Annotated in this window: 43 protein-coding genes and 1 tRNA gene (1 of these 44 only partly in view); 24 read left to right on the top strand and 20 right to left on the bottom strand. The window is 66.9% G+C overall.

Going from position 1 to position 46,163, the window contains the following annotated elements:
• Positions 1-257: the final stretch of a type IV secretory system conjugative DNA transfer family protein gene (locus tag AUL38_RS13545; RefSeq protein WP_059062907.1), read on the top strand. The gene continues 1,516 nt to the left of window position 1, outside the view; 257 of the gene's 1,773 nt are visible here — the last part of the coding sequence; its start codon lies beyond the left edge, outside the window; it ends in the stop codon at positions 255-257.
• Here the strand turns inward: AUL38_RS13545 and AUL38_RS13550 are convergent.
• Entirely contained in the window at positions 254-478 is a 225-nt protein-coding gene (locus AUL38_RS13550) for a DUF2188 domain-containing protein (protein WP_059062908.1), read from the bottom strand. The two genes, AUL38_RS13545 and AUL38_RS13550, sit on opposite strands and share 4 nt — an antisense overlap.
• A 140-nt stretch (positions 479-618) precedes the next feature.
• Between AUL38_RS13550 and AUL38_RS13555 the strand changes: the two genes are divergently transcribed.
• The 4 genes from AUL38_RS13555 to AUL38_RS13570 all read left to right on the top strand — a co-directional run bounded on the left by AUL38_RS13555 (position 619) and on the right by AUL38_RS13570 (position 3,296).
• Positions 619-1,110: a single-stranded DNA-binding protein gene (locus AUL38_RS13555; RefSeq protein ID WP_083506893.1), complete on the top strand. Its 492-nt coding sequence runs from the start codon at positions 619-621 to the stop codon at positions 1,108-1,110.
• Positions 1,111-1,232: 122 nt separating this feature from the next.
• On the top strand, positions 1,233-1,880 hold the full coding sequence (locus tag AUL38_RS13560; protein WP_059062909.1) for a hypothetical protein: 648 nt from the start codon (positions 1,233-1,235) through the stop codon (positions 1,878-1,880).
• Positions 1,877-2,086 carry an AlpA family transcriptional regulator gene (locus AUL38_RS13565; RefSeq protein WP_059062910.1) on the top strand — a complete coding sequence of 70 codons (210 nt, stop codon included), beginning with the start codon at positions 1,877-1,879 and terminating at the stop codon, positions 2,084-2,086. Before AUL38_RS13560 ends, AUL38_RS13565 begins: the two co-directional genes overlap by 4 nt.
• Positions 2,073-3,296 (top strand): site-specific integrase, encoded by a 1,224-nt coding sequence (locus AUL38_RS13570; RefSeq protein WP_059062911.1) that lies wholly within the window; start codon positions 2,073-2,075, stop codon positions 3,294-3,296. Before AUL38_RS13565 ends, AUL38_RS13570 begins: the two co-directional genes overlap by 14 nt.
• Before the next feature lie 191 nt (positions 3,297-3,487).
• Here AUL38_RS13570 and AUL38_RS13575 read toward each other — a convergent pair.
• The 4 genes from AUL38_RS13575 to AUL38_RS13590 form a co-directional block, all read right to left on the bottom strand.
• A tRNA-Pro gene (locus AUL38_RS13575) sits at positions 3,488-3,561 on the bottom strand.
• A 225-nt stretch (positions 3,562-3,786) separates the two neighbouring features.
• On the bottom strand, positions 3,787-4,992 hold the full coding sequence (locus AUL38_RS13580; protein WP_059062912.1) for an acyl-CoA dehydrogenase family protein: 1,206 nt from the start codon (positions 4,990-4,992) through the stop codon (positions 3,787-3,789).
• A gap of 44 nt (positions 4,993-5,036) precedes the next feature.
• On the bottom strand, positions 5,037-6,407 hold the full coding sequence (locus tag AUL38_RS13585; protein ID WP_059062913.1) for a beta-ketoacyl synthase: 1,371 nt from the start codon (positions 6,405-6,407) through the stop codon (positions 5,037-5,039).
• A complete protein-coding gene (locus AUL38_RS13590) occupies positions 6,404-7,957 on the bottom strand; it encodes a class I adenylate-forming enzyme family protein (RefSeq protein WP_059062914.1) in 1,554 nt (517 codons plus the stop codon). Before AUL38_RS13590 ends, AUL38_RS13585 begins: the two co-directional genes overlap by 4 nt.
• A gap of 92 nt (positions 7,958-8,049) precedes the next feature.
• On the opposite strand from AUL38_RS13590, the gene AUL38_RS13595 reads away from it, so the two are divergent.
• Entirely contained in the window at positions 8,050-8,421 is a 372-nt protein-coding gene (locus tag AUL38_RS13595; protein ID WP_059062915.1) for a DUF2200 domain-containing protein, read from the top strand.
• 69 nt (positions 8,422-8,490) lie between these two features.
• On the opposite strand, the gene AUL38_RS17590 is transcribed toward AUL38_RS13595, so the two are convergent.
• The 3 genes from AUL38_RS17590 to arfB all read right to left on the bottom strand — a co-directional run bounded on the left by AUL38_RS17590 (position 8,491) and on the right by arfB (position 9,847).
• A complete protein-coding gene (locus tag AUL38_RS17590) occupies positions 8,491-8,910 on the bottom strand; it encodes a hypothetical protein (protein WP_059062916.1) in 420 nt (139 codons plus the stop codon).
• A 102-nt stretch (positions 8,911-9,012) separates the two neighbouring features.
• On the bottom strand, positions 9,013-9,405 hold the full coding sequence (locus AUL38_RS13605) for a hypothetical protein (protein ID WP_059062917.1): 393 nt from the start codon (positions 9,403-9,405) through the stop codon (positions 9,013-9,015).
• Between the two features lie 19 nt (positions 9,406-9,424).
• Positions 9,425-9,847, bottom strand: coding sequence for an alternative ribosome rescue aminoacyl-tRNA hydrolase ArfB (gene arfB, locus AUL38_RS13610; RefSeq protein WP_059062918.1), 423 nt, complete (start codon positions 9,845-9,847; stop codon positions 9,425-9,427).
• A 140-nt stretch (positions 9,848-9,987) separates the two neighbouring features.
• Here arfB and AUL38_RS13615 point away from each other — a divergent pair, with 140 nt between their 5' ends.
• From AUL38_RS13615 to AUL38_RS18005, 5 genes are all read left to right on the top strand, one after another.
• Positions 9,988-10,452 carry an SRPBCC family protein gene (locus tag AUL38_RS13615; protein ID WP_059062919.1) on the top strand — a complete coding sequence of 155 codons (465 nt, stop codon included), beginning with the start codon at positions 9,988-9,990 and terminating at the stop codon, positions 10,450-10,452.
• A 54-nt stretch (positions 10,453-10,506) separates the two neighbouring features.
• Positions 10,507-13,014 (top strand): glycoside hydrolase family 3 C-terminal domain-containing protein, encoded by a 2,508-nt coding sequence (locus AUL38_RS13620; protein WP_059062920.1) that lies wholly within the window; start codon positions 10,507-10,509, stop codon positions 13,012-13,014.
• Between the two features lie 205 nt (positions 13,015-13,219).
• A complete protein-coding gene (locus tag AUL38_RS17170; protein WP_153006604.1) occupies positions 13,220-16,093 on the top strand; it encodes an NUDIX domain-containing protein in 2,874 nt (957 codons plus the stop codon).
• A 434-nt stretch (positions 16,094-16,527) separates the two neighbouring features.
• The gene (locus tag AUL38_RS17430) at positions 16,528-18,378 is read left to right on the top strand and encodes a hypothetical protein (RefSeq protein WP_161937443.1); all 1,851 of its coding nucleotides are present in this window, start codon (positions 16,528-16,530) and stop codon (positions 18,376-18,378) included.
• A complete protein-coding gene (locus tag AUL38_RS18005) occupies positions 18,345-18,545 on the top strand; it encodes a LuxR C-terminal-related transcriptional regulator (protein WP_161937444.1) in 201 nt (66 codons plus the stop codon). Before AUL38_RS17430 ends, AUL38_RS18005 begins: the two co-directional genes overlap by 34 nt.
• Before the next feature lie 25 nt (positions 18,546-18,570).
• Here AUL38_RS18005 and rraA read toward each other — a convergent pair whose 3' ends face one another.
• Positions 18,571-19,038 carry a ribonuclease E activity regulator RraA gene (rraA, locus tag AUL38_RS13645; RefSeq protein WP_059062924.1) on the bottom strand — a complete coding sequence of 156 codons (468 nt, stop codon included), beginning with the start codon at positions 19,036-19,038 and terminating at the stop codon, positions 18,571-18,573.
• A 143-nt stretch (positions 19,039-19,181) separates the two neighbouring features.
• On the opposite strand from rraA, the gene AUL38_RS13650 reads away from it, so the two are divergent.
• The 3 genes from AUL38_RS13650 to AUL38_RS17595 all read left to right on the top strand — a co-directional run bounded on the left by AUL38_RS13650 (position 19,182) and on the right by AUL38_RS17595 (position 21,938).
• On the top strand, positions 19,182-19,805 hold the full coding sequence (locus tag AUL38_RS13650) for a TetR/AcrR family transcriptional regulator (RefSeq protein WP_235590730.1): 624 nt from the start codon (positions 19,182-19,184) through the stop codon (positions 19,803-19,805).
• Positions 19,802-21,379, top strand: coding sequence for an MFS transporter (locus AUL38_RS13655; RefSeq protein WP_083506896.1), 1,578 nt, complete (start codon positions 19,802-19,804; stop codon positions 21,377-21,379). Before AUL38_RS13650 ends, AUL38_RS13655 begins: the two co-directional genes overlap by 4 nt.
• 115 nt (positions 21,380-21,494) lie before the next feature.
• Positions 21,495-21,938 carry a DUF4190 domain-containing protein gene (locus tag AUL38_RS17595; protein WP_153006607.1) on the top strand — a complete coding sequence of 148 codons (444 nt, stop codon included), beginning with the start codon at positions 21,495-21,497 and terminating at the stop codon, positions 21,936-21,938.
• A 71-nt stretch (positions 21,939-22,009) separates the two neighbouring features.
• On the opposite strand, the gene AUL38_RS13665 is transcribed toward AUL38_RS17595, so the two are convergent.
• The 5 genes from AUL38_RS13665 to AUL38_RS13685 form a co-directional block, all read right to left on the bottom strand.
• Positions 22,010-23,014, bottom strand: coding sequence for a bile acid:sodium symporter family protein (locus tag AUL38_RS13665; protein ID WP_059062925.1), 1,005 nt, complete (start codon positions 23,012-23,014; stop codon positions 22,010-22,012).
• A 54-nt stretch (positions 23,015-23,068) separates the two neighbouring features.
• Positions 23,069-23,944: a DUF817 domain-containing protein gene (locus AUL38_RS13670; protein ID WP_059062950.1), complete on the bottom strand. Its 876-nt coding sequence runs from the start codon at positions 23,942-23,944 to the stop codon at positions 23,069-23,071.
• Positions 23,945-24,216: 272 nt separating this feature from the next.
• On the bottom strand, positions 24,217-25,632 hold the full coding sequence (gene der, locus AUL38_RS13675; protein ID WP_235590734.1) for a ribosome biogenesis GTPase Der: 1,416 nt from the start codon (positions 25,630-25,632) through the stop codon (positions 24,217-24,219).
• A 146-nt stretch (positions 25,633-25,778) separates the two neighbouring features.
• The gene (gene cmk / locus AUL38_RS13680) at positions 25,779-26,510 is read right to left on the bottom strand and encodes a (d)CMP kinase (protein ID WP_059062926.1); all 732 of its coding nucleotides are present in this window, start codon (positions 26,508-26,510) and stop codon (positions 25,779-25,781) included.
• Positions 26,510-27,598, bottom strand: coding sequence for a prephenate dehydrogenase (locus tag AUL38_RS13685; protein ID WP_059062927.1), 1,089 nt, complete (start codon positions 27,596-27,598; stop codon positions 26,510-26,512). Before AUL38_RS13685 ends, cmk begins: the two co-directional genes overlap by 1 nt.
• Positions 27,599-27,823: 225 nt before the next feature.
• On the opposite strand from AUL38_RS13685, the gene AUL38_RS13690 reads away from it, so the two are divergent.
• Positions 27,824-28,339 carry a hypothetical protein gene (locus tag AUL38_RS13690; protein ID WP_059062928.1) on the top strand — a complete coding sequence of 172 codons (516 nt, stop codon included), beginning with the start codon at positions 27,824-27,826 and terminating at the stop codon, positions 28,337-28,339.
• A 46-nt stretch (positions 28,340-28,385) separates the two neighbouring features.
• Here AUL38_RS13690 and AUL38_RS13695 read toward each other — a convergent pair whose 3' ends face one another.
• Complete coding sequence (locus AUL38_RS13695) at positions 28,386-28,844, bottom strand: Lrp/AsnC family transcriptional regulator (RefSeq protein ID WP_153006610.1); 459 nt, start codon at positions 28,842-28,844, stop codon at positions 28,386-28,388.
• 455 nt (positions 28,845-29,299) lie between these two features.
• Between AUL38_RS13695 and AUL38_RS13700 the strand changes: the two genes are divergently transcribed.
• The gene (locus AUL38_RS13700; RefSeq protein ID WP_059062930.1) at positions 29,300-30,547 is read left to right on the top strand and encodes an MFS transporter; all 1,248 of its coding nucleotides are present in this window, start codon (positions 29,300-29,302) and stop codon (positions 30,545-30,547) included.
• 193 nt (positions 30,548-30,740) lie between these two features.
• Here the strand turns inward: AUL38_RS13700 and AUL38_RS13705 are convergent, their stop codons facing one another.
• Positions 30,741-31,496: a FadR/GntR family transcriptional regulator gene (locus AUL38_RS13705; protein ID WP_059062931.1), complete on the bottom strand. Its 756-nt coding sequence runs from the start codon at positions 31,494-31,496 to the stop codon at positions 30,741-30,743.
• Between the two features lie 275 nt (positions 31,497-31,771).
• Between AUL38_RS13705 and AUL38_RS13710 the strand changes: the two genes are divergently transcribed.
• The 6 genes from AUL38_RS13710 to AUL38_RS13735 all read left to right on the top strand — a co-directional run bounded on the left by AUL38_RS13710 (position 31,772) and on the right by AUL38_RS13735 (position 39,210).
• A complete protein-coding gene (locus tag AUL38_RS13710) occupies positions 31,772-33,295 on the top strand; it encodes an ABC transporter substrate-binding protein (protein WP_059062932.1) in 1,524 nt (507 codons plus the stop codon).
• Positions 33,296-33,378: 83 nt separating this feature from the next.
• Positions 33,379-34,326, top strand: coding sequence for an ABC transporter permease (locus AUL38_RS13715; RefSeq protein ID WP_059062933.1), 948 nt, complete (start codon positions 33,379-33,381; stop codon positions 34,324-34,326).
• Between the two features lie 2 nt (positions 34,327-34,328).
• Positions 34,329-35,225, top strand: a complete 897-nt coding sequence (locus tag AUL38_RS13720) for an ABC transporter permease (RefSeq protein ID WP_083506899.1) — start codon at positions 34,329-34,331, stop codon at positions 35,223-35,225.
• On the top strand, positions 35,225-37,003 hold the full coding sequence (locus tag AUL38_RS13725) for an ABC transporter ATP-binding protein (RefSeq protein ID WP_059062934.1): 1,779 nt from the start codon (positions 35,225-35,227) through the stop codon (positions 37,001-37,003). Before AUL38_RS13720 ends, AUL38_RS13725 begins: the two co-directional genes overlap by 1 nt.
• Before the next feature lie 97 nt (positions 37,004-37,100).
• Positions 37,101-38,510 (top strand): amidase, encoded by a 1,410-nt coding sequence (locus tag AUL38_RS13730; RefSeq protein ID WP_059062935.1) that lies wholly within the window; start codon positions 37,101-37,103, stop codon positions 38,508-38,510.
• A 160-nt stretch (positions 38,511-38,670) separates the two neighbouring features.
• On the top strand, positions 38,671-39,210 hold the full coding sequence (locus tag AUL38_RS13735) for a PACE efflux transporter (protein ID WP_201023751.1): 540 nt from the start codon (positions 38,671-38,673) through the stop codon (positions 39,208-39,210).
• 78 nt (positions 39,211-39,288) lie between these two features.
• Here the strand turns inward: AUL38_RS13735 and AUL38_RS13740 are convergent, their stop codons facing one another.
• Positions 39,289-40,200: a LysR family transcriptional regulator gene (locus AUL38_RS13740; RefSeq protein WP_059062936.1), complete on the bottom strand. Its 912-nt coding sequence runs from the start codon at positions 40,198-40,200 to the stop codon at positions 39,289-39,291.
• A 209-nt stretch (positions 40,201-40,409) separates the two neighbouring features.
• Between AUL38_RS13740 and AUL38_RS13745 the strand changes: the two genes are divergently transcribed.
• Positions 40,410-41,315: an MBL fold metallo-hydrolase gene (locus tag AUL38_RS13745; protein WP_235590731.1), complete on the top strand. Its 906-nt coding sequence runs from the start codon at positions 40,410-40,412 to the stop codon at positions 41,313-41,315.
• A 36-nt stretch (positions 41,316-41,351) separates the two neighbouring features.
• Positions 41,352-42,734 (top strand): MFS transporter, encoded by a 1,383-nt coding sequence (locus tag AUL38_RS13750; RefSeq protein ID WP_235590732.1) that lies wholly within the window; start codon positions 41,352-41,354, stop codon positions 42,732-42,734.
• Positions 42,735-42,820: 86 nt separating this feature from the next.
• Here the strand turns inward: AUL38_RS13750 and AUL38_RS13755 are convergent, their stop codons facing one another.
• From AUL38_RS13755 to AUL38_RS13765, 3 genes are all read right to left on the bottom strand, one after another.
• A complete protein-coding gene (locus AUL38_RS13755) occupies positions 42,821-43,375 on the bottom strand; it encodes a GNAT family N-acetyltransferase (RefSeq protein WP_059062937.1) in 555 nt (184 codons plus the stop codon).
• 172 nt (positions 43,376-43,547) lie between these two features.
• Positions 43,548-44,339, bottom strand: a complete 792-nt coding sequence (locus AUL38_RS13760; RefSeq protein ID WP_059062938.1) for an SDR family NAD(P)-dependent oxidoreductase — start codon at positions 44,337-44,339, stop codon at positions 43,548-43,550.
• A 103-nt stretch (positions 44,340-44,442) separates the two neighbouring features.
• Entirely contained in the window at positions 44,443-45,933 is a 1,491-nt protein-coding gene (locus tag AUL38_RS13765) for an aldehyde dehydrogenase family protein (RefSeq protein ID WP_059062939.1), read from the bottom strand.
• Between the last annotated feature and the right edge of the window lie 230 nt (positions 45,934-46,163).

Genomic DNA, 46,163 nt, shown 5'->3' on the forward strand with positions numbered 1-46,163 from the left:
GCGACGAAACCACCGACTCCGTCACCACCGACGCGTACGGGGCACACTCCAGCCAGCGCTCGATCCGCCGGATCCCGATCCTCCCGCCCGACGTGCTGCGGACGCTGCCGTTCGGGACCGCTGTCGTGATGCTCCGCACCGCACGCCCCATCATCACCAAGCTGCGACCGTGGCCTGCACGACCTGACGCGACACGGCTCCGCACGGACCGCAGTGCGGTGGAACGGGCGCTTCGGAAGCTGGGTGACGCTGATTAGCCCCTGGGCGGATGCGGGTCGTTGCCGTAGGAATTCTTCTCCCCGATGGTGCCGTCCATCTTGCGGATTGTGTGTTCGACCCCGCGGTCCTGTGCCATCTGTCGCCCGACAGCCTGCTGCTCTGCTTTCGTACCGCCCGCGTGGGCTGCACGACTGCTGCCCTCCACCTTCGACTTCCATACGCCGTCTTCGTTATAGGTCGAGATGTCGCCTTTAGCCATGACTGCTCCTTTGCTCGTCATTTCGGGACCATTGCCCGTCTCCTGATTATCCCGGATGCAACTGACACTCGGGAGAACGTGCTCCGCACCTATCCAATGCCTCGACATACCGAAGCCAGAACCGATAGGAGTACCCGCTGATGACCATCCGCACCAAAGAGTCCCTCGCAGGGTTCGTCGCTACCGATCCGGAGCTGACGTTCACCAGCAACGGTGACGCCCGCGTCTACATGCGTGTCGGGCAGCCCCAGGCCCGCTTCGAACAGGACGGTACGTTCACGCAGCTCGACCCGGAATTCACCGACCTGGTGATGTTCCGGCGATCAGGAGAACTCGCGCACGAGCAGTTCCGCAAGGGCGACAACTTCATCGCAGAAGGTGAAACCCGCACCCACACCGGCGACGACGGGGCCGAGCGGGAACAGTTCATCGCGTCCCGGATCGGGCACGACAACAACATCACCCGCTACACCGTTGACCGCGGCGCACCCGAACGCGAGACACCGCGACAGGAGGCCCCTGGCCGAGAGCAGGTGCAGCAGGTGCTCGCGCAGCGTGAAGCAGACCTGGATCCTGAACCTCCCGCCGCAAGCAGTGCGAGCTCGGTGAAGCGCGAGGCCGTCGCCCGCTAACAGGTGCAGCGATGCAAGCCGGGTGCGGCGGCCACCCTCACACCTCCGCCAGGTCGCCGCACCCACCCCTCTTCGTTCTCGCGTGCCGCAGCAGCGGCGCGTCTTTCACTCAGGAGTATGTGATGAACAGTGAGCAGCCACCCCAAGGTGTGCCAGAGCCGGACGTCGATGGCACGGATTTCAGTGATCTCCCGCCCGGTGTGGAGGAGAAGACGCGCGAGTTCGCGAAACAGGCCTACGCTAGTGATCTTGCGGCAGCACTGGGGCAGGTACCGCGCCCGATCAACTGGCGCACCCTCCCGCCCAGTGATCTCGAACACGAACTCCTCGAACTCAACGGATGGGTCGACTGGCTCCGCCACGCCTACGGCCTCCCCGCCCACGTGATCCCTCCGATGTGGCACCGCCACTCCGAACTCTTGTGGGAGTTGTCAGCACTGAAGCAGCACTGGTTGTTCTGCTTCGATCCGCAGGCCAAAGGCAACCAGGCTCTCGCCTGGCACCACGACTTCGCGGTCGCCCGTGAACGCCTCCGCGACTGGGTCACGATCTCCGGCACGCGCCTGGACCGTGACCGTCCCACCCGCATCACAGCCTGGCCGGGCGGCGAAGCCGACGGCTGGACCGATCCCTCCACCGCAGAGGTGCCGGTAGTGAAGCGGACAAAGGACTTCCTGGCGTTCGTCGAAGAGCAAGTCAAGGCAAGGCTCGCGGAACAGGACGCGACGATCCGGGAGATCGTGAACATCGGTTGGAGTGAACAGTCATGACCGAGCAGACCAGCGATGTGCTCGTTTCACCACTCCGGGACAGCCGAGAGATCGCGGCGTTCCTGCGGGTATCGGAATCGACGCTGTCGAGGTGGCGGGCCGAGAAGAAGGGGCCGCCGTTCATCCGGATCGGCGGGGTGACGAGGTACCGCATCGAACAGGTCGAACAGTGGCTCACGTCCCTCGATACCGATGAGCACGCCTGATCCCACCGCGCCACTCCCGGTGCCACCAATCGGGGTGAAAGTCACCACCGACCTTGAACACCGCCCCTCCGGGATCCGTGCTCGTGCCCGGTGGATCGACCCACACACCCGCAAACGCGTCACCCGCGCGCTCGTCGTCCCCGACGAGGAAGCAGCGGACGAGTTCTTCCAGTACCTGCAAGCCTCCGCCGAGCTCGGGATAGACAAACGCATCCTGCTCTCCGACTACGTCGAAATGATCGACGACCGGTGGCAGCGGGGCCTTGACCCCACCTCCACCGTCGACGGCTACAAGATCGGTCTGCGCCTCCGCGTGCTCCCCGCGCTGGGGCATTTGCCGTTGTCGCAGATCACGGCCGGGATGATCGACCGCACCATCGATCAATGGGAGACCCAGCACTCCGCGTCAACGATCAAGAACACCATCGCGCCCCTCGTCCGTGTTCTCGATGACGCCGTCCGCGATGACCTCCTGCCCAGCAACCCCGCCCGCAACCGATCCCGGCGCTCTCTGGGAAAATCAGCCCTCAACCTCAAAGAGAACGACCTCTCGCCACGCGTGCACGCGCTCAAAGACCTCGCGACCCTCACAACATTGGCGGGCCGGTGTGGGGAGGCGCATCAGAGCTATTCCGACTTCGTCATGCTCGGCGCTCTCCTCGCCGCGCGAGGCTCCGAGATCTCAGGCCTCCAAGTCGGCGACATCGACTGGGATCAACGCATCGTCACGATCCGCCGCCAAACCTACCCCGGCGCAGGCGGCCTCGTCACCAAACAAACCAAGGGCCGCGACATCCGCCACGTCCCCATCCTGCAAGCCCTCACCCCCGTCCTGGAACGACTCACGCACGACCGTGAACCCGACGAGCGACTCCTGACTGGTCCTCGCGGTGGGGTGCTCACCACAGCGTCCGTGCGGGATGCGACGAAGTGGGATCAGCTCGTCACAGAGCTCGAGCTACCCAGCCTCACCCGGCACGGACTCCGCCACACCGGAGCGACCTGGCTCGCCGACGCAGGCATCCCACTCCACGTCCTCCAAGGCATCCTTGGCCACAAATCGATCGAGACGACCCGCGGCTACCTCCACCCCGACACCAGGCACCTCACCGACGCCGCCGCACGAGCCAACGCGTTCCTCAACGGACACGAGAACCCCAAGCTTGAGAGCCCCGCTAGGACCAGTCGAGCGACGGCGCCTCGGCGATGAAAAGGCTGCCGATCGCGACCCAGAACGGGCTCCAGGTCCCGGCCAGGTCCCGGCTCGTCACAACGGCCGCAACCGACGCGTCCCGGAAGGCATCAGCATCCGCGGCCGGATGATTCCATAAACCCCTCCGAAAAGGACAACAGAAACGACGAAACCCAGGTGAGAAACCTGTTCTCACCTGGGCTTTTCTGTCGGGATGACAGGATTTGAACCTGCGACCCCTTGACCCCCAGTCAAGTGCGCTACCAAGCTGCGCCACATCCCGTTGTTCTATTTTCGAGCCGTACCGAGTCGTTACCGCACTTGACCCCCAGTCAAGTGCGCTACCAAGCTGCGCCACAGCCCGTTGTTATTCAGCCTGACCGATCGAAACCGGATCCTGCCGAAGCAACCTCTCCATCCTACCCATACTTTTGGAGCCCGAATGACAGATCAGGGCGGGCGGCGCAGAATCTACAGCAAATGCTGTGCGTGCCGCCCGCTTGGCGTCTCAGTTCTCGTCGAGCAGCGCTGCCGCGTACATCGGGCGTGCCGCGTCGGCGGTCGGCGGGTGGAAGAGGCCCGCGGTCGCGTCGCGGTAGAGGCGACTGAGCTCGCTGCCGTTGTCGAAGCCGGAGCCTCCCGCGCAGATGAGCGCGGTCTCGGCGCTGCGGCGGGCAGCCGTCGAGGCGTTGAGTCTGGCCGAGACAAGCCGCAGCGGCCAGTCGGCCCCGTGGTCGACGATCTCGTCGAAGTCGCGCGAGTAGGCGTCGAGCTGCGCGGGAACGGCCATGTACTCCATGTGGGCGTCGGCGAGGCGCACGCGCGCCTCGGGAACCTCGGCGTGCGAGGTTCCGGCCTTCGCGGAGCGGCGTTTCTGCATGCCGGCGGCAGCAAGGTCGAGCGCCCGGCGCGCGACGCCCGCGTAGACGGAGCCGATGAGCAGCTGGAAGTTCGCGGTGATCGCAAACGTCAGCAGGTCGGGGTGCCGCCCGGCCGGGATCCTGCGGCCAACCTTCTCGGGCCGCATGCGCGCGCCGTCGAGGATCGTCGCCCGGCTCTGCGATGCCCGCATGCCGAGCACGTCCCACTGGTCCGACACGGTGATCCCCGCGCCGCCACCAGCTGCGGCTTCCTCATGCGTGCGCTCGAGGAAGCCGTAGACGAGCGTCTCGGCGTCGCTACCGGCGGTCGTCGTGTCAAGGCCGTGCACGATAAGCCTGGTCCACACGGGCGACAGCGACGTGAAGATCTTCACGCCGGAGAGCAGGTAGCCGCCGTCACCCTGCGGCTCGGCCTTCGTCTTCGAGCCCTGCAGCCCCCAGTCGTTCGCGGGCTCGCTGATACCGAACGCGAAGATCTCGCCGGCGACGGCCTCCTCGAACACGTAGTCAAGGGAGTGGTCGCCGCGCTCATACATCGCGCGGATCACGCCCGTGCACATGAGGTGCATGTTGATCGCCAGCGCGGTGCCGGGGGCGGCGGTCGCGAGGCGCTGCTGCAGCCGCGACACCTGATTGAGAGTCAGGCCCGGCCCGCCAAATTCCTCGGGCACGAACAGCGTGAGGTAGCCCTGCTCGCGCAACTCGGCAAGATCCTCGTGGAAGAAGCTGTTCTCACGGTCGTACACGGCAGCCCGCTCGCGGAACCGCTCCAGCAGCTCCTCCGGCAGGTACTGCTCCGCAAGCTCCTGATGCCGCGTCTCTCGGTCACTCATTCTCTCTCCGATCATCGATTCTCAGTCAAGTAAGTGTGTAGGGGCTACGGCCGCTCGATGAGCACGGCACCGTTGTGCCCGCCGAAGCCAAAGGACGTCGACAGCACGCGGTTGACCACCACGGGCCGCGCCTCCCCCGCCACGAAGTCCCAGCCGTCGAACTCGGGGTCGTCGAGGTTCACTGTCGGCGGCAGCAGCTGCTCGCGCAGCGCCATCACAGAGAGGATCGCTTCCACCACCCCACCCGCGCCGAGCAGATGCCCGGTGCTCGACTTCGTCGCCGAGATCGGCGTTCGCCGCGCGTGCGCCCCGAGTGCAGCCTCGAGGGCGAGTAGCTCGGCCGCGTCGCCGGCGGGGGTGCCGGTGCCGTGCGCATTGATGTGGTCGACGCCCTCCGGCTCGATGCCCGCGTCGGCGAGGCATTCCCGCACCGCCTGCGCGGCCCCGCGCCCCTCGGGGTGCGGGGCGGTCGGATGGTGCGCGTCGCTCGCCGAGCCGAAGCCAGCGAGCGCCGCGAGAATCTCGGCACCGCGGGCGAGCGCGCTCTCCTCGGATTCGATGAGGATCGCCGCCGCCCCCTGCGCCATCACGAACCCAGCGCGTGCGCGATCGAACGGCCGCGACGCCGTTTCGGGGGCGTCTTCGTAGCCTGCGGCGAGCGCCCGCATGTTCGCGTTCGAGGAGAGGTTCACGCCGTTCAGGCAGTCCTCGTAGCCGACAACGAGCACGGCGTCGGCGTAGCCGTGCCGGATGCGCCTGAGCCCATCGCCAAGCCCGACCGCGCCGCTCGCGCAGGTCGCCGAGACGCCCTGCGCTGGCCCGCGGATCCCGTACCGCTGACTGAGCAGCGCCGCGGCCGAGTCTGGGGCGCCGTGGATCGAGAGCGTGAGCGGCACCGCACGCGGTCCCCGTGCGTCGAGTACCCGGGTCGCCGCCTGCATCGCGTCGATGGGCCCGGATCCGGTCGCCGCGATCACGGCGACGCGCGTCGCGTCCCACGGCAGGGCGGGCCCGGCCTCGCCGGCATCAGCGTCTTCAGTATCAGCACCAGTATCAGCACCAGCACCACCAGCAGGCGCACGATCAGCACCCACAACCGCCGGATCAACCCCGGCCTGCGCGAGCGCCTGGTCCGCTGCGGCGATCGCCCAGTGATGCACGGGGCTCAGCCGCCTGGCGAGGCTCCGCTCGATTCCGGGCGCGGGGAGCGCGGCGACGTCGAAGCCGCGCACTTGGCTGCCGATCCTCACCGCGAGCTCGTCGAATTCGGGGCCGTCGAGCCGCGAGATCGCGCTGCGGCCGCTGGCCACCGCGTCCCAGAGCGATGCGACATCGAGGCCGCTCGGCGTGATCGCCCCGAGCCCGGTGATGACGACGCGTCGCCCGGTCGCTCCTCGTGCTGTCGTGTCGTTCACAGTCGCTCCACCCCTCCGTCTTCGCGTTCGCTATCGCCGACGCCTCCGCCGATACCTTCGACGAGTGCAACGGTTTCGGCACGGCGGATCTTCCCGCCGACCGTGCGCGGCAGCCTGTCGATGCGGTACCACTGCCGGGGAACGAACTGCGGGGCGAGGCGCTCCTTGGCGAGCGCACGCAGCGCGTCCTTCGTGGGCACGACGTCTCGCGGGCCCTCGACGACGAGCGCGACGACGCTGCCGAGCCTGCGATGCGGCAGCGCGACCGCGCACACCGCCCCGACGCGGGGCAGGCCCTCGAACGCCCGCTCGACCTCGGTGAGGGCGACCTTGTGCCCGCCGGTCACCGCGATGTCGCCGGCGCGGCCGACGAGCTCAAGCTTGCCGTCGACGATGCGCCCCTGGTCGTGCACGCTCGCCCAGCCGTCCGGCCCACGCAGCACCTCGTCGGTGGTGCCCGCGAGGTAGCCGTCGGAGCAGGCTGCGGCGTCGATCCAGAGCGTGCCGAGCTCCCCGTCGGGCACCGCGGCTCCCTCCGTAGAGCGGATTTCGTACCCGATGCCGTCGTACACCGAGATGCGGGTGCCGTCGCCGCCCCGGCTGTCGCCGATGAAGCCGATCTCCGCGGCCCCGTAGTAGCTGATGAGTCGCACGCCGGGCAGCACCTGAAGCAGGCCCGCGCGGAGCGAGGCGGAGAGGTTCGCTCCCCCGGTGACGACGAGTTCGAGCGAGGCGAAGCGTGCCGGGTCGCGGCGTGCGGCGTCGCTGAGGGCCTGCACGAGCGCGGGCACGGCGACGACGCGGGTGATCCGCTCCTCGTCGACGCGCCTCGCCATCAGTGCGGCATCGAAGGCGTCACTCATGTGCGCCGCTCCCCCGGTCGCGAGGCATTCAATGAGCGCGTACAGCGTGAGACTGTACGACACGGGACCGGGCGCGAGCGTCGCGACGCCCGGCAGCGGTTCAAGGTACGCGCTCGACACGGCAACGTTCGCCCGGTACTGCGCCCGGGCCTTGAGGAACCCCTTCGGGTCGCTCGTCGTGCCCGAGGAGAACAGCAGCAGGAATGCCTCGTCGCCGTCGCGCACGGTGGGCGCGGGCGCTGGATCGAGCCGCGCCTCGTGCTCCCGGAACTCCGCGAGCGAGACAACCGTGCCGCCCCAGCCGCGCGCTTCGAGCGCGGGCGCGAGGTCGTCGGAGTCGCTCACGACGAGTCCGATGCCGGTCGCGAGGATCACGGCGACGCGGTGTGCGAGGGGCCAGCGGGGGTCGAGCGTCGCCGACACCGCCCGGAAGCCCGCGAGCCCCGCGATGATGCGCGAGGTGTGGAACGCGGAGTCGACGCTCACCGCGGTGATCGGGATGCCGCCGGTCTCGGGGGCCGGAGCGGGCGGATCCGCCTGTGCGCCGTGCAGCGCCTGGACTGCCGCGAACACCCGGCGGGAATCCTCGACGAGCTCGGCGTAGGTGAGCCGGCCGTCGGATCCCGCGATCGCGAGCTGCTCGGGATCGCGGCGCGCGACCTCCAGTATCGTCTGCGTGATCGGCACCCGGCAGCTCCTCGCGTTCGGCTTAGTTGGACTCCGTCCAGTCTACGCCCGCACCCTCGCGTTCCCCAGGGAACCCGACGTATCCTGGTCGCATGGCTGGACACCGCATCTACAAGCTCGCGTTCTCGGATCTCTACCCGAACTACACGCACAAAGCCGAGCGCAAGGGCCGCACGAGGGCCGAGGTCGACGAGGTCATCCTGTGGCTCACCGGCTACTCGCAGGCGCAGCTCGACGAGCTCATCACTCCCGGCAATGCCGTAAACCTCGAGGAGTTCTTCCGCGACGCCCCGAAGCTCAACCCGGCGCGCGAGGCGATCACCGGTTCGGTCTGCGGGGTGAAGCTCGCGGAGATTGAGGATCCCCTCATGCTGAACATCCGCTATCTCGACAAGCTCGTCGATGAGCTCGCCAAGGGTAAGGCGATGGAGAAGATCCTCCGCACGCTGCCGACGCCGGCGTAGTGCCCCGTGCTGACGCGTGGCCCACCGAGTCGGCGGGCCACGCGTCAGCACCGGTATTCGGTGACGTGATTACTCGTCGTCGTCGATCTCTTCGTCGTCGTCGAGATCCTCGTCGTCTTCGTCCTCGTCGTCGTCATCTTCTTCACCGTCGAGGCGTGCCTCGAGCTCCGCGATTTCGGAACGAACGGCCAGCACGACCTCCGAGTCGTCCTCCCAGAGCTCACGGAAGTCAGACCCCGGCTCGACCATGTCGTTGAGCAGCTCGATGCCGCGCTCAAGATGATCGTCGAGCCGCTCGAGTTCACCCGGCCAGACTGCGCTGTGTCCGAGCACGGCGAGCAGGTAGCAGGCTGCGCGCACTCGGTCATAGTCATCGTCGTATTGGAAGGCGTCAGCAATGTGCGCATCGATGTCGATGCCCGCGAAGACGTCCCCGAACCAGTCAGCTGCCGCGTCGTTGTGCCACGGCGCACTTCCCCATGCTCCCATTGTGATGTCCCCTTCATTTCGCCCGGCGAATCCAGGACACGTGCTCATCCTACGGTTTAGAACGCTGGGGGTTGGCTGCCGGTGTGACGGCAGGGGTTCCGGTCAGCTCGAGTCGCGGTTACGGCGTGCGGCAATGTGCTTGGCAAGGCCCGGCGCTCCCCAGCAGCGGATCCCGATCTGTGAGCCGTCGGAGAGGACGAGTTCAATCGTCGAGGGGCCGAAGGTGTTGTGCACGCGAATCTCGAAGTCGGCGTCGAGGCTGAGCCCGAAGTCCATCGTCATCGGGTCCTGCGGCCCGAGCACCGCCGGGTTGATCCAGCGGTTCACCTTATTGGCGTGGAACATGAGCCGCTCGGCCCCGAGCTCGATCCGACCGCCGACCCAGACCATGCCGTCCCGCACACGCGAGAAGTCGGCGCCCCCATCGGGCCATATCGTCGCGTTCGCGATCTTGCTGATTGTGGGCATCGGTTCGTTGGACTCGGATGAACTCATGTGACTCCTCGCCGTGGCGTCAGTCGAACGCGGGCCGCTGCCGGTTCTTCTTGACCTGCGAGCGCTGCCCCTTGGCCTCGAGCCTGCGCTTCTGGGACCCGCGGGTCGGCTTCGTGGGGCGGCGCTTCGGCCCGTCGGGCGCGAGCGCCGCGGCGAGGATCTGCCCGAGCTTTTCGAGGGCGGTCTCGCGGTTGCGCAGCTGCGAGCGCTGCTCCGACGCGGACACAGTGAGTGTGCCGTCGATCAGCCGGCCGGAGAGTTTGTCGAGCAGGCGCTCGCGCTGCTCATCGGTGAGCGCCTTCGACGCCGTCACGTCCCACGTGAGTTCAGCGCGACTGTCTGAGGTGTTCACGTGCTGACCGCCTGGCCCGGAGGATCGCGAGAACCGCCATCCGAGCTCGGCGGCCGGGATGGTCAGCTTCCGCGTGACCTGGAGATCCATGTATCAAGGTTCCCACACCTGCCACGCCGCGGCACCGCAGCCCGCCCTCCGCGGTCTCGCATCGCGTATGGCCTAGGATGAAAAATACCCCCGGGGGTTTATTTTTGTCGTCACCCCGGCGCACCGAAGGAGACCGCGCAATGCCGCATCAGACCGAGATCGTCGACCTGGGAGCACGCCGCGTCGCGCGCCGCCGCATCGTCGCCGTCGAGGCCGACACCCTGTACGCGGCGCTCGCGAACCCGCGCCGCCACCACGAGCTCGACGGCTCTGGCACGGTCTCCGCCGTGGTCGACGGCCCCGCGACGCTGTCGCAGGGCGACTCGTTCGCGGTCGGCATGCGCATCGGCCCGGTGAAGTACCGCATGCGCAATCTCGTGACCGAGGCGATCCCGGGCCGCATCATCGAGTGGAGCCTGCCGGCCGGGCACCGCTGGCGCTGGGAGCTCACCCCCGTCGGCGACGGCGCAACGCAGGTCACCGAGGTCTTCGATTACCGCGGCGCGAGGATCCCCTGGCTCATGGCGCTACTCGGTTTCCCGCGCCGCAACGGGGTCGGGATCGAGCGCACCCTCGCAGGCCTCGAGGCTCGCTTCGGCGTGTAGCTTCCCAGCAGAACCCCTTTACCGGGCGACACCCGTCTGCCTACACTGGCGACTGTGGGCGATGTCGCAAAGCACCGGGAGCTCCTCAGCAAGCTGACGCGCGAGGAGAAGGCGTCGCTCATGTCCGGCGGCAGCTACTGGCAGACGAAGCCGATCGCCAGGCTCGGGATCCCGTCGATCCTCCTCGCGGACGGCCCGCACGGCCTCCGCAAGCAGACGGGCGGCGGCGATCATCTCGGCGTGAACCGGAGCCTGCCCGCGACCTGCTTCCCGACGGCGGCGACGCTCGCGAACAGCTGGGATGCCGACCTGCTCGAGCGCGTCGGTTCGGCGCTCGGCGCCGAGGCAGCGGCGGAGGGCGTGCGCGTCTTGCTCGGCCCGGGCCTGAACATCAAGCGGAACCCGCTCGCGGGCCGCAACTTCGAGTACTTCTCGGAGGATCCGCTGCTCGCCGGCACGCTCGCCGCGAGCTTCATCCGCGGCGTCCAGTCGCACGGCGTCGCCGCCTCCGCGAAGCACTTCGCGGTGAACAGCCAGGAGACCAGGCGGATGACGATCGACGAGATCGTCGACGAGCGCGCGCTGCACGAGATCTATCTTGAGGGGTTCCGGATCGCGGTCACCGCGGGGAAACCCTGGACGGTGATGAGCTCGTACAACCGCGTCAACGGCACCTACGCGAACGAGCACCGCGGGCTGCTCCACGAGATCCTGCGCCGGCGCTGGGGGTTCGACGGGCTCGTCGTCACCGACTGGGGCGGCAACAACGACCGCGTCGCGGGCCTCATCGCCGGCAACGCGCTCGAGATGCCGGCGGCTGGCGGCGAGACCGACAGGGAGATCGTGCGCGCCGTCGCGGGCGCAGCGCTCGACGAGGCCGTCCTCGACGAGCGCGTCGCCGAACTCCTCGAGCTCATCGAACGGACGGAACCCGCGCAGCACGCCGGCACGCTCCCCGAGGGATCGATTACGGCCGAGGCCGCACCGGCGAGCGCAGGCTTGCACGACGCGCACCACGAGCTCGCGGTCGCGGCAGCCGGGCGGTCGATCGTGCTGCTCGAAAACCGGCTCCGCACGCTGCCACTCGCGCCCGGCGGCCCGGCGCGGGTCGCGGTCGTCGGGGACTTCGCCGGCACGCCCCGATACCAGGGCGCCGGCAGCTCGCTCGTGAACCCGACGAGGATCGTGAGGCCGCTCGATGCGCTCCGCGACTCGGGGCTGCACATCTCGGGCTACGAGCCGGGATTCTCGCGCCGCGGATCCCAGTCGCGCGGGCGGGCGAGGCGCGCGCTCAGGCTCGCGAGCGAGGCCGACGTGATCCTGCTCTTCCTCGGCCTCGACGAGGCCGCCGAGGCCGAGGGCATCGACCGGGAGCACATGCGCCTCGCGGACAACCAGCTCGCGCTCGCGGACGAGCTGTTCGCGCTCGGGATCCCAGTCGTCGTCGTGCTCGCGGGCGGAGCGCCCGTCGAGCTCCCCTTCGCGGATCAGGCTGCGGCGATCGTGCACGGGTATCTCCCGGGCCAGGGCGGCGGCCAGGCGATCGCCGACGTGCTCACCGGGCGCGTCAACCCCGGAGGCAAGCTCGCCGAGAGCTACCCGGTGCGCTACGCGGACGTGCCGTCGGCCGCGAGCTATGCGCAGGCCGAGGCGACAGCCGAACATCGCGAGAGCATCTATGTCGGTTATCGGTACTTCGACAAGGTCGGGCTACCCGTCCGCTATCCGTTCGGGCACGGGCTCAGCTACACGAGCTTCGAATACTCAGACCTGGTGGCGACCCCCGAGCACGCGCGACTCACGATCACGAACACGGGCGACGTCGCCGGCAGCGAGGTCGTGCAGCTCTATGTTGAGGCGCCAGGCCTTGCCGAGCACGCGTTTCGCGCGGTCCGGGAACTGCGCGGGTTCTGCCGCGTCGACCTCGCACCCGGCGAGAGCCGCGAGGTGCGGATCCCGCTCGCCGAGCACGCCTTCGACGTGTTCCACGGGACCGATCGCGACTGGCGCAGGGTTGCCGGGAGCTACACGATCCAGGCCGCGGCGTCATCGCGCGACATCCGCGCCGCGGCGACCGTCGAGATCGTTGCCGGAGACCGCCCCGCCCGCGACGCTGCGGCGAGCGCCCCGACAACACTGTCCCCGCACTACGTGAGTGGCCGCGTCGAACTCGCGAGCAGCGATGACTTCGCTGGGCTCATCGGCAGGCCACTGCCCTCCCCCGATTGGCCGGTCGGCGGGCGGTTGACGCGTGAGCATTCAATCGCGCAGACGCGCGGCCGCGGCGGCTTCGCCGGCCTGTTGTACTTCGCGATCGACCGGAGCCGCGCCGTGCTGCTCGCACTCGGGCGGCCGCTGCAGGCGAACACGACGCGCTACGCGCTTGAGATCCCGTTCCGCTCGGTTGCGCGGATGAGCAACGGGCTCATGACCGAGCCCATGCTTGACGGCCTACTGCTCATGGTGAACGGCGAGTTCTTCCGTGGCGTGCGCAAGTTGTGGTCAGCCTGGCGGGCGGAACGCGCCGCCCGGCGCGCACACCGAAACCCCACTGACGGTTGAAATTTCCCGGCGGCGTTTTAGCCGAGCGGGGTCTCGACCCTTTGGTGGCGATGTTACATTCCGCACTCATAAATACCCATCACGTGTAAGCAAGTCACGAAACTGTCTCTGCCTTCACCCGGGCCATTCTGCACTGATTAGGCTCGGGCCAGCGTTACCTGTTGATCACTGGCGATCGACACGGGAGAAACGGAGACTCTGAGCAATGAGCATCAAAGAGCAACACACCACCCGCCCCCGCCGCATTCCCGCGCAGCCCATCCTGTCTGCTGCACTCGGGCTCGCACTCGTTGGCGTTTCAGCGTTCGCGCTCACCGCGAGCTCAACAGTGAACAGCGGGGCGGTCCAGCTGCAGGACGGCGCAGAACTCGCCGCGGCCGGCGCCGACGAACTGGAGTCCGGGCTCACCGAACTCGCCGCTGGAACGGACGAGCTGCGCGGCAGCTCGGCACTCCTCAGCGACGGTGGCACCCAGCTTCGCAAGGGAGCAGACGAGCTCTCGCTTGGCACCGTGCGCGCCGTCGACGGCACGACCCAGCTCCACGACGGCAGCGTCGACCTCGAGGTCGGCGCGGGCGAAGCCATCGCGGGCGCGCACACCCTCGCGGAGGGCACCGGCACCGCGGTTGCGGGCGCCGGGCAACTCGACGACGGCGCGCAGCGCCTGCTTGCCGGCACCACGGAAATGAATGACCGCGTACAGACCAAGAAATCCGACGTGAAAGAGCTCAACGATGGCAGCAAACTCCTTTCAGCGGGAATCACGGAGTATGCGCCCGGCACGAAGCAACTCTCTGAGGGGGTGCTCGAGCTCGCCGCCGGAGTCGGAGAAATCACCGTAGGCGTCGGGGACCTCCAGGCCGGCTTCGTCGACATCATGGCGGGCGGTGACGAGCTTCGGGAGGGCGCCGACGAATTTAAATCTGCGCCACCCCTGCTGAAACTTTTCGCCACAAACGGTATCGGCGCACTCACCGGCGCGGCAGAGACCGTCGGAACCATCACGGCCTTCGGGAATACCTCCGCAGCCGCGAGTGCTGCCGCAACCGCCGCATTGACTCCCGCGGCACAGAGCGCAGCTGCCCTCAGCGAGATGCTCACGGCGCTGAACCCAGCGGAACCGATCGGCGCCGACCAGCTTGCACAGCTGCAACAGCTCGCGGCGGCGAGCATCGATGCCACCGCAAACGCCGTCGCAGCGCAGGCCTCGACCGAGAGTGAGATCGCTCAGCTCAACGCAACCCTGCAGCAGAGTGGCGCTGCGGGCCTGACCGGAAGAGTGAACACGGCGCTGACCGCCCTCACCTCCATTGACCAAGTGTTCTATCCCATCCTTGACGACGGCGTCATCAGGCTGGACGAGGGCGTCGACGAACTCCAGGCTGGCTTCGCTGAGTTTAACGACGGTCTCTCTCGGCTCGCCGAAGGTATCGAGCCGCTTCCGGAGGGTGCTGCAGAACTCAGCGCGGGTGCGCGGAAGCTCATCGCGGGCACCCCGGCGCTACTAGCTGGCGGACCGGCGGTAGCCGCGGGCATGAATGATCTCTACATCGAGTTCCTCGACCTCGCTGACGGCACACAGGAGGCGTACGACGGGTCGATCCTGCTGAAGAATGGCACTGGCGAGCTCCGCGCGGGCGCAGGCCAGCTCAACGACGGCGCATGGCAGCTCGCGGCCGGCACCGTCGCCATCGGGGACGGAGCGGTCCAGCTTCACGAGGGGCTCGACACGCTCGCCGAGGGCTCGGAGGAGATCCGGGACGGGGCGCGCGACCTCTACCAGGGCGCGAGGACACTCGACGCAGGCTTGCTCGAGCTGCGCGCCGGTTCGGGCGACCTGGACGACGGCGCCCAACTAGCCTCGGACGGGTCGATCGAGCTTGCCGCCGGCGCCCAACAGCTCGCCGAGGGCACCGTGGAGCTCGTCGACGGAGTCGCCCCACTTGCGCCCGGCCGCGTGCTGACCAGTCCGTGGATCCTGCTCGGCATCGCCCTGTTCGTCGCCCTCGCGGTGGCCGCGGTCATGTTCTCCGGCCGTTCGCGCCGCGGCCCCGACGAGCCGCCTGAGGACCTGCCGGGCACGGACACCGATGCGTTCTTCGCCAGGCTGAACGCGCCCGCCCCCTCCGCCCCGGCATCCGCTGCAATAACCCTGGCCGCGCGGCCCGGTAGTCTGGGAGGCATGAGCGACCTTCGAGACCCCGGCGACGCGTGGGTCACGGCCGCCGACGGAAACCGCTACTGGGGCAAGTTCGGAGCGGCCGGTCTGCTCGCATACGACCGTGCCCTCGACGCGATCCTCATGCAGCATCGCGTGAGCTGGAGCGACCACGGCAACACCTGGGGGATCCCCGGCGGCGCTCTGAACCAGGGCGAGGCGGCCATCGCTGGCGCGATCCGCGAATCGCAGGAGGAGGCCGGGGTCCCCGACGACGCCGTGATTCCCCGCTACACGCACGTACTCGAGCGTGGCGGCTGGGCGTACACGACCGTCGTCGCTGAGGTCGCACACCCGTTCACGCCCGAGATCACCGACCCCGAGAGCCACGCACTCGAGTGGGTGCCGGTCGACGAGGTCGAGCAGAAGGAGCTCCACCCGGCATTCGCCGCGACGTGGCAGCTGCTTCGCCCGATCGTCCGCCGCACGCCGGTGATCATCGTCGACGCGGCAAACGTGGTCGGCACCGTTCCCGACGGGTGGTGGAAGGACCGCAAGGGCTCCACCGAGAAGCTCCGCGACCGGATCGAGGCGCACGCCGCCTCACCCGCGGGCGTCAGGCCCGCGTTCTTCGACATGCCGGCCGACCTGCACGGCGGCCTCGTTTTCCCGCAGTGGGTGTTCATTACCGAGAGCACCGCGCGCGGCATCACCACGACGGACAACGTACGCGTCATCGACGCAACCACCTCGGGTGACGACGCGATCGTCGACGAGGCGCAGGCGTTGACCGACCGCGGCGGCCTCGGCGTCGTCGTCACCAGCGACGCCGAGTTGCGGGTGCGGTGCGCGGCGGCAGGCGTCGAGACCGCTCGCGGATCGAAGCAGCTCCTCGACCTCCTCGACCGCTCGGAGCGGTAACCGCAACCACCCGTCGCGTGGTGTCAGGTGCCACACGTAGCGGGGCGCAGGGCGCACGCCTCCGAACACACAAGTGAGGGCCGATCGCGAATTTGGGGGGCGACCGACCCTCACCGGGCCGCGCGTAGCGCGTCCCTAGGGGTAAGGGCACACTGCAAGGGTGCTCTTGATTCGATACAACCACCGTTTCCCCTATCTCAGGCTCCGTTCTGCGTGAAATTGGTACCGTTCTCGGGCCCTTGCGCCACGCCCCACGTCCCTGAGATGCTTGCGAGAGGAGGATTGTCTCCATAGCTGGTCCAGTGTTCGGGAACAGGTCTGCACAAGTTCATGGAAAAGTCATCTAAAGTTCGCCCGCACACTCGGGGCCCGCGCTGCACAGCTCATCAGCCGGCTACTAAACTTGTGGGTGCAATTCGAAGGAGCTGGGGGGAATGCTCGAGGACGAACCGCGATTACGCAGGCTTGAGATTGACAGGCTGGTAGCAAAACTCGCGCTCCTCCATAGAGTCCATGAGGGCTCCCTCGTCGTCGTCTGGGATGTCTTCCCCGACACGCTGCCATCCGCCGAGCGAGATCGCGACCCGCAACGGTGCCTCCAAGAACTTGCAGATCTCGGCCACCTCGCACCGGTCAGCCCGGCGTCGCCACGAGACGAACTGCTGGGCTGCACCACAGCCGCAGTGCCGCCCGCCGAGGCCGCAACCGCCGCACTCCCGTCGGATCGCAGGGATCAGCATCGTGCACTTGCGCGCGGCATGCTGGCCGCGGACCCCGGGGCGCCCTTTGCGAAGGATTTGCTCGCCGAAGCGCTCGTGCAGCAACGTGGCGCTCAGGAGTGGGATGCGCTCGAGAGTGGGCTGTTCAGGCACTTCATGGATTTGCTGGGCACCCACGACAGCTCCCTGACGAAAGCGTTTGGCGAGCTCCCGGCTGAGGTACTCCGGGGCCGCCCGGGGCTCCAGTTCGGCGCCAGCGCCGCTTCGGCCCCAATCGACAAGGGGTTGATTCACGCCACAACAGGGACTGACCTCGCCGCGCGTTTCGGCATGCTCGTGACCGAGGTCGGGCAGGCCTGGAGCCGCCAAGACTCGGCCGATGGTGTCTTGTTTCTCGGGGCGCTGTGGATCGTCTGGCTCCGCAAGCACGGCGACCTCCAGGCCACTGAGGAGGCAGCCGCCGGCCTGCTGCTGCGCCTCCGAGAGCTCGCGAGCGAGGGCGACGTCCCCTCGCGGACCAACCTGCAGTGGTTCGAGGTGGAGCGGGGGCTCACCGCACTGTTCGCCCTGGATTGGGGGCGGGCGCGCACCCGCTTCAGCAGTGTCCACGACATGGCGGCCGATTTCACTGAATACGACGCATACGTTCCGCTCCTCGCGTCTGCACTCCTCGAGCTCCAACACTCGCTCAGCGGCCAGCCCGCGGCCACGACGTTGCACGTCACGTCACCGATCGGCACGCTAGCCGGGCCGCGCCAACACAGCGAGTACATCGAATACGTGTGCCAGCTGTCGGCCGCACGTGTCGCACTCGACCGCCTTGATATCGAGTCCGCTACACAGCACATCGCATACCTCAACACCCACCAACTCAGCAGCGAGTTTTGGGAGATTGCTGCCGAGACCAGTCAGCTTCTCGACGTGCTCACTGACAGCACCCAGGCTATCCAGGCCAGGCAGGCGGCGATCGTCGGTGCGGTGGCGAAGCACCACCGTTCCGCTCCCCTTGCCCACGCCGTTCGCGTGCGCAGCCGGGTCGATGCGCTCATCGCGGTGGGACAACTCGAGCGCGCCCGTGCGCTATGCGAGCGCACCCCCGAACTGTCCACATGGCTGCGCGTCTCCTACGCACGACTACACCCATCGGCGGGCGCTTCGCCCGGACTGCGGTGTTGTCTCAAGCGATTGCCGCAGACGACCGGGCAACCTCACCCGAACGCGCGACTGCCCATGGTCTCGCGGCCGCAGCCTACGATGCCGAGGGTGATCACGACGCCGCACTCGAACAGGTCAAGCTGTGTCTCAGCTGGTGTATCGCATCGGCGACGCTGCTCCCCGTTGCGCTTCTCCCCCGCTCGGCCCGAGAACGACTGTTGCATCACGCAACGGAGACCAAAATGCTCCAGCCCCTCGCGAGTGCGCTGCATCTCTCCGTTGCCGAGCTCCTCGCTCGGTGCGCGGCTCTCGGGCAGTGTTTCCCCGACACGGGCGTGCTGGTTGATCTTACGAAGCGTGAGGGATTCGTGCTGCACATGCTCGATTCAGGGTTGCCTCAGACCGAGATAGCCGCACAGCTCAACGTCTCAGTGAGCACGCTCAAGAAGCAGACAGGATCGATCTACCGCAAGCTCGGAGTCGGTAGTCGGCGCGAAGCGCTCCACATCGCCCATGTGCACGGCCTCATCGATGGAATTCAGGCAGCCCAAGCTACCCAATCCGGTCAGAGACGGTGAGACGGAGTCGGTGAGAGGGGCCCGGCTACTCGACGAGGATGCCGTCGGAGTCGCACCACACCATCGCGCCAGGGGTGAAGGTGACGCCGCCGAAGGTGACTGGCACGTCGGTCTCGCCGCTGCCGGTCTTCGTCGACTTCGCTGGGTTCGATCCGAGGGCTTTCACGCCGAGCGGCAGCGTGCCGATCGCGACGCGGTCTCGGATGGCGCCGTGCACGATGAGCCCGGCCCAGCCGTTGTCGGCCCCGAGGCCGGCGATGATGTCACCGACGAGGGCGGTCTCGAGCGATCCCTCGCCGTCGATGACGAGCACCGCACCGTCGCCCGGTGTTGAGAGCACGCTCTTGAGCCGCGCATTGTCTTGGAAGCACTTCACGGTGCGCACCGGGCCGGAGAAGCTGGTGTCGCCGCCGCAGTCCTGAAACTGGAGCGAAACGGACTGGAGCTCTTCGCCCCGCTCGTCGTACAGGTCGGCGGTGCTGATGGTGTCCATGTGGCTGGGCCTCATTCCTCGTTCTCGGGCTCAACGGGCAGCAGCGCTGCCGTCGCCTCCACGCTACCGCGCGACAGAGTTGCGACGCTAGAGCTAGTGATGTACAAATGTACATGTACATAAGTACAGGAACCGGAGGGGCCGTGAGCACCATCACACTCGCGCCAGGCAAACGCGACCCTGAGGGGCGCCGCAGGGCGATCCTGCGCGCCGCAACCGAAATCATCGTGACCCGCGGCCCGGCGGCGCTCACCCACCGCGCCGTCGCCGCACTCGCCAGTGTCTCCCTCGGATCGACGACGCAGTACTTCTCATCGATTGACGACCTGCGCGAGACCGCGCTCCACGCCCTCGCGCAGGAGATCGACGAGTCCCTCGAGAGCATCGCCCCGCACCTCGAGCACATCGCGACAGACCCGGCGCCAGCCGTCACCGAGTTCCTGAAATACATCGAGGACACCCGCACGGTGCACGCCGACATTGCGCTCATGTGGAGCGCAACCACCGATCCGCACCTGCGCGAGCTCGCGCCCCGTTGGAACGACAAGCTCGCCGACCTCCTCGCCGAACATATTGGGCGAGCGCGCGCCGAGGCCATCGTCGTTTATCTCGACGGCGCAACGATCCACGCGGGCCTGCACGAGCGCCCGCTCAACCGTGAGGAACTCACCGACGCGCTCCTCGCGCTCGCAGGGCAACCAGCCACACACGCCACCACCCCACCCCAGCAACCAACCGCGGACACCGCAGGAACACACAGCGAATGACTGAGAACACGCGCGCACAGAACGCGCCACTGACCCCACAGCCCCCGACCGAGCTCCCCGCACCCGTGAGCCGAGCGCGCCGCTGGGGCGCACTCGCGGTGCTCACCGCGAGCCTGCTCGTGATCACGATGGACATGACCATCCTGAACATCGCGCTGCCGCAGATGGCCGCCGAACTCCATCCGACGAGCGCGCAGCAGCTGTGGATCATCGACGTCTACTCGCCCGTACTCGCAGGCCTGCTCGTCTCGTTCGCAGCACTCGCGGACCGGTGGGGCCGCAAGCGCATGCTCATGCTCGGCTACACCCTCTTCGGTCTCGCCTCGCTGCTCGTGCTCATCGCGAACAGCGCTGAGGCGGTCATCACGATCCGCGCACTGCTCGGCATCGGCGGCGCCATGATCATGCCGACGACCCTGTCGCTCATTCGCGTCACCTTCATCGACCCGCGCGAGCGTGCCACCGCGCTGAGTATCTGGGCGGCCGTGTCCGGGCTCGGCGCCGCGGTCGGTCCGCTCATCGGCGGCGTGCTCCTCGAACACTTCTCCTGGCACGCAGCGTTCCTCGTGAACGTGCCGCTCATGCTTGCTGGCGTCATCGCCGGCGTGCTCGTGCTCCCCGAGTCGAAGGTGAAGAACCCCGGCCGCTGGGACTTCGTCGCTGCGATCCTGTCGTTCGCCGGAATGACGCTCGTCATCTGGGCCGTGAAGACCTTCGCCGCTGAGTCGTCGTTCCTCGTGCCGAGTGCGCTCACCGCGTTCGCCTTCGGCGGCGCCCTGCTCGCCTGGTTCGTGCTGCGCTGCCTCCGTAGCGACTCGCCGCTGCTCGAGCTCGCACTGTTCAAGAACCGGCCGTTCTCGGCGGGCATCATCGCCGCGCTCGGCTCCTCGTTCGCGATGGGTGCGGCACTCCTGCTGCTCGCGCAGTGGATGCAGATCATCGACGGCGCGACCCCCATCGAGGCCGGCGTGCGGCTCATCCCGGTGGCGATCGCCGGCGCGATTGCCTCGCTCTCGGCCCCGCCCATCGCGAGGCTTATCGGCGCGCGCGCCGTGCTCGCTGGCGGCATCGGGCTCGCCGGTATCGGCATGCTCGCGATCGGATTGCAGCCCGGCACGCTGTCGTACACGACCGTGCTCATCGCGCTGACCCTCGTCGGCTTCGGCACAGGATCGCTCGCGATCGGCTCCGCCATGATCATGTATGGCACCCCGGAAGACAAGGCGGGCAGCGCTGGCGCGATCGAGGAGACCTCGTACGAGCTCGGCGCGGTGCTCGGCGTCGCGATCCTCGGATCGATCGCAGCGATCCTCTACCGGTCAGGGCTCGCAGACAACCCGCTCATCGCGGGCCTGGGCGCCGAGGGCGCGAAGCAGGCCAACGATTCGCTCGGCGCCGCAGCGGCGATCGCCGAGGAGCTTCGTCTCCCCGAGCTGCTCGCCACGGCAAGCGATGCGTTCACCGATTCGATGCAGACCACCGGCATCATCGGCGGGCTGAGCATGCTCGCGATCGGCACGCTCGTGTTCTTCCTGACCCCGAAGGGCACGGACGTTTCCGAGGCCAACCACTAGGGGTCGAGAGGTACCTGGGTACTAACCACACCGGTACCGGGGCAGGACGCGCAGGTCACAGCCAACACGTACCTTAGAGATATCAAGGCAGCGTACGGCAGAAAGGAACGTCATTATGACCACCGACGCCCACACCGAACAGCTCACCGACGGAGTCGCGCAGGTCGCTCCTCCTGCACCACCGCAGAACGGCGCCCCCCAGAACGGCGCCCCGCAGTATGGCGCGCCGCAGTATGGCGCCCCGCAGTATGCGACCCAGGCACCCACCCAGGCACCGACCCAGCCGCTCCCCGGCGAGCACAGCTACGGCTTCGCAATCGCGAGCTTCGTGATCGGCATCGCCTCGATCATCGGCGGCTGGACGCTCATCGCACCCGCCGTTGGCCTCGTGCTCGGCATCCTCGCACTCCGCCGCAACACCACCGAGCGCACACTTGCGCTCTGGGGCGTTTGGCTCAACGGCGTCATTCTCGCATTCGCCGCGATCGGGGTCGCGCTCCTCATCGGGCTCGCATCCTTCGGCATGCTCGCAGGCACGTTCTCCAGTTTCGGCTGGTAACGGCTGGAGCGCTGCTCAGGGCGGGCCCATCCTTCGGGATGGGCCCGCCCTGTGCGTGCGCAGGGATTGCGCTAGGTCTTCGAGCCAGACTCGCGGCGCGGTGCCTCTGCGCGTGACCGCGGTGGCCTCCGCGACCAGAAGCTCGCGAGCGCGGCGCCGGTGACGTTGTGCCAGACCGAGAAGAGCGCAGCGGGCAACGCAGCCTCGGGCGAGAAGTGCGTGCGCGCGAGGCCCGCCGCGAGCCCCGAATTCTGCATCCCAACCTCGAAGGTGACCGCGCGCCTGGCAGCCTCGTCGAGGCCCGCCACACGAGCCGCGAAGTACCCGAGGAGTAGGCCAAGCCCGTTGAGTGCGACCACCAGGCCAGCGACCACGAGGCCGGAGGTGAGGATCGTCTCTGCACTTCCCGCGACCACCGCGAGAATGACAAGCGTGATGACGAGCACGGACACGAGCGGCATCCAATCGATGACCCGCCCCACCAGCCCGGGAAGCAGGCGGCGCAGCAGCACACCAGCGACGATCGGAATGATCACGATCTGCACGATCGACACGAACATGCCGAGGGTGTCGACTTCGAGGTACGATCCTGCGATCCACAACACGATGAGCGGGGTGAGAATCGGTGCGACAAGCGTCGACACCGACGTCATCGCGACCGACAGGGCAACGTCGCCCTTCGCGAGATACACAATCACGTTGGACGCGGTTCCACCCGGCGCCGCGGCCACGAGGATCACGCCGACGGCGATCGCCGATTCAAGGTTGAACACGGTGACGAGCAGCAGCGCCGCCAGCGGCATGATGATGAACTGGGCGAGCACGCCGATAAGCAGCGGGATCGGACGGCGGGCAACGACCGCGAAATCGGCTCCCCGCAGCGTCATCCCCATCCCGAGCATGATGACCATGAGCAGCGGATTGATGAACGGCGCCACCGTGAGAAACGGTGCGGGCGCCGCTACTGCGACGACTCCAGCAGCGAGCACGATGACGGGGAACCAGGTTCCCGCGATCCGGCTGACACGCGCGCCGCGCGACGGCGCCGCGGCCTGAGCAACCTCATTATTGTCCATGCAGCCAGCCTCACACACTCGGAGAGCTCCCGCATCATCGGGGTCACCTAGCCGTTACTGAGGAACACGCTCGACGGCTGCCGGCTCGCGCGGAGGGTACACCCAGGTCACGAGCACAACGGAGATGATCATGAGCAAGAACCAGGCGATGAACTTCTGCGGCGACACAAGCTCCCACCCATCCGCCTGATGCGGGTAGAGCCACGCGCCAGCCCACGTCGCAATGTTCTCAGCGATCCAAATGAACGCGGCAACGCCCGCGAACACGGCAAGCAGCGGCGCGCGCCGCGTCACCCGATACACCCGGAAGTGCATCTGCGTGCGGAGCCAGACGAGGATCACGAGCACGAGCAGCACCCACCGCAGGTCGACGATGAAGTGGTGCGAGAAGAAGTTCACGTAGATGAGCGCGGCGATCACCGTCGTCAGCCAGCGCGCCGGGTACCGCGAGAACCGCAGGTCGTGCAGCCGGTACACACGCACCATGTACGACCCGACCGCCGCGTACATGAACCCGCTGAAGAGCGGCACCGCGCCGATTCGGAGGACCCCCTCACCCTCGTACGCCCACGAACCCACATCGGTTTTGAAGAGCTCCATCACCGTGCCGGTGATGTGGAACAGCAGGATCACCCAGAGCTCGCGGCCCGTCTCCAGTTTGAACACGAGCAGCAAGATCTGGATGACCACCGCAGCAATCGTCAGCGCGTCGTTGCGGGCCAGCATCGCGTCCTCGGGATACCAGAGCCTCGCCGCGACAAGCACGACAAGCAGCAGGAATCCGAAGATGCAGGCCCACGCCTGCTTGAGCACGAACACCGCGCACTCGACGAGAACGGCGCGAACGCCGTGGGCCGGTGCGCCATCGAGCACCCGGTTCGCGGCGCGATCGATCGCCCGCTCAAGCGATGTGAGTTTGTGCTCAGGCATTGGCTTTGCGTTCACCCGTTCAACCCTATGCCAGCTCTGCTGGGCGAAGCCGGGGTCCGCCTGACCCCGAAACGAAACCGACCCTATTAATCTAAACCGACCCCAACTCCGGGTAGATACGGGTCAGGCTCGATTACAAGGGTCGGTGAGGATGGCCGAGGCCGCCACAGGCCGACAGAAGCCGAGGCAGCTAGCAGCCAAGGCAGCCAAGGCAGCCAGCCAAGGCAGGCCAAAGCGCGGGCCGCCAAGGCTGGCCCGCGCTCCGATGCTACTTAGCGGCGCTCGCGCTTCTCGCGGACGCGCATGTTGATCTGGATCGGTGTGCCCTCGAAACCGTAGGTCTCGCGCAGGCGGCGCTGGATGAAGCGGCGGTACCCGGGGTCGAGGAAGCCCGAGACGAACAGCACGAACGTCGGCGGGCGGTTCTGCACCTGCGTACCGAAGAGCACGCGCGGCTGCTTGCCACCGCGGAGCGGGTGCGGGTGCTCCTGCACGAGCTCGGCGAGGAACGCGTTGAACTTCGCCGTCGGGATACGCGTATCCCAGGACTCGAGCGCAGCCTCGAGCGCGGGCACGAGCTTCTCGAGGTGGCGGCCGGTGCGCGCCGAAATGTTCACGCGCGGCGCCCAGTCGACGTGTGCGCGATCCTGCTCGATCTCACGCTCGAGGTACTTGCGACGCTCGTCGTCAAGCATGTCCCATTTATTGAAGGCGAGCACGAGCGCGCGGCCCGACTCAAGCACGAGGTCGATGATGCGCAGATCCTGATCGCTGATCTCCTGCGTCACGTCGATGAGTACGACGGCGACCTCGGCCTTTTCGAGCGCCGCAGAGGTGCGGAGCGTCGCGTAGAAGTCGGCGCCCTTCTGCAGGTGCACGCGGCGGCGGATACCCGCGGTGTCAACGAAGGTCCACACGCGGCCGGCGATCTCGACCTGCTCATCAACGGGGTCGCGAGTGGTGCCCGCGAGCTCGTTCACGACGACGCGCTCTTCGCCAGCGGCCTTGTTCAGCAGGCTCGACTTGCCCACGTTCGGGCGGCCAAGCAGCGCGACGCGACGGGGGCCCGCAAGCTTCGGCTGGGCGACAGCCGACACCTCGGGCAGCACCTTCATGACGTCGTCGAGCAGGTCGGCGACGCCGCGGCCGTGCAGCGCGGAGACCGCGCGCGGCTCGCCGAGCCCGAGCGACCACAGTGCGGCAATCTCGGGGTCGAGCACGGAGTCATCAACCTTGTTCGCAACAAGGAAGACGGGCTTCTTCGAGCGGCGCAGCATCTGCACGACGCGCTCATCGGTCGCGGTCGCGCCCACGCGCGAATCGACGACGAAGAGCACGACGTCACAGAGTTCGATCGCGACCTCGGCCTGCAGCGCGACGGACGCGTCGATGCCCTTCGCGTCGGGCTCCCAGCCGCCGGTGTCGACGAGCGAGAAGCGCCGGTCGTTCCAGAGCGCCGGGTAGGTGACGCGGTCGCGGGTGACGCCGGGGATGTCCTCGACGACGGCCTCGCGGCGGCCGAGAATACGGTTCACGAGCGCGGACTTGCCGACGTTCGGTCGGCCGACGATTGCGACTACCGGGAATGCCTCGAGGCTCGGCTCAGCGAAGCCGATGAACTCGCCGTCGGCGGTGAGGATGTCCTGGTCGTCTTCCTCGAGCTCGAAGGCGTCGAGGGTCGAGCGCATCGCGCGGAGGCGCTCCTCGTCGGTCACCGTGCCATCGAAGTCGACGTCGTCGAGCTCAGCGTCTGCATGGATCTCGCCCTCGGCGACCTCGCCCGAGATGATCTCGCTCGGGTCGACCTGCGAGAGATCAAATTCGTGTTCTTCGTTCATCTCTGTTCCTTGTCGTTCGATGGGCGGGCCCCGCGGGCCTCGTCAACGGTGTCGATCACAGCTTGGATCGACTGCCCAAAGTTCATGTCGCTCGTATCGATGAGCGTGACCCCGGGAGCCGGGGTGAGAAAATCTACGACGGCTGCATCCTTCGTGTCGCGCGCCATAATGTCTGCGAGCACCTGCTCGTGGCTCGCGCCGGGCAGCTCCCCTGCTCGCCTGGTCGCCCGCACCTCAGGGGACGCGGTCATGAGGATTCGCACCGGGGCGTCGGGAGCGACGACGGTCGTAATGTCGCGCCCCTCGATGACCACACCGGGCAGCCCCGAGCTCGCGACAATGTCGCGGAACATGGTGTTCAGCCGTACGCGCACCCCTGGATGCTTCGAGACGCGGCTCACCTGCCCGGAGATTTCGGGGGTGCGGATCACCGCCGAAACGTCAAACGCCTCGCTCCCACCTGGCAGCGTCACCTGCACGCGCTGTTCGCCGCGCAACGTGATCGCGTACGTCCACCCGTCGAGCATCGCGAGCACCGCATCCTCGGAGTCGAGGTCGACTGCGTCCTCGTGACAGGCCCAGGCCAGCGCACGGTACGCGGCGCCGGTGTCGAGAATGCCGAAGCCCATCTGTTCGGCCGCGGCGCGCGACACGCTCGACTTGCCGCTGCCAGCGGGCCCGTCGATCGCGACGAGGATGGGATCAGTAGCGACCGGGGTCGTAGCCATTACAGTGTTCTCCATCCGCGCTCGGTGAGGTCAGCGACCGCCCGTTCGGCGGCCTCGGGCAGCACGGCGATTTCCGCAAAGCCAATCTGTGCGCCCGGCGAGTGCTCAAGGCGCAAGTCTTCCATGTTAATACCGAGTTCTCCGAGTTCGGTGAGCAGCCGACCCAGTTCGCCCGGCGTATCGTCGATGAGCACCGTAATCGGGATGAAGCGTTCGGACGTTCCGTGCTTGCCCGGGATCCTGCCGACGCCGCGCGAACCGGCCGCCAGCAGGTCGGCGACGCTGCGCTTCGCACCCGGCGCATCGATCTCGCGCAGGGCACCCGTGAACGCCGCAATGTCTTCCGCGAACGCCTCAAGGAGTTCGAGCACCGGCTCCCGGTTTGCCCCGAGGATCTGCACCCACAGCTCAGGGTCGCTCGACGCGATCCGCGTGGTGTCGCGCAGCCCGGCCCCGGCCAGACCGATGGCCTGCTCCGTCGCCGGCACGAGCCGCGCCGCGAGCAGACTCGAGACGACCTGCGGCAGGTGCGACACGAGGCCGACCGAGCGGTCGTGCTCCTCGGGCGTCATCTCGGCGAGCACACCGCCGAGATCGAGGGCAATGGCCTCAACGAGCGCGAGTGCCTCGGCCGGGGTGTCCCGGTCGCGGCAGATCACCCACGGGCGCGCGGTGAACAGGTCGGCTCGCGCCATGATCGCGCCACCGCGCTCGCGGCCCGCCATCGGGTGCGAGCCAACGTAGTTTTTCAGCGGCGCACCGCGGCGCACGAGCTCAAGGTACGGGGCGAGTTTCACGCTCGCAACGTCGGTCACGACGGCGTTCGGAAACTCAGTGAGCGCACGCTCGACCGCGTCCGCGACCACGTCCGGCGGGGTCGCAACCACCACGACGGCCGGCTCAGGGTCGCCCTGCTGCCGGATCCGCCCAGCGCCGTAGTCTGCGGCGAGCGCAACCGCCGTCGGTGAGATGTCCTCGAGCGTAACGTCGGCGCCGCGCTCACGCAGCCCGAGTCCGACGCTCGCGCCGAGCAGCCCCGCACCAACGATGTGGACGGTGCCGCGGACGCGGGATTCAAGTTCATTCATCGGGTGGGGAGTCTTCCGTTTCTCGGCACAGGTGCTCGCGCGGGGCGCGAGTGTAGCGCCAGAAAGCGCACCTGTGCTCAATTTTAGCGGTTCCACGGTGTGCCCGCTCGCGCGCGGCGCGGGAGCGGTGTATCTGCTCGCTCTCCGCTCACCGAATACGCACGTAGACTGACCGGTGATCGACGGAGTTGAGCGCGAGTGGTCGCTCCTGGGAGGAGCGGCCGAATGCCAGAGCAGAGGATCGACTTCGGTGGCTACCTGAAACGGGCACGGGTGTCTGAGCACGGCACCGCGTTTCTCACCACCGCCAAGACACTGTATGTCGTGGACCGCAGCATGGATGCGCACCAGTACCTCAGCGAGGTTGAGCCGCTGGACAAGCGGGAGACACTGGCCAAGTCGTTCTGGATCTCCACGGTGAGCATCGGCGCTATAGCCGTTGCGGGGTTGGTGATCCAAGGCATCGCGGGTCGCGACACCCCCTGGATCGTCGCGGAGTTTCTGCCGGCCATGGTGGGCGCCACCTGTGGCGTCGGCATCCTGGCGATCGTGAACACCGTGAAGCGCAACGGCCTCCGCGCGGCCGCAGCAGAGCGACCGGTGCCGCGTCCGCTCGCGAGCATCACCGGGGCCACCCCGGAGCTGCTGCCACTGATCACCCCGGAGGTTCGGGATCAGCTCGAGGCGGCCCAGCCCGGGAGTGCGCGAGACCGCATCCTTGCGGGCTTGCTCAACGGATAGGCACCCGCCGCTTCACCCCGCCCGCGACCATGCGAGCGATCCCCCGCTATTCGCGGAGCATGCCCGTCACCCGATACGGGATGACCTGGCGCAGGAAGAGGCTCGTCGAGGTGCGGGTAATCCCCGGGCACAGGCGGATCTCCTCGCTCACGCGGTACAGGTCATCGGGGTCGCGCGCGACCACGCGCAACAGCAGGTCGGTGTCGCCGGCCGGCGCAAAGCACTCGAGCACTTCGGGGACGCTCGCGAGCGCTTGGATCGCCTCGCTGATGAGGTGCTGATCGAGCTCGACCTGCACCATCGCGGCGACGGGCCGCCCAAACGCCGCCGGTTTCACCCTGGCGCTGTGCGGCCGGAACACGTCGGCCGCCTGCATCTTGTCGATGCGGGCCTGCACCGTGCCGCGGGCGAGGCCGAGCTTGTGCGCGAGCATGGCGACCGGCATGCGGGCGTCGACGTCGAGCTGCTCGAGGATCCGCCGATCCGTCGCATCGAGGACATACACTTCGCTCAATTCACACACTCCCTCTCGTGCAACGCTATACAAATTGGCTAGTCAAAGCTTAGTCGCTTGCGCGATTCTTGCGACCCTCGGTTAAATACTGACTGGAGGCGGCACCATCCGCTCCGCGCCACCCGGCCCGCCACACCAGGAGGATCCGGCCCCGCACACGACCACCACCCCCGGCCAGTGCACACCACACCAGATTGCGCGTTACTCCCTGCCGCCGTGCGCCCGCGTTCGCGTGGGTACGCCGCCTCACCGCGGCGTAGGGGCACGCCAATCGGGTCGGGAATCTACGCCCGCAGCGCACCAGCTTGCGCTCGCGGTCACGGTGAGATTGAATGCTCCTCGGGGTTCGGCCAACCAGCCACTCCCCAACACCGCTGCACGCCACACCCGGCACCCGCAGTACGACACGCAACCAACACCCCGGCTGCCAGTACGAAAGCACTCCGTTGAGCACCACCCACGCACTCGCGCACCCCGGTAGCGCGCCCGTTTCCCTCCGGCGCCCCAAGCTTCGCGCGACCCTCACCATCGTCAGCCTGTTCGGCCTGCTCACCGCGGTGAATCTCCCGACAGCGCTGTACCCGCTCATCGGAGACAGGCTCCGCGTCGACGAATTCGGTATCACCGTCGCGTTCGCGAGCTACGTGCTCAGCCTGCTCGTCGGCCTCGTGCTGTTCCGCCCCCTCGGCGACCGCGCCAACCGCCGCACCGTGTTCGTGTGGGCGCTCGCAGCGACCTCGATCGCGACCCTCGGCCTCGCGCTCGCGCCGACACTCGCCTGGTTCTGCCTCGCACGTGCCGTGCAGGGCCTCGCGATCGCCGCAGCGACCGGCACCGGATCGAGCGCGCTGCGGGTGCTGCTGCCCGGGCGGCCGTCATTGAGCGGGCGACTCACGCTGCTCGCTACCTCGGGCGGCGTTGCTGCCGGCCCGATCCTCGGCGGCGTGCTGTCACTCGCTGGGTCGCCAACGCAGTGGCCGTTCGTGGCATGGTCGATCCTGCTGCTCGCGCTCATCCCGGTGATTCTCCTCATCGCCCCGCACCCCGAGTGCCGGCCGGTCGCACGCAAGGGCGCCGCCGCGCTCCCCGGGCCTGCCACCCAGCAGCTGACGACGCCGGCAGCGATCGCCGCATCCGTTCCCGCGATCCGCATGGCAGCGCTCGTCGGCTTCGTGAGCTTCGCCTTCTTCGGCTTCGCACTGTCGCTCGCCCCTGGCCACTTCGCGGAACTGTTTGGCGCGACTTCCCGGCCGATGCTCGGGCTGCTCGCCTCGCTCGTGCTGCTCGCCTCGGCCGCGGTGCAGCTCTTCCCCGTCCGCGGGCGCTGGGCTGCCACGCTCGGCCTCGTCGCGTTCGCCGCGGGCACGCTGCTGCTCGGGCTAGCGACGGCGCTCGCGAGCCCCGTGCTCACCGTGATCGCCTGCTTGATCGCGGGAGCGGGTCAGGGCGTCGCGTTCCAAAAGGCCTTCGGCGCGGCGGTTGCTGCTGTCCCCTCGGCCCGCCACGCCTCCACCGTCAACGCGATCTACGCGGTGACCTACCTCGGCAGCACCCTCCCCGTGCTCGGCCTCGGCGTCGCTGCGACCTCGTTTGGGCTGACGCCCGCCGTGCTCGCGTTCACGTTCGCGATATCGCTCGGCTGCGCGGCGCTCGCGATCGCGTCGTTCCGGTCGGTGCGGCGCGCGGACTCCTAGCCCGGGGCTTCCCTGCGGGCCAGCGAGTCACGCCCGGCCTGAATCGCTCACAAGACATGACCTCAGCGAAGTCAGGAGTGATTTGCAGCAAAAGCGTCATGACCTCGCTGAGGGCATGGCAGGTCAGCGGTCCTGCTTGGTGGGGTGTCCAGCCTGAATTGGGTAGCGCCACTTGCCGGGCAGCAGCAGCTCGCTATGCCCCGGTGATGGCGGCGAGCGCGAGACGCTCACGCTCGGTGAGCATGGAGCTGAAGCGGTCGGCGATTGCGCCGCGGGCGATCCGCCCAGCCGCTGCCGAGTCGCGGCGCTCGATGGCCTCGAACAGCCCGGAGTCGATGCGAGCGGAGTCGAGCTTGACCGCGTTCCCTGCCGCGCCGCGTTCGAGGTCGCGACGCACGAGTTCGCGCAGCGCCCCCGCGACGGCCTGCCCGCTCAGGCGCAGCACCTGGTTGCCGCTTGCTTCCCACACGGTCTCGTGAAACGCGAGGTCGGCGTCGGCGAAGTCGCTCGCGTCACCCTCGGCTGCCTCGCGCATCCGGGTCACGGCGGAGCGCATCGCGGCGAGTTGGGCGTCGTCGTGCAGCACGGCGGCGAGCTCTGAGGCCGAACCGTCGAGCACGATGCGAAACTGCACAAGCTCAGCAAGGCCGAGCGACGCCGTGCCGATCATGGCTCGGAACGACCGGCCGAGGGTCTCGGATGAGGGAGCGAGGACGACGGGCCCGCCGCGGGTGCCCGGTTTCGGTTCGATGAGCCCCATGCTCTGGAGCACGCGCAGCGCCTCGCGCACGGTGGGGCGGCTCACACCGAACTGCACCATGAGGTCGCGCTCACTCGAGAGCTGGGAGCCGACGGGGATCTCGCCGGAGAGGATCGCGGTTTCGACCTGCTCGACGATCCGCTGGTACGTGAGCACGGGAACTGCCTGGGTGAAGCTATGTGTGGTCAAACGACAGCACTCCTCTGTGAGGTCGACGGCCAGATCCGCACGAAGTGGATCGGGAAACTCTTCAGATAGTAGCGCCCCACAAGTGGCCTTACCATGTATCCTAGTTGGAATCCTCGCGGCGCGAGGGGCGGGTCAGAGCCGACTCGCACCGAGGGGTGACATCCCACCGTCCGTGCCACACAGGGTTTGCACACCCAGCGAATCCAGCCCACACTTTCATACCGAAGCACAAGCCGTCGGCGATGCCGCCGACCCCACATGTGACAGGAACCACCATGCGTCGTAAGACTCCACTTTCCATCGCTGCGGCGATCCTCACCGTCGGCGCGCTCGCGCTCACCGGCTGCTCGGCAGGCTCCGGCGGCGCCGGCGGCTCGGGCGACTCGGGGAGCTCAGCAACCACCGCCACGATCGCCCTGACCGGCGCACCCGTGAACCTCGATTTCACGACAACCGCGGGTGCCGCAATCCCGCAGGCACTCATGTCGAACGTCTACGAGGGCCTCGTCGAGGTGAACCAGGAGGGCGAGATTGTGCCGCTCCTCGCCTCCGAGTGGGCGCTCAGCGATGACCGCAAGACCTACACCTTCACCCTTGAGGAGGGCGTCACCTTCTCGAACGGTGAGGCATTCACCGCGAACGATGTGAAGTTCAGCTTTGACCGCGTGAAGACCGACTGGACCAGCTCGCTCAAGGCGAAGATGGACGTCGTCGAGAGCGTCGAGGTTGTCTCGGACACCGAGGTTGCCGTGCACCTCAGCCAGCCGTCGAACGCGTGGCTGTTCGACATCGCCACCCCGATTGGCGCGATCTTCTCGCCCGAGGGCGTCGCGGATCTCGCAAACGCTCCCGTCGGCACCGGCCCCTACGAGGTCGCCTCGTGGAAGCAGAACGAGAACATCGAGCTCACCACCCGCGACGACTACTGGGGCGAGAAGCCCGGCGTCGAGGGTGTCACGCTGCAGTACTTCGCGGACGCCACCGCGACCACGAACGCGCTTCGCACGGGTGACGTTGACGCGATCGTCAACCTCCAGGCCCCGGAGCTCGTGAGCACCTTCGAAAGCGATGACGCGTTCACGGTCGCATCGGGTACCTCGAGCGGCGAAATCTCGCTCTCCTTCAACAACCGCGCAGAGCCGTTCAACGACGTCCGCGTCCGCCAGGCTGTGCTCTACGCGCTCGACCGCCAGGCGATCATCGACACCGCGTGGAACGGCTACGGCTCGCTCACCGCGACCTTTGTCACCCCGAAGGAGCCGTACTACGTTGACCTCAACGAGCAGTACGCGTTCGATCCGGAGAAGGCAAAGGCGCTGCTCAAGGAAGCCGGCAAGGAAAACCTCTCGATTACCTACAAGGTGCCGACTCGCCCGTACGCGCAGGCAGTCTCCGAGATCGTCGTCTCACAGCTCAAGGACGTCGGCATCGACGTGAAGATCGAATCCTCCGAGTTCCCCGCGGTGTGGCTCGAGGATGTCTTCACGAACCACAACTACGAGATGACCACCGTGCTTGCCGTCGAGGCGCGCGACGTGCTCACCGTCTTCAACAACCCCGACTACTACATCGGCTACGACAACGCGAAGATCGCCCCGATCGTCGCAGCAGCCGATCAGGCCGACGAGGCCGGGTACATCGAGGGTATGCAGCAGGTACAGCAGCAGATCGTCGACGACGCAGCGAGCGGCGTGCTGTTCCTGTTCCCGAACATCGTGATCACGAAGTCTGACCTCCAGGGCGTTCCCGAGAACGCGATCGTTGAGGCGCTGAACCTCACCGAGCTCAGCTGGAAGTAGCACGAACTGGCGGGGTGGCCGCGTCCGCGCGACCGCCCCGCCGTTTCCGTCTCCTCGACCCCTTACCCCGCTAGGACCACGGCATGGCACTTCGGATTCTCATCAATCTCGCGCGATTCGCGGCGACGTTTCTTGTCGCCACCGTCGTCGTGTTCCTCTTCATGCGACTCATCCCGGGCGACGCGGCGCAGGTCGCGCTCGGCGTGAACGCAAGCCCCGAACTCATCGCGCAGATGCAGAAAGAGTTTGGGATCGACCGGCCGCTCTACATCCAGTACTTTGACTGGGTTGGCGGTCTCCTCACCGGCGACTTCGGCACCTCGTACGTCACCCGCCAGGACATCAGTCCGCTCGTGTTCGACAGGCTCCAGGTGAGCCTCATTCTCGTCATCACGGCGATGGTCGTTGCGCTCCTCATCGCGATCCCGCTCGGCACCATCGCTGCGGTCCGTCACCGCAATCTCTCCGGTGTGCTCATCGGCGCCGGCAGCCAGTTCGGTGTGGCGATCCCCGGTTTCCTCGCCGGTATCCTGCTCGTGCTGATTTTCGCTGTCGGTCTCGGCTGGCTCCCGGCCGGCGGGTGGACCCCGCCGGGCGAAGACTTCGGCGACTTCCTGCGCCGCCTCATTCTTCCCGTGCTCGCACTCGCGAGTGTGCAGGGCGCGATCCTCACACGCTACGTGCGTTCGGCAGTGCTCGAGATCATGAGCGAGGACTACCTCCGCACCGCCCGGTCGAAGGGTCTGAGCCCCACCGGCGCGCTCCTCAAGCACGGCATGCGCAACGCCGCGATCCCCGTGATCACCGTGACGGGCGTGCAGCTCGCGGCCCTCATCATTGGCGCCGTCGTCATCGAGCGCGTCTTTGTCATCCCGGGTCTCGGTTCGATGCTGCTTGACGCAGTCGGCAACCGTGACCTGCTCACCGTGCAGTCGGTCGTGATGGTGCTCGTCGCGATCACGCTCATCCTCAATCTCCTCATCGACGTGCTCTACACGATCGTCGACCCGCGGATGCGAAAGGGGGCCTAGCCATGAGCCGGACCTCGAACCCCACCCAGGGCCCACGCACCAGCGCGATTTCCGCGCCTCGCGCCCCGCGCAAGCGCCGCGGCGGGCTCTCCCCCACGCTCATCGTCGGCATCGTGCTCGTCGGCATCGTCGTCGTCACCGCGATCGTCTCATTCGTGTGGACGCCGTTCGATCCCGTCCAGGTGAACGCGCCTGACCGGCTCCAGGGCCCGAGCGCCGAGCACTGGTTCGGCACCGATAAGTACGGCCGTGACCTGTTCTCGGGGATGCTCGTCGGTGCACGCATCACGCTGTTCGTTGGCCTCGTTTCTGTCGGGATCGCGCTGCTCATCGGCACGCCGCTCGGGATCTGGGCTGGCATCCGCGGCGGCTGGACCGAAGAGCTCATCATGCGCTCCTCGGACATCGTGCTCGCGTTCCCGGCGCTGCTGCTCGCGATCATGTCGGCGGCTGTCTTCGGGGCGTCGACACTTACGGCAATGGTTGCGATCGGCATCTCGACGATTCCCGGGTTTGCGCGCGTCGCACGCTCAGGCACCCTGCAGGTGATGAGTACCGAATACGTGCTTGCCGCCCGCGCAGCGAGTCAGTCGCGCTTCAGGATCGCGCTGCGCCACGTGCTCCCGAACATTGTCGGCATGGTCGTCGTGCAGTCTTCCGTTGCGTTCGCGCTCGCCGTGCTCGCCGAGGCCGCGCTCAGCTTCCTCGGTCTCGGCACCCCGCCGCCCACCCCGTCGTGGGGACGCATGCTGCAGGAGTCGCAGCAGTTCCTCGGCACGCACCCGCTGCTCGCGATCTTCCCCGGCGCCGCGATCGCCCTCGCGGTCATGGGCTTTAACCTCCTCGGCGACGGTCTGCGCGACCGCTTCGACCCCAAGCTGAACGGGAGCCGCAGCTAATGACGAACGCACCTGACACCCTCCTCGCCGTCGACGGCCTGAACGTGCGGACCCGGCACCGTACCCTCGTGCACGATTTCTCGCTGCATATGCAGAAGGGCGAGCGGATCGGCCTCATCGGCGAGTCGGGCTCCGGCAAATCGATGACGACGACCGCGCTGCTCGGGCTGCTGCCGAACGGCGTCACCGCCGACGGCTCGATCGCGTTCGACGGCCACGACGGCAACCTGCTCGAGGCGTCTGAGCGGGAGCTCATGAAGATCCGCGGCCGCGACATGGCGATGGTCTTCCAGGAGCCGCTCACTGCGCTGAACCCGCTCATGCGCGCCGGCGATCAGGTCGCCGAGATCATGACCCAGCACGGCCTCGTCGCGAACAAGGCCGAGGCGCGCAAGCGCGCGATCGAGATGCTCGACGCGGTGAAGCTTCCCGACCCCGCTGAGGCTGCACGCGCATACCCGCACCAGCTCTCCGGCGGCCAGCGGCAGCGCGTCATGCTCGCGATGGCGCTCGCCAACGATCCGGCGCTGCTGCTCTGCGATGAGCCAACGACCGCGCTCGATGTGACCGTGCAGCGGCAGGTACTCGATCTCATTCTCGAGCTCGTGAAGCAGCGCGGCACCGGCCTGCTCTTCATCACCCACGACCTCGCCGTTGTTGCGAACATGTGCACGCGCGTGCTCGTCATGAACGACGGCAAGATCGTCGAAGAGGGCCCCACCGACGAGATCTTTACCCGCCCGCAGCACCCGTACACACGCGGCCTGCTCGCCGCGTCGGATCTTGAGGCGACCGATGCCGACGGTCGGCTGTTCACCGTCGCGAGCGCCCGCGACTACGTGCCACCGACGGTGGACCCGGCGGCAGACGCCGCCGTGGATCGCGCGCTCGCCGACCACGCACAGGCACCGGGCGCGGATGCTGCAGACACCGATGCTGGCGCTGCTGCTCCCGCTGCGCCCGCGGCCGAGAGCGTGATGCGTGTCACCGATCTCGTTCGCACGTACACGCGCGGCAAGACCAGCCTGTTCAAGCCGGCAACAGAGGTGCATGCCCTGAAAGGCATATCTTTCGAGGTGCCACGCGGCGGCCGGCTCGGCGTCGTCGGCGAATCGGGTTCGGGCAAGTCGACGCTGCTGCGCATTCTCGCCGGCCTCGACCAGCCGACCTCGGGTTCCGCCGTCGTCGTGGGCAACGAGGTCGCCGGTGCAAAAGAGGCGCAGTTGCGCGAACTCAGGCAGCAACTGCAGATCGTCTTCCAGGACCCGATGGGCTCGCTCGATCCGCGCATGAGCGTCGAGCAGATCATCTCGGAGCCGCTGCTCGTACGCGGCCGAAGCGAGACGGCGGCGCAGCGCTCACAGATGGTCGCCGAGATGCTCGAAGCGGTGGGGCTGCCGGCGTCGTCGGCATCCAGGTATCCGCACGAGTTCTCGGGCGGTCAGCGCCAGCGCATCTCGATCGCACGCGCCCTGATCTGCCGCCCCGAGGTCGTCGTCGCAGACGAGCCGGTGAGCGCGCTCGACGTGTCCGTGCGCGCTCAGGTACTGAACCTCCTCGCCGACCTGGTCGATGAGTATGGGCTGACGCTCGTCTTCGTCTCACACGACCTCAACGTCGTGCGGCACCTCTGCGACTCGGTCATTGTGATGCAATCCGGCGAGATTGTTGAGGCCGGTGACACAGAGACTGTGTACCGGGACCCGCAGCATCCGTACACGAAGCGTCTCATCGACTCGTCGCTGACGCTCCGCCAAGAGCTGCTCTCCGCGCAGTAGCGCTGATGCCGCCGGCCTTCCCCGCTCGGCGGGGCGGGGCGGGCTGCCCCGCTCCATTCCTCCTGTTCCCCCGTTCCACCCGCACGAAAGGCCCCACATGTCACACGCAGCAGCAACCGAGTACGCAGCCCTCGACGCGGGGACCCTGTCGGAGCGCTTCGCGGACGGCACGCTCACGCCGAGCGAGGTGGCCGAGCACGTACTCGCACGGGTGGCGGAACGCGAACCTGAACTCAACGCCTTCTATCTGCACGAGCCGGACGAGGTGCGCGCTGACGCGGCAGCGGCGACCGCACGCTGGGCGGCAGGCGCTCAGCTCAGCCCGTTCGACGGGGTTCCAGGCACCGTGAAAGAGAACATCGCGCGCGCAGGCCGCCCCAAGCCCAGCGGCACTGCCCTCCCGAACCCGCCGATCGCCGCAGCAAACGCGCCGACAACAGACAGGCTGCTCGAGGCCGGCGTCGTCATCGTCGGATCCACCACGATGCCCGACTGGGGCATGCTCTCGTCAGGCGTCTCCAGCCTGCACGGCATCACCCGTGGCGGCGTGAACCCCGCGCACACCTCTGGCGGCTCCAGCGCGGGCGCGGGCACCGCGGCAGCCGCAGGCTACGGACCGCTGCACGTCGGCACCGACATCGGCGGATCGATCCGCCTCCCCGGCAGCTGGCAGGGCCTCACGGCGCTGAAGCCCAGCGAGGGCCTTATCCCCCTCGATGTGCCCTACACCGGGCGCGCGGCGGGCCCGCTCACCCGTACTGCGGCAGACGCGATCCGCCTCATGTCGCTCATCGCGAAGCCCGACGAGCGCGACTACCTCACCCGCGCGTACCGTCCGATGGACTGGTCGCTCGAGCCGCTCGCGCCCGAAGGGCTCAGGGTCGCCGTGCAGCTCGACGCCGGCTCGGGCCTCGCCGTCGAGCCCGAGACGCTCGCGATCATCGAGCAGGCTGCTTCGCTCTTCGCCGATGCGGGAGCTACCGTCGAGCCGCTCTCGCCGTTCGTCGGAGCCGAGGTGCTCGACGGGCTCGTGAACTTCTGGCGCTCGCGATCCTACGCCGACCTCGAGCTGCTCTCGCCGGCGGAGCGCGAGCTCGTGCTCCCGTTCATCGTCTCGTGGTGCGCAGCAGGAGCCGACTTCACTGCGGCCGAAACCGTGCGCAACCGCAACTGCTCAGACGAGATGGCACGCCTCACCCGCCTCGCCACCGCACCATACGACCTCGTACTCTCCCCGGTGACGCCGGTTGCGGCATTCGCCGCAGAGGACCCGATGCCGATTACCGATCCGCTCGCGACGATGGGGCACATCTCGTTCACCGTGCCCTACAACATGTCCGGGCAGCCCACGGTGTCAATCGGCGCTGGCATCCAGGCCGACGGCCGAACCGTTGGCCTGCAGATCGCGGGGCCGATCGGCTCCGACGACACGCTGCTCCGCGTCGCGCACTGGTTCGAGACCGCACGCGGTGTGGACGCCGAGGTTGATTGGTCGTCGATCCGCTAGGTCACCACCCCGGGTCGATTCAGACCTTTTCGCCACTTACCCGAGTTGCGACAACTGATTTCGTTGAGATACACTCAAATCACGTTGCAATCCGCAATTCGGAGGTGCGGTCGCGCCAAGACCCCTCCGCAACGAACCTTTCGCTTCTGGAGTGATACCCGTGACCGGCCAAGGCCACCACGAACTGTCGATAGCGCCCGCTACCGCGACCCTGACCATCCCGACCCCCGGCAGCATCCGCCTTGCTGGCGACGCCACCGACGCACCACCGCGCGCCGCAATGCACCCGATCCTGCGCCGCGTGATCTACGTCGGCGGCTACGAAATCCTCAGCGTGCTCTTCACCGTGCTCGTGCTGAACGGTGCGCTCGGCCACTCGGGCGGCCAGGCCACGCTCACGGCGGTGCTGCTCTCCACCACCGCGACCGTGTGGAACTACGTCTGGAACACCCTCTTCGAGCGCGCAGAGCGCCGCTTCGGCTGGACCGGTCGCGGAGTGCTCGTGCGCCTCGGCCACGCCTTCGGCTATGAGGGCGGCGTCCTCATATTCACCGTGCCGCTTGTCGCGTTCATGCTCAAGGTGAGCCTGCTCGAGGCCCTCATGATCGAGGCCAGCCTGCTCGTGTTCTTCCTCGTGTTCACGTATGTGTACTCGTGGGCATTCGACCGGGTCGTCGGGCTGCCTGAGTCTGCGCGGTAATGGTCGCGGGTTTGGGTCTCAGGGACAGGCTTGACCCGAGCCCATCACCGCGAAGCACCCGTTCGACATCGCAGACGACTATCCGAACTCACTCATGACATCGGGCTCGAGCAAGAATGCCTCGAGCGCAGCGAGTCTAGCGTTCGGGACGGTACCGGCCGAGCGCGCAAGCACAACTTCATTTGGAACAACGCTATCCGCGATGGGCACAAAGACGATTCCGCGCCCGTCGAATGAGTCTGTCCCCTTTCGCCTGCCACTAAAGACGGAATAGCCGAGTCCACGAGCTACCATCGCACGAACAGTCTCGGGATTCTCGAATGAAGCGCCAATTCTTGGAACGACGCCCGCCGATTTGAGCAATCGCTGGATGACATCGCTGGAGCCCCTCGGATCCACCAGAATGAGTCGCTCCTGACTGAGTTGACTGAGCGATATCTCGGGGCTGCCTGCAAGTGGATGATGTTCAGAAAGCACCGCAAAGGGCTGCACACTCCGAATCGAGGTCACCGAGAAGTCTTGCTCAAGCTGCCGTCGATAAAGCAGCGCACAGTCAACAAGGCGGTCAGCCAGCTGCTGCTGCACCTCGGAAGCGAGTCCATCAAAGAGGTGCAGGTCTACGCGCGGATAGCGGTTGGCAAACCCCTCCGCGATCGCAGGCAGCACTCTCGGCGACAATGCAAAGGTCGCGGCGACGCGTAGCGGTCCGGCCACATCGTGCTCTTCCTCCCACGCGAGCGCCGAAAGCTGTTCCGAATCCCTGAGGATCCGTTTCGCTATCGGCAGAGCTTGCTCACCAACTCGCGTGAGCGCGACGCCCTTCGCTGGAATCCGAAAGAGCAGTTGCACCCCGAGGCCGCGCTCTAACTCGTTCAGCGCGGCAGAGACCGAGGCCTGTGAGGCGCTGCAGCGGACCGCAGCCTCGGACACCGTCCCGGTCTCGCAAGCAGCAACAAAGTACTCGAGTTGCCGCAGCGTCGCACTCCTCATAGAGCCACTCTATAGAGTCATGCACTTAAATTCGTTTTTCTAATTCAACTATGCGCGACATCATGAGTGGAGCAGGGCAGCAACGACGCCTACTGCTTGAAACGGAGCACACGATGAAGAAACCTCACGTCATCACGCTGGGCACGGCCGGAGGCCCTCGCTGGTGGACCCCGATGCACGCCGATTCACGGTTTGGGATCTCGACCGCGGTGGTCGTTGGCGGAAGAAACTACCTGGTTGATGTCGGCGCAGGTGCTGGGCGCCAGTACACCCGTGCTGGTCTCGATATCGCAGATCTCAAAGGTATCTTTCTCACTCACCTGCATTCGGACCACACGACCGATCTCGGAAACATCGCGCTGTTCGGCATGTTCGGCCTCAATGCCTCCGAGGCCAGGATTCCGATCATAGGTCCGGGAGATCGCGGCATGCTTCCACCGGTCTCAACGCGAGCGCTCACGCCGCCGAGCCCTGTTGCGCCCCACCTTCCAACCCCAGGTACGCGCGACATGTTCCGCCTTCTCATGGAGGCTCATGCGACCGATCTCAATGACAGGGTCCTTGACGCGCTTCGCCCATCCCCGCTCGATTTGTTCGACGCGACAGACATCCGGTTGCCCGAGGGGATCGGATACCACCCGAACAGTTCTGCCACTCCCGACATGGAACCCTTCGTCGTGTTCGAAGATGACCGAGTACAAGTCGAAGCGATTCTCGTTGAACACCCCCCGATTGCCCCCGCATTTGCGTATCGATTCAATACCGAGGAAGGCGCAGTCGTCATTTCCGGCGATACAGCAAAAACGAGGAACATGGTTACGCTCTCTCGCGGAGCCCAGTTGCTACTGCACGAGGCAATCAGCTTCTCCTGGGTCGATCAGAGCTATGCAGAGAGTCAACATCCTGTACACAAGGCCTCTCGAGACCACCACCGCAAGTCTCACTCAAGTGTCGAGGACGCGGTGAGTATCGCCGCAGAGGCTGGCGTGACCCAACTCGCGATTCATCACCTGGTTCCCGGGTCGCTCAGCTCGGTGGGATGGCGAGCTGAGCTCGGACAACAATCCGATGTGTTACTTCCGAACGACCTTGAGATCATCCCTTTCCACAGCTGAGCACACCCGCGCCAACAGTCACCAAGAGAAAGGTCAATGATGACCCACAACAACCGCAGCCATCACTCGGCAGTGTCCGTCACGACGAGTCAGCTCCCCCAGTCACCGCAGAACGCGGATGGGACACAGCCCTCACTCACCACGACTGAGATGAAACGAATTCTGCTATCGAGTTTCCTCGGCAGCATGATCGAGTTTTATGACTTCGTACTCTACGCAACTGCGGCCAGCCTCGTGTTTGCCCAAGTATTCTTCTCAGACCTCGGGCCAGGCTTTGCGCTCTTCGCTTCAATTGCCACCTTCAGTGTCGGCTATCTGGCAAGGACGCTAGGTGGCATCATTTTCGGACATTTCGGGGATACCCGTGGCCGCAAGGTCGTCTTGGTCCTATCTCTTGTCCTTATGGGAGTAGCTTCGACTCTCATCGGACTTCTGCCCACGACTGCTCAGGTTGGCATCATTGCGCCGATCGCTCTCGTGTTCTTGAGGATAGTCCAGGGCATCTCAGTTGGCGGCGAGTGGGGCGGCGCTATCCTTATGGCGCTCGAACACGCGCCAAAGAAGGATCGTGGGTTTGCTGCCGGCTTCGCAAACGCCGGCGGGCCGGTCGGCGCAGTACTGGCCACGCTCATGCTCGGATTGTTCTCCATGCTCCCCGAAGAACAATTCTTGAGCTGGGGTTGGCGAATCCCCTTTTTGTTCAGCGTGGTTCTGGTTGCTATTGGTCTCATCATCAGGCTGAAAGTCGCGGAGTCTCCGAAGTACCAGCAGCTCGAAAAGCTAAGTGAAAAGAAACGAGTGCCACTTGTCAGTGTGTTGCGAGGCCACTGGCGGGCAGTGCTCATCTCGCTTGTGGCTGTGCTCGCGTTTACGACCACACAAGGACTGATGACAGTCTGGGGCGTCGCCGAGGCAGCTGAGAATGGTGCTGATCGAACTGGGATCCTCAATTGGAAAGCCGTCGGTGCCGGGGTAACAGTCTTCGTCTCACTTGCCTCCGCTCGACTCAGCGACAGAGTGGGGCGAAGAACCATGATCACGATTGGTTGCGTCCTCGGCGTACTTCTTGCCTTCCCAATCATTTTGCTCCTCGAGACTGGAACAGTCTGGGGTTTCGCCGTGGCCCTGATCCTCGGGAACGGCGTAGTCCAGGGGCTCGTGTATGGTCCCCTCGCCGCTTTCGTAGCCGAACAGTTCCCCACCCAGCTCCGGTTCTCCGGCGCCTCATTGGCGTATCAAACTGGCTCTACTCTCGGTGCAGGCCTCTCCCCCTTGATTGCGACTGGGCTAGCGCTCAGCTTCGGGGGAAACTGGCCCATCGCAGTTTTCTGGGCTCTTGTCTTGGTCGCAAGCTTGATCGCGGTACGAATCGCACCTGAAGGCAAGAACATCGATATCCATTTGGATGCTCGTTCCTAGAACGGGTAGCTGAAACCCAAGCCACGGCCTGAGTCCCCGACTCCCAGTATCGGTGAGGCGAGAACCGTCTTAGACTCGTGCCAGTTTCAGTCGATCTCGCGGCCGAGGACCTGTCCAGGCCAACCGCTGACCTCGAAGGTGCTGAGCCGGGTGTATCCGCAGGATTCGTAGAATCTGACGAGATCCCCCGTGCCGCCGGCATAACAATCAACCCTGAGCATCGATAAGCCCGCGGCACTCGCCCGACCCTCGGCGAATCGCATGAGTCGGCGGCCCGCGCCACGCGCCTCGGGCCGCCGACTCGCGATCAGCATCCTGACGTAGAGCTCGGGTGTTGAGGCTGGCGGCACATAGTCCATGGCATCGCCGAGTACGAGCGCGCCAACAATACCGCCATCCGGGAGCTCAGCTACCCACGCCTCGGGGAGCTCGCATTCGCCGGTCACCGTGCGGATACGGCGCTCCTGTTTCGACCAGGGTTCTGTGCCCCACTGACGATCGTTCCCAAAGCTCACAAACCACTCGATGGCCTCGTCAAACAGCGCAAGCACAGCAGAGGCATCCGCGCCGCTTGCCCGTCGCACGCGCCACTGCGGGGGCGGCTCTGCTGTGTCAGTACCGACTTCGGGGTGGGGTTCCATGTTCGTTCCAATGCGTCTCGGGTAGCTCCGGCTCGCGGTCAGGCCATGGCCCAGCTACGGGCGAGGCCGCGCTCGGGCTGAGAGACTCGAGCCTCGCAGGTCCCTCGACCAGCTTGTTTCCTCTCTATCTCACCTTGTCCGGGCCAAGCCCTCGCCCCAGGCTCGCGAAGCTCTAGGAGGCGGGCGGCGTGAAGCGACCGTCCATCGCGGTCCAGCCGCCGTCGACCATGAGCGTCGAACCGGTCACGAACGACGAGGCGTCGCTGGCGAGGAACACCACTGCGCCGGCGAGCTCATCGGGGCGCGACCAGCGGCCGAATGCGCTCTTCTGCGAGTACGCGTCGTACCACTCGGGGTTTGCCTTGATCTGCGCGGTGAGCGGGGTCTCGACGACGCCAGGGGCAACGACGTTCACGCGCACGCCCTGCGGGCCGAACTCTGCCGCGGCGGTCTTCGCGAGCTGCACGAGGCCTGCCTTCGTCGCTGCGTACACGCCCTGGCCCGGCTCGACGACCTGCGCGCGGATCGACGCGAATCCGATGATCGAGCCACCCCCGTTCGCGGCGAACCGCTTCCCGAAGTGCCTGATGAGCTGGAACGAGGCACGCAGATTGAGGTTCACGACGCGATCGAACTCATCGAGCGAGTAGTCTTCCATGCGCTTGCGCACGTTGGTCGCCGCGGTGAATACCATCGCCTGCACGTTGCCGAAGCGCTCGGCCGCTGCCTCCGCCTCGGCGTCGTCGAGGACGTTGAGCTGGAACGCCTCGGCGGAACCGCCAGCGCCCTCGATGAGTGCGACAGTATCGTTGGCACCCTCAAGCTTGAGGTCTGCCACCACCACGTGCGCGCCGTGCGCGGCGAGGGCCTGGCACGCCTCGCGGCCGATCCCGGAGCCCCCGCCGATAACGAGCACAGTGCGTGCGTCGAGGCGAAAGAGCTGGGAGTAGTCGACTGCGTTCATGAGGGGGTCCTTTGCGGTGTTCGGGAAAGCGTGGGGCTGAGAGCCGGAAGAAAAGAGGAGCGTCGGGTGCGAAGCCGGGACAGGAAACGTTCCGGCGTGCTGCTTAGGACCGGGCCTGGGGCCTGATCATCGCCATGCGGGTAACCGTGTATTCCTCGATGGCGTAGCGAGGGCCCTCGCGGCCGACGCCGGAGTCTTTCACCCCTCCGTACGGCATGATGTCCGAGCGGAAGCCCGGGATCTCGTTCACGACAACGCCCCCCACTTCGAGGCGCTCGATCGCGGCGAAGGCCGACTCCAGCGAGGCAGTGTAGACCGCGGCTTGCAAGCCGTAGCGGGAGTCGTTTACGAGGTCGATTGCGTCGTCGACGGAGTCAACGGTGGTGAGACAGACAACGGGTCCGAAGATCTCCTCGCACCAGACGTCGACGTCGCGTGGCACGTCGCCGAGGACGATCGGTGGAACTGATGCGCGGGGCGCGCTGCCGTCGGGCAGCTCCGTGGGGGTGAGGAGCTGGGCGCCCGCTGCGAGCGCGCGATCCACCATGCCGAAGATCCGCTCGCCAGATGCAGCGTTGATGACGGGGGCGACGTTGGTCGCGATGTCGCGCGGATCGCCGACGACGACCTCGCTCATGCGCTCGACGAGGCGTGCGGTGAAGCGTTCGGCGATGGGTCGTTCGAGGACGACGCGCTGCACGGAGATGCACGCCTGGCCGTTCGCGTAGAAGCCGCCGCGGAGCACGGCGTCGACAGCCGCCTCGATGTCGGCGTCGGCCGCGACGATGAAGCCGGTGTTCGAGCCGAGCTCGAGCAGCGCCTTACGCGGGGCTGCCTGCTGTGCGATGAGGTGGCCGATCTTCGCGGATCCGGTGAAGGAGACGACCGCGGCGCGCGGATCGCGCACGAGGGTTTCGCCGACTTCCGGCCCGCCATTCACGAGCTGCACGGCAGCGCCCGTGACGCCGTGTTCTGCGAGTACGTCGCGGGTGATCTTCAGCAACTCGATGGTCGCCAGCGGCGTGTTCGGGGCGGGCTTCACGATGACTGGGCAGCCGGCGGCGATCGCGGGCGCGAGCTTGTGGGTGGCGAGCAGCAGCGGGTAGTTGAAGCCGGCGATGCCGACGATGACGCCCGCGGGCTTGCGCGTGTAGTAGCCGATCATGCCGCGGCCGAGCTCCTGCAGGTCGAGTGGCACGGTCTCGCCGGTGACGTGTGAGACTTCCTCGGCGGTGGCCTGCAGGGTGACGATGGTGCGGTTGACTTCGGTGCGGCAGTCGACGCGCGGCTTGCCGGTCTCGAGCACGAGCAGATCTTCGAACCGTTGCGCGTCGCCGCGGAGGCGGTCGTGGATCGCGGAGAGGATCGACTTGCGCTGCGCCGTGGTGAGCGCCGCTACCTCGGGGCGTACCGCCTCGGCCGCGTCGAGCGCGTCGCTGGAGTCGGCCGCGACACTCACGGGTGCCTGCGCGAAGACGCTGCCGTCGAACGGGAAGACGATGTCGGAGCTCGCGTCGAGCGCGCGCCAGCCGGTGCCGATGGGGAGCGCACCCGCTGGGGCGTGAAGCTCGGGGGGTGTCTGCGTGGCGGTCATAGCTGGATCCTGACTGTCGTGCGGATCGTCGGCCGGCCGTACCGCGGCAACATGGGCGCGGCAGCGGGCCTTCTAACGAGTGGTCTTACCAGTTAATATAGTTGAACACGTGGCCCGCGACAACGTCGCGATCGTCCGCACCCTGCGAAAGGATCCCAATGACGCGCTCCCACTCCATCGCGGTACTCCCCGGCGACGGCATCGGCCCAGAGGTTATCGCATGCGCCCTC

Origin of the sequence: Leucobacter sp. G161 (assembly GCF_001482305.1) — a bacterium.
Taxonomy (GTDB): Bacteria; Actinomycetota; Actinomycetes; order Actinomycetales; family Microbacteriaceae; genus Leucobacter.

Excerpts from the sequence above, each read along its gene's own strand:
- AUL38_RS13685 (WP_059062927.1), bottom strand. The coding sequence starts at position 27,598 with ATGAATGAACTTGAATCCCGCGTCCGCGGCACCGTCCACATCGTTGGT.
- AUL38_RS13715 (WP_059062933.1), top strand. The coding sequence starts at position 33,379 with ATGGCACTTCGGATTCTCATCAATCTCGCGCGATTCGCGGCGACGTTT.
- AUL38_RS13725 (WP_059062934.1), top strand. The coding sequence starts at position 35,225 with ATGACGAACGCACCTGACACCCTCCTCGCCGTCGACGGCCTGAACGTG.
- AUL38_RS13665 (WP_059062925.1), bottom strand. The coding sequence starts at position 23,014 with ATGGACAATAATGAGGTTGCTCAGGCCGCGGCGCCGTCGCGCGGCGCG.
- arfB (WP_059062918.1), bottom strand. The coding sequence starts at position 9,847 with ATGGATCTCCAGGTCACGCGGAAGCTGACCATCCCGGCCGCCGAGCTC.
- AUL38_RS17430 (WP_161937443.1), top strand. The coding sequence starts at position 16,528 with ATGCTCGAGGACGAACCGCGATTACGCAGGCTTGAGATTGACAGGCTG.
- AUL38_RS13750 (WP_235590732.1), top strand. The coding sequence starts at position 41,352 with ATGATGACCCACAACAACCGCAGCCATCACTCGGCAGTGTCCGTCACG.
- AUL38_RS17170 (WP_153006604.1), top strand. The coding sequence starts at position 13,220 with ATGAGCATCAAAGAGCAACACACCACCCGCCCCCGCCGCATTCCCGCG.
- AUL38_RS13730 (WP_059062935.1), top strand. The coding sequence starts at position 37,101 with ATGTCACACGCAGCAGCAACCGAGTACGCAGCCCTCGACGCGGGGACC.
- AUL38_RS17595 (WP_153006607.1), top strand. The coding sequence starts at position 21,495 with ATGACCACCGACGCCCACACCGAACAGCTCACCGACGGAGTCGCGCAG.
- AUL38_RS18005 (WP_161937444.1), top strand. The coding sequence starts at position 18,345 with ATGCTCGATTCAGGGTTGCCTCAGACCGAGATAGCCGCACAGCTCAAC.
- AUL38_RS13755 (WP_059062937.1), bottom strand. The coding sequence starts at position 43,375 with ATGGAACCCCACCCCGAAGTCGGTACTGACACAGCAGAGCCGCCCCCG.
- AUL38_RS13615 (WP_059062919.1), top strand. The coding sequence starts at position 9,988 with ATGCCGCATCAGACCGAGATCGTCGACCTGGGAGCACGCCGCGTCGCG.
- cmk (WP_059062926.1), bottom strand. The coding sequence starts at position 26,510 with ATGGCTACGACCCCGGTCGCTACTGATCCCATCCTCGTCGCGATCGAC.
- AUL38_RS17590 (WP_059062916.1), bottom strand. The coding sequence starts at position 8,910 with ATGGGAGCATGGGGAAGTGCGCCGTGGCACAACGACGCGGCAGCTGAC.
- AUL38_RS13740 (WP_059062936.1), bottom strand. The coding sequence starts at position 40,200 with ATGAGGAGTGCGACGCTGCGGCAACTCGAGTACTTTGTTGCTGCTTGC.
- rraA (WP_059062924.1), bottom strand. The coding sequence starts at position 19,038 with ATGGACACCATCAGCACCGCCGACCTGTACGACGAGCGGGGCGAAGAG.
- AUL38_RS13655 (WP_083506896.1), top strand. The coding sequence starts at position 19,802 with ATGACTGAGAACACGCGCGCACAGAACGCGCCACTGACCCCACAGCCC.
- AUL38_RS13580 (WP_059062912.1), bottom strand. The coding sequence starts at position 4,992 with ATGAGTGACCGAGAGACGCGGCATCAGGAGCTTGCGGAGCAGTACCTG.
- AUL38_RS13595 (WP_059062915.1), top strand. The coding sequence starts at position 8,050 with ATGGCTGGACACCGCATCTACAAGCTCGCGTTCTCGGATCTCTACCCG.
- AUL38_RS13570 (WP_059062911.1), top strand. The coding sequence starts at position 2,073 with ATGAGCACGCCTGATCCCACCGCGCCACTCCCGGTGCCACCAATCGGG.
- der (WP_235590734.1), bottom strand. The coding sequence starts at position 25,632 with ATGCGCTCGACCCTCGACGCCTTCGAGCTCGAGGAAGACGACCAGGAC.
- AUL38_RS13670 (WP_059062950.1), bottom strand. The coding sequence starts at position 23,944 with ATGCCTGAGCACAAACTCACATCGCTTGAGCGGGCGATCGATCGCGCC.
- AUL38_RS13765 (WP_059062939.1), bottom strand. The coding sequence starts at position 45,933 with ATGACCGCCACGCAGACACCCCCCGAGCTTCACGCCCCAGCGGGTGCG.
- AUL38_RS13550 (WP_059062908.1), bottom strand. The coding sequence starts at position 478 with ATGGCTAAAGGCGACATCTCGACCTATAACGAAGACGGCGTATGGAAG.
- AUL38_RS13605 (WP_059062917.1), bottom strand. The coding sequence starts at position 9,405 with ATGAGTTCATCCGAGTCCAACGAACCGATGCCCACAATCAGCAAGATC.
- AUL38_RS13560 (WP_059062909.1), top strand. The coding sequence starts at position 1,233 with ATGAACAGTGAGCAGCCACCCCAAGGTGTGCCAGAGCCGGACGTCGAT.
- AUL38_RS13690 (WP_059062928.1), top strand. The coding sequence starts at position 27,824 with ATGCCAGAGCAGAGGATCGACTTCGGTGGCTACCTGAAACGGGCACGG.
- AUL38_RS13555 (WP_083506893.1), top strand. The coding sequence starts at position 619 with ATGACCATCCGCACCAAAGAGTCCCTCGCAGGGTTCGTCGCTACCGAT.
- AUL38_RS13710 (WP_059062932.1), top strand. The coding sequence starts at position 31,772 with ATGCGTCGTAAGACTCCACTTTCCATCGCTGCGGCGATCCTCACCGTC.
- AUL38_RS13760 (WP_059062938.1), bottom strand. The coding sequence starts at position 44,339 with ATGAACGCAGTCGACTACTCCCAGCTCTTTCGCCTCGACGCACGCACT.
- AUL38_RS13720 (WP_083506899.1), top strand. The coding sequence starts at position 34,329 with ATGAGCCGGACCTCGAACCCCACCCAGGGCCCACGCACCAGCGCGATT.
- AUL38_RS13565 (WP_059062910.1), top strand. The coding sequence starts at position 1,877 with ATGACCGAGCAGACCAGCGATGTGCTCGTTTCACCACTCCGGGACAGC.